Source organism: Mesorhizobium sp. M1295 (genome assembly GCF_040318135.1).
Classification (GTDB): domain Bacteria; phylum Pseudomonadota; class Alphaproteobacteria; order Rhizobiales; family Rhizobiaceae; genus Mesorhizobium.
Genome location: NZ_JAMYLU010000032.1, coordinates 1 through 50,406, shown reverse-complemented (window position 1 = coordinate 50,406; position 50,406 = coordinate 1). Strand labels below are relative to the sequence as shown.

At 60.4% G+C, this 50,406-nt stretch carries 42 protein-coding genes; 25 read left to right on the top strand and 17 right to left on the bottom strand.

Features of this window, described 5'->3' with window-relative positions:
• The 7 genes from NKH29_RS29455 to NKH29_RS29425 all read left to right on the top strand — a co-directional run.
• On the top strand, positions 1-307 hold a 307-nt coding region (locus NKH29_RS29455; RefSeq protein ID WP_353001189.1), incomplete at its 5' end, for a hypothetical protein.
• Positions 294-527, top strand: a complete 234-nt coding sequence (locus NKH29_RS29450) for a Trm112 family protein (RefSeq protein ID WP_084642590.1) — start codon at positions 294-296, stop codon at positions 525-527. The genes NKH29_RS29455 and NKH29_RS29450, both read left to right, overlap by 14 nt.
• 337 nt (positions 528-864) lie before the next feature.
• Positions 865-2,088, top strand: a complete 1,224-nt coding sequence (locus NKH29_RS29445; protein ID WP_031193856.1) for a glycosyltransferase family 4 protein — start codon at positions 865-867, stop codon at positions 2,086-2,088.
• Positions 2,085-3,341, top strand: coding sequence for an O-antigen ligase family protein (locus tag NKH29_RS29440; RefSeq protein ID WP_023718567.1), 1,257 nt, complete (start codon positions 2,085-2,087; stop codon positions 3,339-3,341). The genes NKH29_RS29445 and NKH29_RS29440 overlap by 4 nt, the downstream gene beginning before the upstream one ends.
• 4 nt (positions 3,342-3,345) lie before the next feature.
• Positions 3,346-5,343 (top strand): asparagine synthase (glutamine-hydrolyzing), encoded by a 1,998-nt coding sequence (asnB, locus tag NKH29_RS29435; protein ID WP_023718566.1) that lies wholly within the window; start codon positions 3,346-3,348, stop codon positions 5,341-5,343.
• Position 5,344: 1 nt separating this feature from the next.
• Complete coding sequence (locus NKH29_RS29430) at positions 5,345-7,567, top strand: GumC family protein (RefSeq protein ID WP_031193854.1); 2,223 nt, start codon at positions 5,345-5,347, stop codon at positions 7,565-7,567.
• The gene (locus NKH29_RS29425; RefSeq protein WP_051409648.1) at positions 7,564-9,105 is read left to right on the top strand and encodes a lipopolysaccharide biosynthesis protein; all 1,542 of its coding nucleotides are present in this window, start codon (positions 7,564-7,566) and stop codon (positions 9,103-9,105) included. Before NKH29_RS29430 ends, NKH29_RS29425 begins: the two co-directional genes overlap by 4 nt.
• 181 nt (positions 9,106-9,286) lie before the next feature.
• Here the strand turns inward: NKH29_RS29425 and NKH29_RS29420 are convergent, their stop codons facing one another.
• Positions 9,287-10,369 (bottom strand): NAD-dependent epimerase, encoded by a 1,083-nt coding sequence (locus NKH29_RS29420; RefSeq protein ID WP_084642620.1) that lies wholly within the window; start codon positions 10,367-10,369, stop codon positions 9,287-9,289.
• Positions 10,370-10,674: 305 nt separating this feature from the next.
• Positions 10,675-11,385 carry a helix-turn-helix transcriptional regulator gene (locus NKH29_RS29415; RefSeq protein WP_031193850.1) on the bottom strand — a complete coding sequence of 237 codons (711 nt, stop codon included), beginning with the start codon at positions 11,383-11,385 and terminating at the stop codon, positions 10,675-10,677.
• 289 nt (positions 11,386-11,674) lie between these two features.
• Here NKH29_RS29415 and NKH29_RS29410 point away from each other — a divergent pair, with 289 nt between their 5' ends.
• Positions 11,675-13,414 carry a sensor histidine kinase gene (locus tag NKH29_RS29410; protein ID WP_353001188.1) on the top strand — a complete coding sequence of 580 codons (1,740 nt, stop codon included), beginning with the start codon at positions 11,675-11,677 and terminating at the stop codon, positions 13,412-13,414.
• A 182-nt stretch (positions 13,415-13,596) separates the two neighbouring features.
• On the opposite strand, the gene NKH29_RS29405 is transcribed toward NKH29_RS29410, so the two are convergent.
• Entirely contained in the window at positions 13,597-14,271 is a 675-nt protein-coding gene (locus NKH29_RS29405) for a LuxR C-terminal-related transcriptional regulator (protein WP_352484593.1), read from the bottom strand.
• A gap of 509 nt (positions 14,272-14,780) precedes the next feature.
• Here NKH29_RS29405 and NKH29_RS29400 point away from each other — a divergent pair.
• The 5 genes from NKH29_RS29400 to NKH29_RS29380 all read left to right on the top strand — a co-directional run bounded on the left by NKH29_RS29400 (position 14,781) and on the right by NKH29_RS29380 (position 19,766).
• On the top strand, positions 14,781-15,503 hold the full coding sequence (locus tag NKH29_RS29400) for a nucleotidyltransferase family protein (protein WP_031193847.1): 723 nt from the start codon (positions 14,781-14,783) through the stop codon (positions 15,501-15,503).
• Positions 15,504-15,550: 47 nt separating this feature from the next.
• Entirely contained in the window at positions 15,551-16,687 is a 1,137-nt protein-coding gene (locus NKH29_RS29395) for a DegT/DnrJ/EryC1/StrS family aminotransferase (protein ID WP_353001187.1), read from the top strand.
• Positions 16,684-17,358: a sugar transferase gene (locus NKH29_RS29390; RefSeq protein WP_031193846.1), complete on the top strand. Its 675-nt coding sequence runs from the start codon at positions 16,684-16,686 to the stop codon at positions 17,356-17,358. Before NKH29_RS29395 ends, NKH29_RS29390 begins: the two co-directional genes overlap by 4 nt.
• Positions 17,359-17,432: 74 nt before the next feature.
• On the top strand, positions 17,433-18,437 hold the full coding sequence (locus NKH29_RS29385; RefSeq protein WP_023718555.1) for an SDR family NAD(P)-dependent oxidoreductase: 1,005 nt from the start codon (positions 17,433-17,435) through the stop codon (positions 18,435-18,437).
• A gap of 66 nt (positions 18,438-18,503) precedes the next feature.
• Positions 18,504-19,766: a polysaccharide biosynthesis/export family protein gene (locus tag NKH29_RS29380; protein ID WP_023718554.1), complete on the top strand. Its 1,263-nt coding sequence runs from the start codon at positions 18,504-18,506 to the stop codon at positions 19,764-19,766.
• A gap of 47 nt (positions 19,767-19,813) precedes the next feature.
• Here the strand turns inward: NKH29_RS29380 and NKH29_RS29375 are convergent, their stop codons facing one another.
• Together NKH29_RS29375 and NKH29_RS29370 are read right to left on the bottom strand one after the other, a co-directional pair.
• Positions 19,814-21,112, bottom strand: coding sequence for an HlyD family type I secretion periplasmic adaptor subunit (locus tag NKH29_RS29375; RefSeq protein WP_352589441.1), 1,299 nt, complete (start codon positions 21,110-21,112; stop codon positions 19,814-19,816).
• Between the two features lie 242 nt (positions 21,113-21,354).
• A complete protein-coding gene (locus NKH29_RS29370) occupies positions 21,355-23,106 on the bottom strand; it encodes a type I secretion system permease/ATPase (protein WP_023718552.1) in 1,752 nt (583 codons plus the stop codon).
• A gap of 408 nt (positions 23,107-23,514) precedes the next feature.
• Here NKH29_RS29370 and NKH29_RS29365 point away from each other — a divergent pair, with 408 nt between their 5' ends.
• A complete protein-coding gene (locus NKH29_RS29365; protein WP_023718551.1) occupies positions 23,515-24,207 on the top strand; it encodes a N5-glutamine methyltransferase family protein in 693 nt (230 codons plus the stop codon).
• 87 nt (positions 24,208-24,294) lie between these two features.
• On the opposite strand, the gene NKH29_RS29360 is transcribed toward NKH29_RS29365, so the two are convergent.
• From NKH29_RS29360 to NKH29_RS29325, 8 genes are all read right to left on the bottom strand, one after another.
• Positions 24,295-24,561 (bottom strand): acyl carrier protein, encoded by a 267-nt coding sequence (locus NKH29_RS29360; protein WP_023718550.1) that lies wholly within the window; start codon positions 24,559-24,561, stop codon positions 24,295-24,297.
• Positions 24,562-24,617: 56 nt separating this feature from the next.
• Positions 24,618-26,174, bottom strand: a complete 1,557-nt coding sequence (locus tag NKH29_RS29355) for a class I adenylate-forming enzyme family protein (RefSeq protein ID WP_023718549.1) — start codon at positions 26,172-26,174, stop codon at positions 24,618-24,620.
• A complete protein-coding gene (gene asnB, locus NKH29_RS29350; protein WP_353001185.1) occupies positions 26,171-28,192 on the bottom strand; it encodes an asparagine synthase (glutamine-hydrolyzing) in 2,022 nt (673 codons plus the stop codon). Before asnB (NKH29_RS29350) ends, NKH29_RS29355 begins: the two co-directional genes overlap by 4 nt.
• Positions 28,193-28,195: 3 nt before the next feature.
• Positions 28,196-29,179 carry an NAD(+) synthase gene (gene nadE / locus NKH29_RS29345; RefSeq protein ID WP_031193946.1) on the bottom strand — a complete coding sequence of 328 codons (984 nt, stop codon included), beginning with the start codon at positions 29,177-29,179 and terminating at the stop codon, positions 28,196-28,198.
• Positions 29,176-31,914, bottom strand: a complete 2,739-nt coding sequence (locus NKH29_RS29340; protein ID WP_353001184.1) for an AMP-binding protein — start codon at positions 31,912-31,914, stop codon at positions 29,176-29,178. Before NKH29_RS29340 ends, nadE begins: the two co-directional genes overlap by 4 nt.
• 268 nt (positions 31,915-32,182) lie before the next feature.
• Entirely contained in the window at positions 32,183-32,431 is a 249-nt protein-coding gene (locus NKH29_RS29335; protein ID WP_023718545.1) for a hypothetical protein, read from the bottom strand.
• A 541-nt stretch (positions 32,432-32,972) separates the two neighbouring features.
• A complete protein-coding gene (locus NKH29_RS29330) occupies positions 32,973-33,872 on the bottom strand; it encodes a proline iminopeptidase-family hydrolase (protein ID WP_031193844.1) in 900 nt (299 codons plus the stop codon).
• A 172-nt stretch (positions 33,873-34,044) separates the two neighbouring features.
• Positions 34,045-34,770 (bottom strand): LuxR family transcriptional regulator, encoded by a 726-nt coding sequence (locus NKH29_RS29325; protein WP_353001183.1) that lies wholly within the window; start codon positions 34,768-34,770, stop codon positions 34,045-34,047.
• A 300-nt stretch (positions 34,771-35,070) separates the two neighbouring features.
• On the opposite strand from NKH29_RS29325, the gene NKH29_RS29320 reads away from it, so the two are divergent.
• The 10 genes from NKH29_RS29320 (at position 35,071) to NKH29_RS29275 (ending at position 45,765) form a co-directional block, all read left to right on the top strand.
• The gene (locus NKH29_RS29320; protein ID WP_353001181.1) at positions 35,071-36,744 is read left to right on the top strand and encodes an ABC transporter substrate-binding protein; all 1,674 of its coding nucleotides are present in this window, start codon (positions 35,071-35,073) and stop codon (positions 36,742-36,744) included.
• A gap of 107 nt (positions 36,745-36,851) precedes the next feature.
• Entirely contained in the window at positions 36,852-37,880 is a 1,029-nt protein-coding gene (locus NKH29_RS29315; protein WP_352484598.1) for an ABC transporter permease, read from the top strand.
• Complete coding sequence (locus NKH29_RS29310; protein ID WP_352484599.1) at positions 37,880-38,854, top strand: ABC transporter permease; 975 nt, start codon at positions 37,880-37,882, stop codon at positions 38,852-38,854. Before NKH29_RS29315 ends, NKH29_RS29310 begins: the two co-directional genes overlap by 1 nt.
• On the top strand, positions 38,844-39,866 hold the full coding sequence (locus tag NKH29_RS29305; RefSeq protein WP_352494495.1) for an ABC transporter ATP-binding protein: 1,023 nt from the start codon (positions 38,844-38,846) through the stop codon (positions 39,864-39,866). Before NKH29_RS29310 ends, NKH29_RS29305 begins: the two co-directional genes overlap by 11 nt.
• Entirely contained in the window at positions 39,863-40,849 is a 987-nt protein-coding gene (locus NKH29_RS29300) for an ABC transporter ATP-binding protein (RefSeq protein ID WP_023718538.1), read from the top strand. Before NKH29_RS29305 ends, NKH29_RS29300 begins: the two co-directional genes overlap by 4 nt.
• Positions 40,850-41,194: 345 nt before the next feature.
• Positions 41,195-42,403, top strand: coding sequence for an ABC transporter substrate-binding protein (locus NKH29_RS29295; protein WP_353001180.1), 1,209 nt, complete (start codon positions 41,195-41,197; stop codon positions 42,401-42,403).
• 11 nt (positions 42,404-42,414) lie between these two features.
• Entirely contained in the window at positions 42,415-43,188 is a 774-nt protein-coding gene (locus tag NKH29_RS29290; protein ID WP_023718535.1) for an ABC transporter ATP-binding protein, read from the top strand.
• Positions 43,181-43,891, top strand: a complete 711-nt coding sequence (locus NKH29_RS29285; protein WP_352484605.1) for an ABC transporter ATP-binding protein — start codon at positions 43,181-43,183, stop codon at positions 43,889-43,891. Before NKH29_RS29290 ends, NKH29_RS29285 begins: the two co-directional genes overlap by 8 nt.
• 7 nt (positions 43,892-43,898) lie before the next feature.
• A complete protein-coding gene (locus NKH29_RS29280) occupies positions 43,899-44,786 on the top strand; it encodes a branched-chain amino acid ABC transporter permease (RefSeq protein ID WP_031193840.1) in 888 nt (295 codons plus the stop codon).
• 1 nt (position 44,787) lies between these two features.
• On the top strand, positions 44,788-45,765 hold the full coding sequence (locus NKH29_RS29275) for a branched-chain amino acid ABC transporter permease (RefSeq protein ID WP_353001179.1): 978 nt from the start codon (positions 44,788-44,790) through the stop codon (positions 45,763-45,765).
• A 20-nt stretch (positions 45,766-45,785) separates the two neighbouring features.
• On the opposite strand, the gene NKH29_RS29270 is transcribed toward NKH29_RS29275, so the two are convergent.
• From NKH29_RS29270 to NKH29_RS29255, 4 genes are read right to left on the bottom strand one after another with little or no spacing between them, the layout of a single operon-like run.
• A complete protein-coding gene (locus tag NKH29_RS29270) occupies positions 45,786-46,958 on the bottom strand; it encodes an ABC transporter ATP-binding protein (RefSeq protein WP_352844721.1) in 1,173 nt (390 codons plus the stop codon).
• The gene (locus NKH29_RS29265) at positions 46,951-48,093 is read right to left on the bottom strand and encodes an extracellular solute-binding protein (RefSeq protein ID WP_353001177.1); all 1,143 of its coding nucleotides are present in this window, start codon (positions 48,091-48,093) and stop codon (positions 46,951-46,953) included. The genes NKH29_RS29270 and NKH29_RS29265 overlap by 8 nt, the downstream gene beginning before the upstream one ends.
• A 22-nt stretch (positions 48,094-48,115) precedes the next feature.
• On the bottom strand, positions 48,116-48,937 hold the full coding sequence (locus NKH29_RS29260) for an ABC transporter permease (protein ID WP_023718529.1): 822 nt from the start codon (positions 48,935-48,937) through the stop codon (positions 48,116-48,118).
• Positions 48,934-49,812 (bottom strand): ABC transporter permease, encoded by an 879-nt coding sequence (locus NKH29_RS29255; protein ID WP_023718528.1) that lies wholly within the window; start codon positions 49,810-49,812, stop codon positions 48,934-48,936. Before NKH29_RS29255 ends, NKH29_RS29260 begins: the two co-directional genes overlap by 4 nt.
• Positions 49,813-50,059: 247 nt before the next feature.
• Between NKH29_RS29255 and NKH29_RS29250 the strand changes: the two genes are divergently transcribed.
• On the top strand, positions 50,060-50,406 hold a 347-nt coding region (locus NKH29_RS29250; protein ID WP_352964336.1), incomplete at its 3' end, for an ArsR/SmtB family transcription factor.

Sequence of the window (50,406 nt, the reverse complement as noted above, 5' to 3'; positions counted from 1 at the left end):
TCACCACCGTGCCATGGCCGCTCGCCCTTCAGAGCAAGCGCCGTTCTCTCTCCAAAACTTTTTGCAGAACCTTCAGGACACTATCTCCAACTTCGCCGCCACGCAGCTCCGTTCAATGTCAATTCATTCAAACAGACGACGACAGGTGGCCAAGCCTGCACCTACCGTGAAAGTGCAGTTTGCAAGGCTTATGACACTTGCCGGAACTCTACGATTTACAGAAATGACTCGAACGTCGGGTGATGGCTTTTGTGCGAAAGACGCTCGCGTCGGAGCCGAGAAAGGAATAGCAGATGGATGCGGATAGGCGAGCCGAAGAGAATGCCTCTTTCAATCCTGAGTTGTTGAAACGGTTAGTATGCCCAGTGACCAAAGGCTCACTTGCCTGGGATGGGGATCGCGACGAACTCGTATCGAAGAGCGCAGGACTTGCCTACCCGGTACGCGACGGCATTCCGATCCTGCTAGCATCGGAGGCACGGGCGATCATCTCCCGCGTGGTCAAACTTCGCGCATCCAGAGGATGAGCTAGCCGCGCAAATTAGGCGGCATTCCGACGGCAACCAGCACCAAGACAGGAAAGTGCCGCGGAGCGCGAGCCGTTTGTCAACGGACCACTCCGTGCTCGGGCATCTGGGCAGTGCCGACCTTTTTGATGCAACGCGCGGCTACCTGAACCGGCTGGGCACGGCGATCCGTTTCCGGGACACGGTGTGTGTCATTCAAACAGACGAGGACAGTGGCAAGGCCTGCCCCTACCGTGATCTTGGGCGTGATGGGTAACGAAACCAACACTATGAAAGCAAATTCAACGGCCGGCCACTTCGCGCGATCGGGCTACGGCGAACGGTCAGGAGACGCAGGATGAATCCGCACCTCGTGTGTGTTGGAGGCGAGGATCACGCCCTGCGAATCCCCTTCCTGATGTCGCTGCGAGAGAAGGGATTCCAGGTTACTGCGGTTTCGAGCGGCGGTGAAGCCGCATTCCTGCGGCATGGCATTCCGCATCGCAGCTACGGTTTCGACCGCTTTTCCAGCAGCAGCGGGGAATGGGCCGCCATCAAAACCATTCGAAAGCTGATGGCGGAACTCCGGCCGGATATTATCCAAAGCTTCGACACCAAGCCCAACCTGGTGACGCCACTTGCGGTGCGCGGGAGCGTTCCAGTCGTGCGCACAATCAACGGTCTGGGCTGGACGTTCTCGTCCCTGGAACCGCGCGCCCTGGCCCTGCGCCCAATCTTTTGCGGACTGCAATGGCTTTCGTCCTTATGGACGGCCGCTACGGTGTTCCAAAATCGGGACGATCAGTCATTCTTTGAACGCTACCGACTGATCATACGTGGCAGCGGACGAGTGATCCGCAGTTCTGGAATCGACGTCGATGCGTTCGCCATGGCAAGGCATCTTGGCCCGTCGGCGATGAAAATGCGCGAGGAGCTTGGGCTCCAATCCGCCGAGATCGTAATTTTTGTCGGCCGGCTAACTCGCCAGAAAGGCATCCCGACACTCCTCAAGGCAGTCCCTCGCATTTTGGCTGAAAGGCCCGATGCCCGTTTCGTGCTTGTCGGGCCATTGGAATCCGAGGGCCCATTTGCGGTGGACAAGGCGGAGATTGATCGACATGCGCCCCATGTCATCGCCTTGGGCCCACGACGCGACGTTCCTGCCCTGCTTGGCATGGCCGATCTGTTCGCCTTTCCGACACAATACCGCGAAGGGATTCCGCGCGTCCTGCTGGAGGCAGGGCTGGCAGGATTGCCTATCGTCGCCTCAAGGATGCCTGGCTGCAATGAGGTGGTCGAAGACGGATGGAACGGCCATCTCGTCCCACCGCACGATCCGAACAGCCTTGCGTGTCGAATTATAGACGTCTTGTCCGACCGCCGGAAAGGAAGGACCATGGGCGCTCGCTCTGTCGAGCTGGTCCGGACGCAGTTCTCGCTGCCCTGGGTGGTCGAGCAATATTGTGATCTCTACGACAATGTCCTTAGCGCCAAATCCCATGGCGGCTTCGCTCGACCGGCGTCGCCGGCGTTGCTTGAAGAGGCTGCTGTAAACCGCGCATTGGGTGGAGCGCGCCGATGATCCGCGACGCGTTGCTGGCCTGCGGCGTTGCGATGTCCTATGCGGCGCAGCTCACCATTCCGGGAGTGCCGCTCGGCTATGGCGAGCTGTTTCTCGCGCTTTGGATCATGCTGTCGATCGGCCGGGTGCTCGCCGGCGGTCACTTGGTAGTCAGGCCCGCCCTGATCCGTGTCGCGGGCTTCTGGCTGATCATGACGCTTGCTCTGGGGATTGGCACCATCGTCGGCTATCTGACCACGGTGCTGTACCTGTCGGTGGTGATGCACGATATGATAGCCTACCTGCTGCTGATCTGCGTCACCTGCCTAGCCGCCGCGGAGCCCGAGGCTGATCGTCATCTGCGCAGTACTGCGTGGTGGGTGGTCGCGATCGCGAATGCAGGCTTTATTGTTCAGCTGGCACTTGGATGGGGTTGGATCCACCAATCCGGCGTCGATCCGTGGTACTGGGATCGCTTCCGCGGCTGGTCCGAGAACCCGAACCAGCTCGCGCTCTATTGTGCACTCTTTGGCCCATTCGCCTTGCATCTTGCGACGACCACTAGCAATCCGTGGGCGAGATTGGCCGGGCTCAGCAGCCTTATCCTGACCATCTATATCGGAAGGCTGACGAAGAGTGATACCTATCTGTACACGACGGTCCTGGCCTGCCTGATATTTCTTGGGCTGCGGGTTCGGACATGGCTCGCAACCGGTGACGGCAAGGCCAGCTTTTCCCGGCAAGTTACCCTCCTGTTGATGATTGGCTTCCTTCCGTTGGCCTTGTCGATGACGCCCTACATTCTCACGGAAGCGGGCAGCGTCGAACAGTTCGCCTTAAGTCTCACCAAGGACAAGGGCGGCGACGCGACCGCCGAAACCGCCGCACTTCGCCTCCATCTCTGGGGAGATGCATTGGGCAAGGGCCTGACGTCAGGATCCCTGGGCCTTGGTCCTGGGCCGCATCTGGAGCGCCCGCCCATTTCCTACAGCCAGTTTCTGCCCCGGCCTTTCGAGGCTCACAACACGATTCTCGATCTATACACTCAAGGTGGTTTGATTGCAGTCCTAGCCCTGGCCTGGATTGTCGGCGCGGCGGCTTTATGCGCATGGCGTGCAAAGCTCGATGCCCTGTTCGTGCTCGTCGTGTCGATCGTTATCTTCGGGATGCCACATCTGATCATCCGCCATCCAATCGTGTGGTTTGCGCTGACCATTTGCCTTGTTGCCGGAACGCCGCAAACGGTTTCGGCAACCTCGAGCGACCGGAGGTGATGGCATGTGTGGGATTGCCGGAATTCTCCTTGCACCCGATGCAGCCAGTGCCAGGCCGCTCACGGCCATAGGGCAGATGACGACGGGCCTTCGTCATCGCGGGCCTGATGGTGAAGGCTTCTGGGTCAACCGTGAAGCCGGCATCGCCTTCGGCCACAGGCGTTTGGCTATCGTCGATCTATCGGAGGCGGGACGCCAACCAATGCATTCGGCAAGTGGCCGATATGCCATTACGTTCAACGGCGAGATCTACAATTTCCGCGATCTGCGCCGCGAACTTGAAGGCGCTGGCCATCGGTTCCGTGGCGCCAGCGATACCGAAGTCATGCTGTGCGCAATCGAGAGTTGGGGTCTCGACACCGCACTGACGCGCCTCGCTGGCATGTTCGCATTTGGATTGTGGGATCTGAAGACCAGGACCCTCCATCTCGCCCGCGACCGAATGGGCAAAAAGCCGCTCTATGTTGCTGCAACACGCGATGCGCTTGTTTTTGCCTCCGAGTTGAAGGCGATCAATCGTTTTCCAGGGTTCTGTCAGGAGCTCGATCTCGACGCGGCTGCGACGATGCTTTCGAAGGGATGGGTGCCGGGTAACAGTTGCATCTGGCAAGGCGTATTCAAGTTACCTCCTGGCTCGGTTCTGTCTGTGACGGCGGCAGATTTTGCCGAGGCGCGCAGTGCCGCATCCCTTTCGCAACGCGTCCGACACTGGTGGTCGCTGCCTGAAGTCGCCGCGAACGGTCGACTGAATCCAATCGCCGGCACCGACGAAGAACTGACCGACGAACTCGACGACCTGCTGCGACTTGCCGTCCGGGAACGCATGGTAGCCGATGTGCCGCTGGGTGCCTTTCTGTCTGGTGGCATCGACAGCTCCGCCGTTGTGGCGCTGATGCAGGCTCAGTCGCCGAAGCCGGTGCGCACATTCACGATTGCTTTCGGAGAAGGCGGGTTTGATGAGGCTCCCCACGCCGCGGAGGTTGCGCGGCATCTGGGCACCAATCATACTGAACTACACCTTTCGGCCGCCGCTGCGCGCGAGGTCATTCCAGAATTGCCGCAGATCTGGGACGAGCCGTTCGCCGACGAATCGCAGATACCAACTTTGCTGGTGGCGCGGCTCGCCCGCCAGCATGTTACCGTGGCCCTGTCAGGCGACGGTGGCGATGAATGCTTCGCCGGTTACGCCCGCCACTTCATGGCGGCGCGGTTGAAACGACAGCATGCGCTGCCGTCGCCGCTGCGTCACACGCTTGCTGCAGGGGTCGAATTGCTGGCCCGTGCGGCGCGCTACGATCTCGTCAGCAAGCTGCCGCTTTCGGCGAGTGCACGGCTCGCGCTGCGGAGCGATCGGCTGCACCGCCTCGCTCGGCTGCTCGCCGCAGCAGATGAGGACGAATTGTATCAACGGCTGACCGGAGTATCGACCGAGAGCCTCACACTCCACAAGCCGCCCACATCAATTCAAGAGTCACCCCGGCTTGATGGCCTGCTGTCCCGTCTCTTGTACGACGACATGGCCGGCTACCTGCCCGACGATATACTGGTGAAGTTGGACCGTGCCAGCATGGCCAACAGCCTCGAGGGCCGGTGCCCGCTTCTCGACCATCGGGTTGTCGAATTCGCTTGGCGGCTGCCCGCACATGCGAAGGTTCGCAATGGCAAAGGCAAGTGGATACTTCGTCAGTTGCTGAGCCGCTATCTTCCGCAACGGCTGATCGACCGGCCGAAGCAGGGTTTCGATGTTCCCATAGCGGTCTGGCTGAGAGGCCCGTTGCGCGACTGGGCCAGCGATCTGGTCGCCGATATGCGCCTCTCCGGAGATGGGATCTTCGACTTTGCGAAGGTCGCGATGTGCTGGCGCGACCACCTTGACGGAAGACAGGACCATTCTCGTGATTTGTGGCCCGCATTGATGTTCCAGGCCTGGCGCAACGAGGCCGGGCGGCCCCCAGGGCCGGCAACGGGCATGTCTACAGTGCTCGAACTGACAGGAGTATAAGATGGAAGGTTCCATAGTCAGCCGCATTCACCTTCCGCGCGCCACTGAAATGCACGTGCCGACGCGCGAGATCAACCCGCGCATGAGGCCATTCCTGCGCGAACAGATCGACGCGCAGACCCCCTTCCATCAACTCCTTATTACCGTCGCGAGGAGAAAATGGTTCCTGCTTGCAATGGTGATTTTGGGCGGTGTGTTGGCTGGGCTTGCGGGTTTTGCGCGTCCCGTCCTGTTCGAGTCGACCGCACAGGTGATTGTCGATGCTCCTGGCAGGAATGCGGCTCCCGGAGGCGCAGATTCTGCGCAGGAGATGCTGGATGCGAGCATTGATGACCACTTAACCATGCTCTCTTCGCAGGGGCATCTGCGTCGCGTGGTGGCAGCCCTGCGCAAGACGGAGGTTGGTAACATTGCTGAGCAAGGGGATGTCGTAACCGGAAATTCACGCCCCGCTCCGGCCGGCGGCGACTTGCAGAACATACGCACCTTCGCAGCCGGTCTGCTGGAAAGCATTTGGCCGCAGGGCAAGCCGGCGGCCGCCGATGAAGACGAACTCAAGGCATTACGGAAGGGCATGAGGGTTGGACAGGAACTGCGATCAAGAGTGATCACGGTCGGCTTTACCGACAACGATCCGGCGCGAGCCGCCCTTGTGGCCAATACGTTCGTCCAAGTATACATCGACGATCTCGCACAGAAGCGCAGGGCGTCAGACAGACTGGAACTCGCCTCGATCGTCGCTAGCCTACCGGTCGTACAAAGCGACTTGGCGAAAGCAACCGACCGCCTGGAAAAGTATCGGCTGAGCCATGGCGCGGTCGATCAAGGTGCGGCGGACAACGCTGCCAAGGAGACAGCCGAGCTCAGCCAGCAGATATCTTTGTCGAAGGCGGATCTCTCCGCAACGGAATCTCGCCTTCAACACATCGAGGCTTTGCGAAAGGAAGGAGCATCGGTCGCGGCGCTCGCCGAAGCGATCGGGTCACCGGTACTGGCCGACATGGCGGCTCGCCAAGCCAACGACAATGCGGATGCGGGCCTGAGTACTGCAATCAACCGCGAGATCGAACAAGGCACTGCTCGCATTGCTGCGGAGGCGAACATCTACCGTGCCCAGATTGCGGCTCTGGAGGGGCGCAAGAATGTGCTTGATGCGGTGGTGGCCGACACAGCCGGCCGGCTTTCCGGCTTGCGTGCGCTCGAGCCGCAGGTCAGCATCTTGACGCAGCGATACAACCAGCTACTCACGCAACAACAGGATCTGGTGCAGCGTATCGCAACTCCCTTGCCCGGAGTCTCGATCCTTTCAGCGGCGTGGCCGCCGACGAATCCAAAAACCCTGCCGCCCATCTTCCTTATTCCGCCCGGCATGATCGTGTTTGGTCTCATTGGCGGGATCTTCGTGATGGTCCGCAGCCGCCTCAATCAGACCTTGTGCGGCGAGGCCGAAGCTGAAGCCGCGCTCAGGGTCCCATGCCTGGGGCTGATACCGGAAGCGCCCACAATACACGCGAAACGACTACAGCAGCTGGTTCTTGGCCAACGAAAGTCCAGCTACAGCCGAGCCATCACTTCCCTCCTCGTCACCGTGACACTCAACAAGGCGAGGGGCCGCGCTTCGCACGTCATCCTCGTAACGTCCAGTATCCGGCATGATGGCAAGACCGAGCTTGCATGGAGCCTGGCGTTGGCAGCTACCCGACTTGGGGGACGAGTGCTTTTTCTCGATCTTGACAGCACGGGCGCCCGCCTCACGAACGAGTTCCTGAACGAATTCGGCGCGCTCCGGCCGCATAAATCCTTTGGAGACTATATGAACGACCGTTGTCCCCTGCACGACGCGGTCACGGGAATGCCTGAAATTGGAATCGACTTCATGGCGCTGGCACCATCAGAGGATCTGCTGCCGCAGCTGTCGATGATCGACGGATCCCTGGTCACAGATGAGCTGCGCTCAATCTACAGCGTCGTCATTATAAATGGACCGCTGGGACTTGGAGGACCTGAGGCCAGGCTACTGACGGGCTGGGCTGACGTGGTTCTGTTCGCCGTTCGCTGGGGCAGGACGCGTCGCAGCATCGCGCGCGGTGTTCTGCAGCTGCTGACGGAGGACGAGACGGCTCAGGTCCCCGTAGGCAGCGTTCTCACGCACGTCAATCTACAGAAACACGCTGGCTATCGGTTTGGGGACAGCGCAGATCTCTTGCTCGAGAGAACATCATGAGTGTCACATGCGGGCTTCCGCGTAACGACCGTCGCGGCAGTCAGTCTGTCGAGCGGAAGATAATATCGAAGAGTTCGCAGACCGGAGCTGGGCCCGCCGGCGCAAGAGACATCGACGATTGCAGCGATCCGAAGCTCGCCCGCTTCCCTGCGGCCTCCGTTGCTCCAACAAATATGGTTTTGCCGCACAAGGAGGACACGGGCCGGGGTCTCGGCTATGCCAGCATCTTCGCTCTTTTGGTCTATATCGGGGGTGCGGGCTTGACCAGCTTGGCGCAGTTATTGATTGCGCGCATCGTTGGCTCCACCAGCTATGGCATCTACTCCTATGTTCTGGCCTGGACCTCGGTGCTTGCCTATCTTGCAACGCTTGGGTTCCATGTATCCTTGCTGCGTTTCGTCTCCGCCTACAGTGCCAAAGGGCGGCTTGACCTGGTACACGGGGTAATCAGGTTTGCTCTGCAAAGGTCGCTGGCGGCAGCGACACTATTCGGCATCATTGGCGCCGCCTTGGTCTTGTTCTTTTCGGATTCTTCTCACAAGGAGCTTCAAACCAGCCAGCTGCTAGGCATGGCAGCAGTGCCTTTGGTCACCGCCTACGCGTTGGGCGCAACACTTGTTCGTGCTTTCGGCGGCGGTGTCTCGGCCCTCATGCCGGAACGCATCGTGCGCGACGGCCTATTGTTGACGTTGCTGGGAATGGCGGTCTTATCCGGATCATGGACCCCCAACGCACCCCTGGTGATGCAGGCGGTGCTGGCAAGTTCAGCCATCACGGTCGGCCTGGTGTTCATCATGGCGGCAAAATTTCAGCCGCCCGGCTTGCGGCAGGTTCAGCCAGGCGACGAGTCGCGGGAATGGTGGTCCGCGGTTCCGCCAATGATGCTCATGGCCGGGCTCGATGTTTTCATCAGCCGGGCCGGGGTCATGGTGCTGGGCTGGACGCATCACATTCGCGAAGCGGGCATTTTCGCCTTGGGATTGAACGTCGCATTGCTTGTGAGCCTTTCCCTGGTCGCTGTCTCGACGATGTTTGCGCCGACAGCGGCCGCCCTTCATGCCCGAGGCGATCGGATGGCTCTGCAGCAGCTGTTTTCACGGGCCGCCCTACTTTCCTCTGGCGGCGCCATAGCGATGGCCATCCCGATGCTTGCGATTATTGAACCTCTGTTGAGCTGGTTCGGCGGAGATTTCAGTACAGCGGCACCCGTCGCGCGGATACTCATTCTCGGATATGTCTTTGTCGCGCTATGCGGACCCCAGATGCTCCTCTTGATGATGACTGGAAACGAATGGGCGGCAGCCGCAACCATGATCGCCGGCGCCGCGGCCAGCATCATGGGCTGTGCCGCAGGAATTGCGCTCTACGGCGCGCCGGGCGCCGCAGTGGGCCTCGCGCTTGCGTTGGCGATTTGGAATGTGGCGATGTCGATTTATATCAGCAAACGGCTGAAAATTCTCCCTGGGCTGATCTTTGCGCTGGCGTCGCTCAGAACGCGCGCAGTCGAAGGCCAGCCGCCTCATTGGTTCCTGCGCTGATCTGATGTTATCGCGCCCGATACTCGACGGCATCAGCGTTCAGAAATTTCGAGTCCAAGATTGTGTCGGATAGAGGCTGGCGGGGGCGGCTTTGGGGCCGACACTCGCTTTATTCTCTGTCCGAAAAAATGCGAAATCTCAAATTTGCCGAGTGGCAGATCGTTGCCCGACAAGGCGCGGCCTACACCGTGGCCTCATCATTCACCGACGTTTGTTGCCGTATGCTGACCGCGGCATCCGTTCCATGAAAGTCCCGGTACCATTCGACAAAGCGTTGCACTCCGTCCTCAAGCGGTGTCGCCGGGGCGAAGCCGACGGCCTTGCGGAGATCGCTGACGTCGGCGCGCGTCTCCAGAACGTCGCCAGGCGGCAACGGCACATCCACGCGAAGCGCCCGGCTGTCAAGGGCGGTCTCGATGATCGAAATCAGCCGGTTGATCTCCTCGGGCCGGTCGTTGCCGATATTGTAGACGCGACACGGCGCGGAACTTGTAGCAGGGTCGGCGGTGCAAGGGTCCCAATTCGGATCGGGCCGCGGCGGTGCAGCGAGTGCCCGAACCACGCCCTCAGCGATATCGTCGACATAGGTGAAGTCTCGCCAGACGCGGCCGGCATTGGCTACTTCGATTGGCTTGCCCTCGATGATCGCGCGCGTGAACAAATAGACCGCCATGTCGGGCCTGCCCCAGGGGCCATAAACGGTAAAGAAGCGCAGTCCCGTCACGGGCAGGTCGAACAAATGGCTGTAGGAATGCGCCATGAATTCATTCGAACGCTTGGTGGCGGCGTAGAAGCTGACGGGATGATCGGCGCCGTGGTGCTCGGAAAACGGTATGGTTCGATTTAAGCCGTAGACGGAGCTCGAGGAGGCGTAGACGAGATGACTGACGCCGTAATGCCGGCAGCCCTCAAGGACGTTTAGAAACCCCACTATGTTCGATTGCACGTAGGCGTGCGGGTCAACAATTGAATGACGCACGCCGGCCTGAGCCGCGAGATGGACAAAGTGTGAGGGGCGAACGTTTGAAAACAGCAACTGAACGCGCGCGGCATCCGCCAGATCCATTCGTATCGGCGTGAACTCCGCCTCGCTACAGAGGCGTGCAAACCGCGCTTCCTTGAGCCGCAGATCGTAATAGGGTGTGAAATTGTCGACGCCCACGACTTTGACACCCAGACGCAAAAGCCGCGAGGCCACGTGAAAACCAATGAAACCTGCTGCGCCGGTGACGACGATCGGTCCTGTCCGCGCAAGTCTCTTCACCGCTTGATCCGAACGCGATCGGGCGATTTCCACCTTCTCCGTTGCGGCAAGGACAGACTCGCTGCATAGATCGTTGTCCAACTTGTCGCCTTTCGAATTCCGTTCGACAGTACCGAATTGCCGGTCCGAGATTCCAGCTTCCGATATTTACGTCAGCGCATCGAACCTGGTGGAGTTCAAGCGACGTCGGTGCCACGAACCGCGCAACGCGATGCACGACCTGCCAAATCATGACACTCCAAATTGCGTCGTCTGGATCCCGGGCGGACGCCGACGTCCGGCGATTGCATTTAAGTGGCCGGCCCTTATGGCAGGACCGAAATACGCCCAAGAAGGGCCACCAGTTCCGCCTGGCGTTTCGTTTCGGTCTTGGCGAACAGCGAGGCAAGCTGGGAACGGATCGTGGTGCGGCTGAGACGCCAGCTGCGAGCGATCTCCAAAGGTGCGTCGCCCTGAGCCAAACGCAAGGCGAGGTGCGTTTCTGCGCTCGTCAAGCCAAACATTCTTTGCAACGTGCGAGGATTTGGCCCCGACCTGTTGTCCCGGTCCAGCAACGCCACGATGCTCGTTCCGTCGGGAGCAATAACTCCGTTCTCGTTCAGTATCACCGGCCGGTCGCCCCTGCTGCGGATTACCACCCAGGATAACGAGCCCGGCAGGAATTGGCCCGGAACATTCGCGATCAGCCGCCTTAGTGCGGCCGTAAGCCCGCTCGCCGTGTCAGCCGCTTCGCCCTGGCGCTCAAGCGTGGTTTGGGCGGCTGCGTTCCACTCGACTACTTTTCTTTCGCGATTCAGCACGAGATAGCCACAGCCAATGCGATCAAGCACGCCGGTTATGGATTCCAGACTGCGGCCTTTTGGTTCCCCAAGCCGTGCGTCCAATGGATCCGATGCGCGATCGGGAAGGTGACCAGAAGAGGGTCGCGTATTCCGCGCGTCAAAATCGTACTTGGTCCTCGTAGCAATGTACCTACCGCCCGAAGAAGCATCAACATGTCTATCGATCAGATTCATTTTCTACCCCTAACCCAAAGTTTCACACACGCCCGAAAATAAGTATTCGGGATTCGGATAGTCTTTTATGTTTAGATGGATTCTAGTCTTCTATGCGCTGACGGATAACGTGTTCATCACCACCTTGAAAACTCAATATGATCTGACAGTTCTAAGGCAGCTCATAGCCCCTGCTGCATCCGATAAAATGCGCGCTATGATAGCGGTATGGCAATCCGGCAGTGGTACTAAGCTGTACGTTTTTTGCTCTAGTCTCGACGGGCTAGTCAGAAGGTTGTAGTCTGTGTCCATGAGCTCGCAGTCGCGCAGGTCGAATTCGAACCCGTCGGGCAGATTGCTAACTCATATTGCCTCTGCATCCGTACTAGCTGCCACACTGATATTTGAAATAAAATCGTCAGCCTATATTGGGCAAGGCGCCAGTTTTCTGGAATTTGTTCCGGCTATTATTATTATCGCTTATCTCGAAGATCGTGTGCCTGCGCTCGCTGCGACCATTCTGATGGTGGCGGTCGGCCTTTGGGCGCGAGGATACGATCAGATTTCAAATGGCGATTGGGCACGCGCAATCCTGCTTCTGGTTTCGGGTGGGGTGATTGCCATGACGTTCCATCGCCTACGGCAGGACTTGCGTGAGCTGCTGGAAGTCGCGGAGGCCAGGCTCGCTGCCGTCGAGGCGACCGAAAGCCGCTATCGTTGGGCCTTCGAACGTGCTGCCATGGGATTCGCGAACACCAACGAGAAAGGTGAGTTGCTGCAATCCAACAGACGCCTTTGTGAGATGACCGGGTACAAGGAGGAGGAGCTTGCCCAATTGCAGCTCGATACGCTCGCCCACCCGAACGACCGGGACACCTTGGCGCAATTGTTGGCGGGCCTAGGCAACGACATTGCTTCGTTCGTTTCGGAGGTCCGTCTTTTAAGAAAGGACGGTACGGCATTCTGGGCCAGGCTAACGCTTTCTTCGTCCGTGCCCGAGGGGGGACTCTCGGAGAGCATCTTCGTGGTGGTCGACGATATTTCGGAACGACGAGCTGTTCACGAAGCGCTTCGGGCTCAGAAGGAATGGCTAGACCTCGCTCTGTCTGCTGGACGCTTGGCCACGTGGCGGATCGACCTTAAAGACGGGACAGTCACAGGCTCGGACACGTTCTGGGACGTTCTCGGCTTGGCCCAGGCCAATAGCCGCAGTTTGGAGGAACTATCAGCTGTCGTTCATCCGGCGGACTGGCCAAAGCTGGCGGCATCGAGAAAGTCCGCATCATCGGCCATGAATTACGATGTTGAGATACGCGTCCGTCGACCGGACGGGCATATCCGCTGGGTTGCCCTGCGCGGAAGGGAGGAAAGACAGGGTGATGGAGGACAGCGGCTTGGAGTGGCTGCCGACCTGAGCGAGAGACGACAAACCACGCTGCTGCGCGCCGCGGCAAAGAAGCGGGAGCGCATTATGCTCGAACAACGCCACAGGTTCGGCAACGTTTTCGCGGTGATCACGGCGCTCGTGAAAATGGTCGATGTTCCTGGAAACAATGTTGCCAAATACAAGGAAATGCTGATCGACCGGATACGCGCGCTCGAGGCAACCCATCTGCTTCTTTCACGCAACGGCAGCGTATCGGGGGCGCTAAACGATCTCGTTGCTCAAGAGTTGCAACCATATATGGGAACACGCGCCATATCGGTCAGCGGTCCTTCCGTGGTGATGTCGGGAGGCGCCGCCGAGAGTTTTGCAATGATCGTCCACGAGCTTGCCACCAATTCCATGAAATATGGAGCGCTTGGCGATCCAAAAGGCCGGATCGACGTAAGCTGGACATTTGCACCTGAAGACACAGGCAGTGAGATCGTGTTCGAGTGGGTGGAATCGGGACGGCGGCGGACCTCGAGCGTAGTCCGTCATGGCTTCGGTTCCATGATAATCGGAGTAGATGGAGCGCCGCTTGTCGGTCACTCTCCCAAACTGGAAATAACTGACCACGGGTTGCGGTATTCGCTGCGGCTATCACGCAAGGAAATCGGATCCTAGTGCAGTGCTCCGATCGAAAAGCAGATACCTAAAAGACGCGTCGCGCTGAATGGCCTTGGAGATGCGCTTAGGTTCTTTTCCAGGGATGTCGTTGGCCAAAGGCCGCAGCGCAGTTTCGGTATATGCAGTATATGCATGAAACCTTGGGCGCCGTTTGCATGTCCAAAAGGACGCGCGGCGCTCTAGCTGGCATGTCTCGAAAGCCATGTCTTCAGCATAACGGCAGCTTCTGTCCGATTGCGTACCCCCAACTCACGCAGGACCGCAGCAGCGTGGATTTTCGTGGTCGCCTCTGCGATTTCCAGGTCGCGAGCAATTTCCTTGTTTGAATAGCCTTCCGCCATCAGCTTGAGGACTTCCTTTTGCCTCGAGGTCAGCCTGCCAAGGTTGAGGCCTGTGGTACGTCGCTGTGGGCCTTTCTCGGAGTGTGTATGCGCGTGGGTTGTTTGCGTTGCACCCGGGCGTGACAGAAGTGCAGGAACATAGATGCGGCCGGAGAGGATTTCATTGACAGCCAAAACGACCTCTTCGTCCGTCTGCGACTTTACGATGTAGCCATGAAGCCCGATCGAAAGAGCCGTGAGTATTTCCGAGCGTGAATCGTTTCCGGAAACGATCGCAAATCGCGTGTCCGGATAGGCGGACAGGATCCCGCCGAGCACCTCCTGATTGAACAGGCCCGGCATATTCAGGTCCAGGATCGCAAGATCCACGAACGATTGCTCTGCCAGCAAACTGAGCACCGCGTCGAAACAAGACGCTTCAAATATCTCCACACCTGGAATGCCTGCGGTCAGTGCCAATCGCAAGCCACGACGATACAAGCCGTGATCGTCGGCGATGACGATTCGATACATTGAACTACCCCAACGCGTATCTGAATGGATTGAACGGTGATGGGCCTGAAAGTCGTAGCCATTCACTCGTCGATTCATCCAGCCGACGCCGCGGCACCCCAACGCCGCAAACGCCAGATTTCTAATATAATCTTAAATGACGGGAAACGCTCCTCTTTTTTTGCCCCTTGTGAGCGAAACCCGCCGAACGTCGTCGAACATGTGTTCTGACCTCTTGGAAAGCTGACAGACCGGCTGGTCTCAGCACTGCCATAGGTCTGTAGGTATAGAACAGCAAAACGGCTGAATTGTTACCATTCGAATGCACGACGACACGCACCCCGACGGCCACATACCATCCAGATGCAATGTCCGGATCAGGGATCGGTGGGGAAATCTCACCGGTCTTCTACGGGAAATCTCACCGGTTCTTCTGAGGGGACAAGAACGCGTTTCCCGGGTGCTGACCAGGGTAGGATAACCGGCCCGTGACGATGGCGTTCAGGCCGAATGAACAAGGGAGGACCAGGATGAAAGCGGTGATTCAATGTGGTGGAATGGGAACACGCCTCCGCCCCTTCACTTCGATCTTGCCGAAGCCGCTCATGCCGATCGGTGCACGGCCGGTTCTCGAGATGCTTCTGAAATGGTTGCGACGCAACGGTATTCAGGAAGTCTATATTACAACCGGATATCTCGGCCACTTGATCCGCACCGTGTGTGGAGATGGCTCGCAGTGGAACCTGAAAATTCGATACACGCAGGAGATGGAGCCGCTGGGCACCATCGGGCCATTGTCTTTGATCAGGGACGAACTGACGGAGCCATTCATCGTTCTCAATGGCGATGTCCTTACGGATCTAAGCCTCAGTCGATTTGTAGCAGCGCACCGTAAGCACACCGATCCAGTGACGATCGCAACAGCCTGTCGCCTGATCAAGATGGATTTCGGCGTCATCGACGAAGTCGACAATACCGTGCAGACCTTTCGCGAGAAACCGACGCTGTCGCATCTGGTCAGCATGGGGATTTACTGCATGAATCCAGACGTTCTGCAGTTCATCCCGTCCGGCATACCCTTTGGGTTCGACGACCTGATGCTCCAGATGATGCAGAACGGCACAACCGTGCACGTGTACAAGCATGAAGGTCTCTGGCTCGATATCGGGCGCGTCGACGACTTTCAGAACGCACAGACCATTTCCTGGGAAGACCAGTCGGCCTCGATCGAGGTCACTGCGACGGCTGCATGATGAAGTCACCAGCGCGGTTCCCACAGTTATCAGTCTAGGAGGTTGTGATGCTCTTGGTCAGTGCCCCGATCTTGGGTGTGCCGGAGAAGACTGCTTTGACCAAGGTCATCGACAGCGGCTGGCTGACCATGGGGGAGCAGGTACGAGCCTTCGAACAAGCCTTTGCCGACGTGCATGGTGCGGAGGATTGCGTCGCGGTCAGTTCTTGTACCGCAGCGCTTCATCTCATTTTGCACGCACTTGGTATCGGCCCGGGCGACGAGGTGCTGGTCCCATCCTTGACTTTCGTGGCGACCGCAAATGCGGTCCTCTATGTTGGTGCGACCCCCGTTTTCGTCGACATCGAGTCGGCCGATGTGCCGCTGATGTCCATCGCGGAAGCCGAAGCGAAATGCACGGCCCGCACCAAGGCAGTCATTCTCGTCCATTTCGCCGGCTACCTCGCCGATCGGGAACAATGGCAGAAGTTCGCCCGTGCCCGTGGGCTGCATATCGTCGAGGACGCGGCGCATGCGCCCGGCCTGAAGGAGGTGGGGACATTTGGTGCCGCGGCCGCCTTCAGCTTCTACGGCAACAAGAACATGACCACGGCGGAAGGCGGGGCGGTGATTGCCAGGGATGCCGGTCTGCTCGAGACGATCCGCCAGGCGCGTGGACATGGGATGACCACCGGGACACGTCAAAGGCTGAACAGCCGCACCCCGCAGTATGATGTCACCATGCTCGGATTCAATTATCGCATGGATGAATTGCGGGCTGCGATCGGATTGGTCCAGCTGCAAAATCTGCAGGAGTGGAATGAGATCAGGCGTATCCTGGTGATGCTGTATCGCCGTCTCATCGCGAAGCATTGCCCGGCCGTGACCATCCCGTTCCACGAGCCGCGGACGTCGGCCTACCACATCATGCCTATCCTTTTGCCGCGTTACGCCGACAGGCAAGACGTCATCCACGCACTGCGCGCGCAAGGGATACAAACCACTATCCACTACCCGCCGGTGCACCAGATGACGCTCTATCGTGAGCTCATTCCCGGTACTCATTTACCGCGCACGGAAGATTTCGCCCAGCGCGAACTCACTGTACCGCTGCATCCGCAGATCACCGCACCTTTGGTCGAAACGGTAGTGGTCGCTCTTGCCGCGGCGGTCAATAACTGCGCTCAGACAGGAACAGCCGCATGAATGCCCTGGACCTAGCCATTCACCGGCCTAACGTCTCGAGCGCCGCCCACGGGGCTGTGAGACGAGCAATCGATCTCGTCATTGCTGCAGCCGCGGCGATCGTCTTCGCTCCGCTGATGCTGCTGATTGCCCTGGCGCTGCTGCTGGAAGGCGGTCGGCCAATCTTCTTTACGCAGACCCGCGTCGGGGCCGGTGCTCGCCCATTCCGCATGTACAAATTCCGCAAATTCAGAGTGCGATGCGATCCCGGTGGCCTGGCGCTGACCATGGCCGATGACAGCCGCATGACGCCAATCGGGCGGTTCCTCGCCGCCACCAAATTCGACGAGCTGCCGCAGCTATGGAATGTCTTCAGAGGCGAGATGGCAATCATCGGTCCACGCCCGGAGAGCCTTGCCTTTGCCGATTGTTTTCGTGGGGGCTTTGAGGACATTTTACAATACAAGCCAGGCTTGTTGGGTCCGGCCCAGGTTCTCTTCCGGAATGAAGCGCATTTTTATCCGCGATCCGTGGACCCGCTATTGTTCTACCGCCAGGTTCTGTTTCCTGCCAAGGCCAGGCTCGACCTTTCCTATTATCCGCAGCGCACGATCGTCTCTGATGTCGTCTGGATGGTGCGCGGCTTGCTGGCGGTGCTTGGCGTCGTTTCGCCGCCGCCGATCGGAACGTGAGAGCAGGTAGAATACCCGCGCTCTCGTGGATTTGCAAAGTCAGTGCCTCACGTCATAGGGGGAACGCTTGGGTCATGGCATACAAGGGCAGGAAAGTTCTGGTTACCGGTGCCGATGGGTTCATCGGGTCGCATCTCACCGAAGCACTCGTCCGTAGCGGCGCGGATGTCACTGCGCTGGCTCTCTACAATTCGTTCGACAGCCACGGCTGGCTGGACGATTTGCCGGACACCATTCGAAGCCAGCTGAACCTCATCCGCGGTGATGTTCGTGACAGCGCGTTCCTTAACCGGATCGTGCGTGGCCAGGCGGTGGTGTTTCATCTCGCCGCACTGATCGCGATCCCATATTCGTATGCCGCGGCCCAGTCCTATGTAGAAACCAACATCCTGGGCACGGTCAACGTCCTCGAAGCGGCGCGGCAATGGGAGACGGAGCGGGTGGTGCACACCTCGACAAGCGAGGTTTATGGCACCGCGCTGACAATGCCCATCAGCGAATCACACCCGTTGCAGGGACAGTCACCATATTCGGCATCCAAGATCGGTGCGGACATGATGGCGGAGTCGTACGCCAGATCGTTCGACGTCCCCGTGGTCATCATGCGGCCCTTCAATACGTATGGCCCACGCCAGAGCGAGCGGGCCATCGTACCGACCATCATACGTCAGGCTCTCGACAAGAAATGCTCGGCGATCATGGTGGGAGACACCAGCCCGATCCGCGATCTTACTTTCGTGGAAGACACTGCGGCGGCGTTTTTGACCGCAGGTTCGGCCGAGCTCGAATTTGGCCATGCCTACAATGCCGGAAGCCAGCGCGCCGTGACGATCTCGGACATATTGGATCTGGTGGTCGAGTTGAGTGGCTGCAAGAAACCAATTCACCGCGACGAGCGCCGCCTGCGGCCGCAGAATTCAGAGGTGCGTGCCTTGCTGGCTGATTCTTCGCTCCTCGAAAGCAAGACTGGATGGCGCGCCCAGACCAGCCTGCGCGAAGGGTTGGAGCGGACCATCGGATGGTGGCAGGGACGCCTCAGCGAAGGCCGGGTGCGCCATGAGATGGGTTACATGACATGAGCTTTCGCCTGGGTGGATTGGCTCCGCCGTTGTCGCTGGATTCGAACCAGAAGGAGATTGTCACCAATGGTCCTTGTTAACCGAATCCTTCTTGTCGTGCTCGGCATGCTGGCTGCCATGGATACGGCCGCTGCAGCGGAAGCGCAGGTCGCCTATCGACTTTCCGCCGGCGACACCGTCGAGATAGGAATTGCCTCCATCCCGGAGCGAACGCAACGTGCCGTGGTCCAGATGGACGGCACGATCGCGCTTCCCGAAGTCGGGATGGTTTCGGTGGGCGGCCTAAGCCCGGCCGAACTGCAAACACGCATGCAGACGATCCTGCCAACCAAGATATTCCACCATCGTCTGCCTGACGGGCGGGAGCAAATGATCGTCATCAAGCCGACAGACGTGACCGCCGTGGTCGCAGAATATCGGCCGATCTATGTGACAGGGGATGTGCTCACTCCCGGACAGCAGGCCTACCGGCCGCTGATGACCGTGCGGCAGGCGATTGCCGTGTCAGGTGGTTTCAGCCTTTTGCGGTCCCGGGCAAACCAGGTTGGCCCCGATCCGGTGGATCTGCGGCGCGATTACGAATCGCTTTGGGGGGAATACACGAGAGACTACTATCACAGCGCCCGCATTCGCGCCGAACTTCAGGGCAAATCGAGCTTCGACATGCAGCCACCACAAGGATCGCCCTTGCCGGCAGTTTTTGCATCGGCGATCGCCCAGGCCGAAGCAGAAGGGCTGAAGCTCTCGTTGGACAACTTCCAGCAAGAGCAGAGCTTTCTCGATAAAAGTGGCAAGGATGCCGCTGCACAAACCGAGACCTTGCTCAAACGCGAGCAGGCCGAAGCGGATGGCGTGAAGGCGGACGAAGACGAGCTGGCGCGCGTAAGGAAAGCGTTTGAGTCCGGAAATCTCACCAATAACCGGCTCGCCGACGTCCGGCGCGCTTTGGTACTCTCTTCCAGCCGGGCACTCGAAACGTCGGTTGAACTTATGAGAGCACGACGTCAGCAGGCTGATTTTGCCAGACAGCACGAACGCAATGACAACCAAAGAAGGATAGGTCTGCTGACTGAGTTGAAAGATACCAATGTGCGTCTTGCCGACATCAATGCAAGACTTCGCGCCGCCAGCCAGAAGTTGCAGCCCACGGGAGCTGCCGCCCTGCCGTTGCCGGTTGCCGGTGAGACGATCCAAGCCGAGGTCACGATCGTTCGCAGGGTCGGCGAAGAATGGCGGAAACAGCCGGCCCAAGAAGACACCGAGGTCATGCCGGGAGACACGATCGAGGTAAGGTTCAGCAGCGCTCTCGAGAGCGCGGCGATCCGATAGATCGGCTGCGCCTCGAGCCAAGCGGCCGCCACTGGGTTGGCAGCCGCTTACTGCCTGAAAGCTCTGGAAAATTGGTCGGTAAGAGGTTTCATCAAGTAGGACCAGACACTGCGCTCGTCGGTTCTTATATGGACTTCGGCGGGCATGCCCGGTTTGAGGATTTTCTCACCTGTCAGGCAGGTCGCTTCGTTCTCGACATCGATGCGCGCCGAAAAATAGGAAAGCTGACGTTGCTGATCCTTGATCAGATCTGCGGAGACGCGGTTGACCGAGCCTTCGCAAGCCGGTGTAGTGCCGGCGTCGAACGCCGGAAAGCGGATCGACACCTGCTGTCCGGGATGGATCTCATCAATGCGCGACGGAGGAATGGAAGCGTCTACGACAAGGTTGTCGGAATCGGGCACAATCATCATGAGCACCTCTCCGGCGCCAATCACGCCTCCGACGGTGTGGACCGAGGATTCTTGTACCGTGCCTGATTGCGGGGCGCGAATGTCTGTCCTGCCGAGCTCGTCTTCGGCCACCACCTTGCGCTCACTGAGTTCGGTCTGCTTGGCTTCCGTTTCGCGAAGTTCGTTGGTCACGTCGCTCCGCATTTGTTCGTCGAGCTGAAGCACCTGCAGGTCCGTTTCACTGATGTGAGCTTGTACCTCCGCTATCGCTGCGACAAGGCGTCCCGATTCGCCGCGAGTCCGGGTCTTCTCCAGGCTGACAGTGCTCAACCTCTCCTTGGAGACCAACTTCTTTGCGTAGAGAGATTCAACGTCAGCAAGGTTCTTGGTCAGCAGATCCAGAGACTCATCCGTCGCAGACTGCTGCGATTTGAGGCCATCGATCTGACGTTCCAGCTGCTTCGCGCGGCTTTGCAATTGTGCCTTCTGGCCAGCCAGCGCCGCAGCACGGCTTTCGAACAAGGCACGTTCGCCACTGACAAGCGCCGCCACTTGCGGGTCACCCATTTGAACCCGAAGGCCAGGCGGGATCTGCATTTCCGGCAGACCCTGGCGCTCGGCTTCCAGCCGGGCCAGACGAATGGTGGCTCGATTGAGGTCCTCGGTGATTATCTGCAGGTTTGCTCGGGTCAATGTGTTGTCCAGCCTGACCAACACGTCGCCGGCCTTCACGTGATCGCCGTCCTGCGCGAAGATTCCGCCGATGGTGCCGCCGGTTTGATGCTGGACTTTTTTTATGTTGCTTTCGACCACCACAGTTGCAGGCGCAATCACCGCGCCGGCAATCTTGGTCAATCCCAACCACAGCCCTCCGCCAAAGATCAACAGCAAGCTGGTTGCCAAGCCCAAGAGCAGATTGGCCCGGATGCCATCCGGATCCGGCTTCGTTTCCAACGAACGGCTTTCGCCACCGGGCGCGGCGTATGGCGACACGGTAACAGTAGAGCGATACCTCACATATGCCCGGCTGCACCTCTGTGCAGCGGAACGAGAATGTTCTGCCAGGCTCCGGAGCAGATTGCCCCAGGGTAAATTGGCTCGAATGCCATCCGGCTCTGGCTTCGCCCCGGTCGGCTGGCCTTCGCCAGCGACCGCAGCATATGACGACATGGTCACGTTAGACACTAAGCAATACCTCACGCATGCCCGCTTGCACCGTGCTGCAGCGGAACGACAATGTTTGGCTTGTCCGGACGCGGGAAGGGCCGGATCACATTTGCCAGAACGTCTTCGCGCGAACCGAACGAATGGAGCATCCCGTTCGACAGGACGAGTACCTGATCGATGTTGACGAGAGCGGAGGGGCGATGCGCAACGACGATCACGATACCGCCGCGCTGACGCACTGCCAGGATCGCGCCGGCCAAAGCAGCATCGCCGTCTGCATCCAGATTGGAATTTGGTTCGTCAAGAACGACGAGGAATGGATCACCGTAAAGTGCCCTGGCAAGTCCGACGAGCTGCCTCTGCCCAGCCGACAGGGCTGCGCCGCCTTCTCCGATGCGTGTTTGAAAACCCTGCGGAAGACGCATGATCATCTTGTCCACGCCCGCAGCTTTGGCAGCTGCCAACACGCCCCTTGCGTCGCTTTTGCCGCCGAACCTTGAAATGTTGTCGGCGATCGTGCCGTCGAACAGCTCAACGTCCTGCGGCAGGTAGCCAATATGAATGCCGAGCAGCTCTGAATTCCACTGATCGAGCGAGGCGCCGTCCAATCTTACCGTTCCTCGAAGCGGCTTCCATGCCCCGACCAAAGCGCGCACGAGCGTGGTCTTGCCGGAGCCGCTCGGGCCGACGACCGCCAACCCTGCGCCCCTCGCCAAGCGGAAGCTTACATTGAAGATTGTTGGCTTCTGCAGACTTGGTGGCGCGACCGTCAATTCCTCGACCGCAAGCTCCGCCTTTGGGCGTGGCAGTTCCATTGGCTCTTGCTGGCTATCAAAAGCATCCAGCGCTGCCGCCAGCTCGGAATAGCTTTTGCGGGTTGCCAGAAACCCTCTCCAATTTGCGATCGCCACATCGACCGGCGCCAGTGAGCGGCCCAGCAATATGGACGACGCTATGATCACACCCGGCGAGGCCTCGCCCCCGATCACGAGGTAGGCACCAAGCCCCAGCACGCATGATTGCAAGGCCATTCGGAGCGTCTTCGACAGTGAGCTCGCTGCGCCAACGACGTCGGAGAGCCGTTCCTGGTTCTTCAGATAAAGATGACTGACCTCGTTCCAGCGCCGGCTAAGCGGGGCGGACAGGCCCATAGCCTGAACAACCTCTGCGTTGCGGCGGCCGGAATCGGCCAGAAGCCGCTGCGCAACGAGTGTTTCAGACGCACGAGCCGCAGGTTTGCGGCCGATGATCTCCGCAGCCACCGTCAAAAGCACAACGGCGCATGCGCCGAGCGTTGCCAGCACGCCAAGCGCAGGGTGCAGCAGATAGATGACCACCATATAAAATGGTATCCAGGGAGCGTCGAATAAGACTGTCGGCCCCAGTCCGGAAAGAAAGCCACGTAGCTGGTCCAGATCACGAAGCGGATGTACCCGGTTCGCATCCGGCCCGGCAACGAGGGGCAGGGAAAGCGAGGCTGCGAACGCCTTTTGCTGCAGATTTCTATGCAGGCGGCTGCCGATGCGGACCAACAGGCGAAGCCTCACGAAATCGAGGAGCCCGTAGGCCGCGTAAAGTCCCAGCATCCCGACTGTAAATCCGACAAGAGTCGGCACGCTCTGCGAAGGCAGCACGCGATCGTAGACCTGGAGCATGTAGACGGAGCCGGTCAAGGCGAGGATATTTATCAATGCGGAGAAAACGCCTACGCCAACGAGGCCGTGCACACAGCCGAACATCGCGGATCGTAGATCGAGCGAGCGCCCTTTGGTTGACTTCATGATATGCGCTCTTTGACGCGAAATTGCCGCGCAATCTCGTCGGTTCTTTCGATGAGGGACAAACTTTAACCTTCCGGGAAGCAGCAGCTCCGCCCTTCGCTGCTGGAACATTACGAATTGCTTACATATGTGCCTTCTTTGATTAAAATGTAGCAAAATCGTGACGCCAGGCTGAGAATTCGGCAACTGGCTCGCCAGGCTGGGGATAACCGGGTCTGGTAAGGAGATATTCCTAATCATGACACAGCGCAGAAGCTTATGGTCATCTTTGTAGCATCAAGGCGTCGAAGCGTCTGGGGACGGATGGGTTTTGATTTTGTCGATCGAGAGTTAAACGGTTTTGAGATACACTTCATCGGAACGCAATTGTCGGCCACCAACGCCGGCTAAAACGGGGAGGCGAGTGTCGTGAGCGAAGAGATCAATGTTGCCGACGCCTACGGCAGGGGCCGCAGCACCTTCATGGGATTGCAGCTGCTGGTCTCGCCCGGTGCGCTTGTTCCTCGGCCGGAAACGGAACTGCTCGGCAACGCCGCTCTCGATGTTCTGAGCCAACTGAACTTGCCGGTGCCTCGCGTTGTCGACATGTGCTGTGGGGCGGGCAATCTGGCGTGCGCCATCGCGCACCACGCTCCCACCGCGCGCGTGTGGGCAAGCGATCTTACCGACGGATGCGTGGAGGTCGCGCGCCGCAACGTCACCCATCTTGATATGGAGGAGCGGGTAACGGTGCTTCAGGGCGACTTGTTCGGCGCCTTCTCCGGCTTGGAGCTTGACGGCACGATCGACGTGATCGTTTGCAACCCGCCCTATATTTCGGAAAAACGGCTCGAGGGCGATCGTTCGCATTTGGTCGAGCTCGAGCCGCGTGAAGCGTTCGCAGCCGGACCCTACGGTCTGAGCATCCATATGCGAGTGCTCAAGGACGCGCCGCGTTATTTGCGGCGCGGAGGCATCCTGCTTTTCGAGGTTGGGCTTGGCCAGGACCGGCAGGTCATGAGTTTGCTCGAGCGTTCCAAGGCTTATGAGAGTATCCGGGCAGTCACCAACCAGGCCGGCGAGGGCAGGGTGGTTGTGGGGCATACGAAGGCGCAGGCGTAAGCACCGCCGTCGCGACAGGCCTAGACGCGCTGTCGCAACCGGAAACGGTCGGGGACTTGAAACAGAGTTGCGCGAGATGTCGGCAAATCAGTTTCTCTTGCGCATGACATATTGCGCAATTCCCTCGATGGAATCGAGATTCTCGGGCAGCAGCTCGCTGTCTTCGACCGTGATGCCGAAGGTCTCCTCGATGAAGCCGATAACCTCGAGCACCCCCGTCGAGTCCACGATGCCTTGGTCGAGAAGCGAGGTGTCGCTCTCCAGGCTCTCTGGATCGGCTATATAGAAATTCGACGCCAGGAAAGCGCGAATTTGATCGCTGCAGGTATCGGTTCTATCCTTGGTAGACAACATTGATTTCGCCTCCGGTACAAAAAATGAATGCTGATCAACTTCGCCCTGATACCGACTCATGACAGGGCGGTTTTTTTGAGTTTGCCCGTGTCGGTCATCGGCAGACTGGGTACGATGACGATCGACTTTGGAACCATGAAGTTTTCCAGTCGTCTCTGGCACTCTTTCTGCAACTGCTTTTCACCGATCATGCTTCCTTGCTCCATCACGACAAATGCCTTCACTGCTTGTCCAAGCAACTCGTCCGGAACGCCGATGACCGCGGCTTCCCGTACGCCCGCAATCTCCATCAACACGTTTTCCACCTCCTTCGGCGCTATCTTCTCGCCCCGCGATTTTATGATCTCGTCGCCGCGACCGACAAAGTAGAGGTAGCCCTCGGCGTCCATCCGGCAGTAATCGCCGGTGTACAGGACCTGCTCGCCCGGCAGCGGTCCGGGCTTGAGCTTCCTGGCCGTCGCCTCCGGCTTGCCCCAGTAACCCTTCATCACCGTCGCTCCGCGGATGACGAGCTGGCCAACGACACCGTGGCCGACCCGCCTGTCATGCTCGTCGACAATCCACATTTCCGTATTGGGGATGGCGATCCCGACGCTCAACGGCTTTCGCTCGAGATCCTCCGGCGGCAGGTAGGTACAGCGCTTGCATTCGGTAAGGCCGTACATCGAATAGATACGGGCACGAGAAAATAGCTCCTGAAGCAGGAGAATGTGCTTGAGCGGCAGAGCGGCCGCAGTGTTCGTGACATAGCGAATACTCGAAAAATCCTGATCCCTGAGAGACTTGAGCTCCCCGAGTGCGGCGAAGATGGTCGGTACGCCGGGAAAGCCCGTCACCCTTTCTTGCTTGATCAGCCCAAGGATCTGCGCGGGGAAGGCGAACGAGCGTTCAAGCACCAGCCGGGCGCCCGCGCCGAATGCCATGATCATCTGGTACAGGCCGTAGTCGAAGGCGAGCGGCAGGACGTTGAGGATCACCTCGTCTTCAGCAAGCGCCAGGTATGAGGAAATCGAGGCGCACGCGGCAACCATGTTTCGGTGCGTCAGCATCACGCCCTTGGGCTCGCCCGTCGAGCCGGACGTATAAATGATTGCAGCAAGATCGATATCGATGCAGCGGCGCGCGGGCGGCGTGCTGCGGGCTGCCGCGACCGCAGTTTCCCAGCGCACAGCATGCGGCAGTTCTTGCAGGTCGTCGCGTTCGATCGGCCCGGAGACGATCATGCACCGCAACGATGGGCAATTCCGCGCCGGCTCCCTGAAAATCGAATGCAGGTGGTTGTCGGTGATCAGTGCCGTCGGGCGGCAATCGTTGAGCAGATAACCAAGCTTGTCGCTTTTGGTGAGTGGATTGACGATGCACACCACGGCGTTGGCCTTGAGCACGGCCCAGAAAGCGACGACGGCCTCGACAGTGTTGTCGGCGAAGATCACCACCCGATCGCCGCGCGCGATTCCGGCCTGGCTCAAATGATGCGCTATGGCGTTCGAGCGCATATCGAGATCGCCGTAGGTGACACGTTGATTACCGCACACCAGGGCCACCTTCCCGCCGAGCCGGCTGGCAGAGTGGATGAGATAGTCGTGCAGGAGCGGTACGGCGCCATGCATCATGCGAGCACCTCTGCGCGATGCTCGCGGTCGATATCGACGCTGAGCTTGAGCGTGCGAGCTCCACTTGGTCGGCTCGCGATAAATTGCTCATGAAGAAGCTGCGTCGACAGCACCCCGACCAGCGCCATATTGTCGGAGTTGGACAGGTCGGCGCCGCCGGCGCTGGCCTGGCACTTGCTCAGGAGACGGGCAACCGACTTAGGATCGAAGACGTTTGCCTCGCGCAGCGCCGCCTCCGAAAGTGCTTCGCGAATATAGGCCGGAGCGCCATCGGCGACGAAGCAAAGCGCGTTGGGGGCCCGGTAGGGCTGCTTCTTGCGAGTGACGATTTCCGACGGCACAATCGGTTGCGCCACACGCTTCAGAACATGCTTTTCATCGAGCACGCGCAGCTTATAGGCGGCCGGAAGCGAATTCGCGAGCCTCACGAGTTCATGATCGAGGAATGGGAAGCGCCCCTCGACGGAATGGGCCAAGAGCATCCTGTCCCCTTGCGATGAAAGCAGGTATCCCGACATCAGCGTCTGGATCTCGATATGCTGGTCCTGCGCAAGGGAGCCCCATCGCGAAAACTCCGCCGGCAGGCGGGCAAGCAGCTCGGACACGGCGTTGCGGCGCTCCGTTTGGGCCCGCATGTCTGCCGAAAACAGCCGCTTGATAGCGCTCGTGGTACGCCAGCGCGTGCCATGCGCAAAACCAGGCGCGTCATGGGCGTGGATGTCGCGCCCGAAGAACTGGCGTGCCATCGCCTGCTGTTGCACCGGCGAGCGGCTGAGATAGGGATAGAGGCGCTCCAGCAGCCGGGAGCGTCGCGTCGAGGCGGGCTGGCGTCCCCAGAAACGGCGGACCTTGCCCTCGCGGAACAGATCGTAGCCGGCGAACATTTCGTCGGCCCCTTCGCCGGTCAGCACGACCTTGATGCCATGCTGACGCACCAGTCTCGATAGCAGGAACAGCGGCGCCGGCGCGGTCCTGAGGATTGGCCGCTCGGTGTGGTAGATCACCTCAGGGAAGATGCCAGCGATATCGCTGCGCGAAACAACCACCTCATGGTGCTCGCTTCCCGCCATGCCGGCAACCAGGCGCTGGAAATGAGTCTCGTCATACTCGGCGTCGGCAAAACGCAGGGAGAAAGTCTGGAAGCGCCCGCCGGCGAAGCGTCTTCCAAGCGCGGCGACCAGCGAGCTGTCGAGCCCGCCGGACAAATAGCAGCCGACCGGCACGTCGGCGCGTACTATCCTGAGCGCCGTAGCGGCTTCCAGGGCGCCGCGCACTTCCTCCACCGCGTCATCAAGTGAACCGGCGAATTCGTCATCGCCGGGTCCGTCAACCTCTGGATAGCTTGGCTTCCAAAAAGCCCGCTCGCGAACGATGCCACTGTCATAAATGCGAATGTGCCCTGGAGTGAGTTCGCTTACTCCTCCAAACACGCCTTGTGGCGGCACGACGGTCCAGAGCGTGAAAGTCTGATCGATGCCGGCTGGATCGAAGGCGCGGGGTATATCCGCATCGGCCGCGAAAATGGCCTTCACCTCGCTGGCGAAGTAAAGCCGTCCGCCGTGCTCGCAAAAATGCAGCGGACAGATGCCGAACCGATCCCGCGACAAGACGAGTCGACCCGCCACGGAGTCCCAAATGGCGACTGCCCATTGCCCATTCATCCGCTCGAAGGCGGCCTCGCCCCAGGCATGATAGGCATGGACGATGACCTCCGTGTCGCTGCGTGTGCGGAAGCGATAACCGAGCGCGACCAGGTCTTGTCGCAGCTCGATGTAATTGAAGATTTCGCCGTTAAAGACGATCCACATTGTGTCGCCCGCGCCAGCGAGTGGCTGCTGGCCACTGGCGAGATCGATGACGGACAGACGGGCATGCGCCAATCCCGCACGTTTGTCCCGGTAAAGACCGCGCTCGTCCGGGCCGCGATGCGCCAGTGTGCCTACCATGCGCATCAGCGCATCACGGGAAGGGGGCGCCGCGGCGGCGCTCAGCGACACAATTCCGGCGATGCCGCACATCGCCTAGCCCTCGCCCATTGAAGAGGACACCAACGGCCGCGCGTGAAGATAGCGTGCGGCGCGCCGTTTGCTGTCGATATCCTTGAAAACTTTCTGAACCTGCACCACGGTGAGACCGGTGGCCTCGGCGACGTCTTCGCTAGCGATCCCGTGGTTTAACCCGTAGAGGCACAAATCCATCAGATAATAAGGCAGTGCGAAGTAGAACTCCTCCTGGCTCTGCGCCATCGAGAAGGTGTCCGTGGTGGGCGGTCTGCGCCGGACCTCTTCCTCAACCCCAAGATATTCGGCCAACTGGTAGACCTGGGTCTTGTAGAGGTGAACGATTGGCATCAGGTCGGCGATTCCGTCGCCCTGCTTGACGAAGAAGCCCTGGTCGTATTCCAGGCGGTTCGGCGTGCCCGCTACCGCGTAGTTGAGGCGGTCGGCATGATAGTACTCGGTCATCTTGCGCAGGCGCTGCTTGTAATTGGTTGCGGCGACGATCTGCAGATAGGCTGCCGACGGCAGACGCACCGTGTCGGTCCTGCCCTCAGGGTCCTGAACCGTGAGGCGCGTGATGTTGAGACCATTGCTCTCGAGAACTGAGGCCAGCACCAGCTTGCATTTCCAGCCGTCCCCATAGTCGGGAACGACAGTCTGGATTGCCTCGGTCTGCCGACAATAGGCGCCGATCGCTTCGAGGGCCGGTGTTATGTCCTCCAGGATCGCATCGATGCCAAGCTGTGCGGCGACAGTGCGGCCAAGCCTTAGCGAGTCACCGGAGGAGTGGCGCTCCGGCATGAATATTCCGAGGACCTTGTCTTTCCCAAAGGCGCGAACACACAACGCCGCGACGACGGAGCTGTCGATGCCGCCTGAGAGGCCGACAACCGCGCCTCGACGTCGCAGCGTGCCAAGGACCTGCTGGCGCAGGATCTGGACGATGCGATCGACCTCCGCAGCAGCGTCGAGCACAAGCGCGTCCTTGCTGAATGTTGAGATCAGGTCGATAGCTTGTACTCCAGTTTGCGAGACTCGGTTGGCGAATAGGTTTGCGCCACCGCTTTCTCGATAAGCGGGCGGTTGGTGGCGAGGTGAGGTTCTACGACCAGATCGATGTGGCTGCCGACGATCGGAATCACGTCCAGATGTCCGAAAGCGCGATCCCAGCCGATGGCCAGAGGCATTCCGGGTCGAGCACAGCGGAACAGGGTGCCTGTGATCGGCAGCGCCGGCTTTGGCTCGGCCACCCACTGGAAGAAGGCTCGCGCGCGCAAAACCTCTTGCAGTTCCAGTTTGGTTCTAAAACTCGTCGCGTTGAACTGTCCCTGAGCGAAACGATCGAGAAACCGGACCAGTTGCGCCTCGCGCCGCATTGCCACGGCGACTTTCGCGAGGGCCCGGCAAGCCATCCGATAAGCGGATACGCGGTTGGTTCGGATTCGATTGAATGTGCGCGTAAACGTCTCCCAGCGAGCGCTTCGCTCGCCGACGAGACTGGTGTCGAGAATGCCAAGGAACCTTACGGTCCGCCCCGCGGCCAGCAGCCGCGCCGCAACTTCGAAAGCGACAGCACCGCCGAGCGAATGACCGAGAAGTCGTATATGACCCGCGGGTTGAGCGCGGCGGATCTGCTCGACGGCGGCATCGGCCATGTCGGAGAGGCTGTTTTGCCCGCGCAGGATCATGGTCAGGGCTGGGTACCTGATCGGGGCAACGCGGGTGATCTTGCCCATCGCTGCTGCAAAGGCAGCAAGGCTCGGGCCGTAGCCGACGGATCCCGGGAACAGAAAAAGAATTGGAGGATCATGCTTCTGGGCGCGCGCGCTTTGGTCGCCTGCCTGTGCAGACGCGACCGCCTTGACCATCTCGTCCAGGCTCATTCCAACGGTGAACGCCTCAAGGCCGATTTCCTGCCCGATGGCGCTTTCGATTTCCATGACGCAGTGCAGCAGCTTCAGCGAGTCTCCTCCGGCGTCATCCCAGCGTCCCGCCGCTACGCGCGTATTGAGGATGCTGGTCCACGCCCGCTGGACGATCTGCTGCGCCGTCAGCTTGCCTCGCGGCTCGAGCGGACGCGCCGTCGCTGCCGTCCCTCTGGCTGAAAGATCCATCTCTGCAAGTGTCGAGATGTCCACCTTGCCGCTTGGCAGACGCGGGATCTCGGCGATCGTGTGTAACCGCAAGGGACGCAGCGGCGGTGGCAGATTGGTCCTCACAAGCTGGCGAAGCTCGTCCGAAAAGCTCGCTTCGGCCGAGCGCCGAGGAACGGCAAAGGCGACAAGCTCATTGGCCGCAGTCACGATTGCCACGGCATCCGCAACAGCAGGCGCGCAACGCAGCACCCGTTCGAGTTCGGCTGGCTCGACGCGTCGACCGTTGATCTTTACCTGCCGTCCCTTGCGACCGACGATGTGCAGTAAGCCTTGATTATCAAGTCGGACGAGGTCACCTGTCGCGAAAATCCGAAGGCCTGGATCGTCCGGGTCTGATGTCGCCGGCATAACCGCCCCGTCCTCCCAATGGCCAAGCAAGACATACGGGCTCCTGATCAGAAGCTCTCCGCTGCGGCCCGATTGAACGCAGCGGCCCGCTTCGTCGACAATTGCGAAGGTGATTCCAGGCAGCAGCCAACCAACTGGAACCGAATCTCCATGCTCCGGCCAGTCTCGCGGCAAGAACCATTGTGAGCCGGTGGTCTCGGTTGACGAGTAACCGATCTGGATGAGGCACGTATCGGAGACGGCCTTGCGCAGCAGTGCGATGTCGGTCCAGGGCACCTTCTCGCCACCGATCCGGGCGACTCTAAGCGAATGGAACGCTTCAGCAGGTCCGTCGGCCATGAGCGCGCGAAGCAGCGCCGGCACCAGATAGGTGATTGTCACGCCTTCGGATCGCACTAGGCGCTGAACGGCGCGCAAGCCGACCGCTTCGACTTCGACCAGATGCAAAGTGGCCCCGGTGAGAAGGGCTGCAAGAATCTCCCGGTACCCGGCGATTGTGGCGGGTCCGGTCAATGGCAGGAAAACATCATCCGAGTTGATGTGGCATGCATCGACATATTGCTGGACCCGGCACAGCAAGCTGCGCTGGCTGTTAACGATGCCTTTGGGGCGGCCTGTGCTCCCTGACGTATAAAGCACGATGGCGGGCGCATCGACCGAGACGGGGTAGGGCTGAGGCACTTGTACCGATTGCGAGGCCGCACTGGTGGGCACATCGATCCAACTGACTTGGTGAGGCAAACCGGCGGGTCGGACATTGCCCTCGCCCAGGATGGCCGAGAGCCGCGCCCCCGCCACGATTTCCAGGATCCGCGAGCTGGGATCTCGCGCGTTGAGTGGCACCGAAAGTCGCCCAGCCGTCATGCTTGCCAGCATGGCGATGGGATACCAGGCCGAGTTGGCCTGAAGAATCCCTATCGCCTGTCCGTCTGGGACGGCGGCAGCGATCTGGTAGGACAGCGTCTCAACTGACCGGAGAAGCTGGGAATAAGTCAGACGATTGGCGCCGTCGCTGATTGCAAGCTTGTCGGGGTACTGGCGGACCATATTTCTCAGGTGATCGAATACGGCAACGTTGGTAAAATCGGTGCCCAATCCTTGAAATGGGCGCAGTACCGGACCACCCTGATCCAGTGCGTATTGTGGAACACTTGACCATTTATTGGAGGTCGTTGTCTGACAATCCACCGCTAGATCCTGATCCGCGACTTCTGATCCCAAATATGCCGAAGACATGAGTTGCCCACGCTAAGATTAGGATCACTTATCGCCTCCCGCCCCAATCTTTTCATCGATCATTCTGATGATGCCCCGATCTTCGCCCAAGGACGCTTGGTTAGTCACTTTCGCCTGTTTCGCAAGCCGCCGGCAGAGCCAATCATGCCGGGCTCGCGTGGTGCGCTTGACGCAGCGAGCACTGGCGTTCGTGCCAAGTTGGCAACGCCTGTTACACATCTGCCAAGGTGGGATCGAAGACGGAATCGCCGCTATTCAGGCACATTGCCTATTCTGTGGTTCTCCCGGGCGATACCGGCAATGGTTCAGTATCGGAGTAGCTGCCGGCGACAAAACAATATGCATAGATCTGTCCCCGATTTTCGTCAGTCACGCGGATCCAGTCTTTTTCCCACTTTCGGAAGGTAATATGTCCATCGGTCACCATGGCCGCAGCCTTGAACGGACTCGGCGCGTTGACGACGCGCACCGAGATCACATCGTCGCCGTCCATACGCTCGACGAGATACGTCTGCATGAAAGCCTCCCGCTAAACCACCCGCACTTTAACGCCGGCTAATAGATTCGGTTGCAACGTGCTTGGCGAAACTTGGGGTGGACACGTTCCATACCTGCAGGCACCTTCGCACTCGGCGTCGGCCGCGATGGTCTCGCCTGTCGGCAACGGTTCGCGCGCCCTGAGCGTCGAGACCAAAAGAAGCTCAAGACAGCTCAGCGGGCTGAGATATCGGCCGGATGGCTGAGCGCGCAGCCTGCGCGCCGCCCAGACCGGCACCATCGCCGCGCCGATTTCGGACGTCACCAACCCTTTTTCGCCGAGTTCGTACGCGGACTGGAGACGCAGCCCACCAGCGCGCCGAGCGCTATAATATTCTACTGTTCAACACCGAGGAGAAACACGGCACGCGAAGCGCGCGAGATCGACCGGGTGCTGGAGCGCCGCATCGACGGCATCGTCATGGCACCGGCGGCGGCAACGAGGAGTTGCTCGCCGACCTCGCCGAGAGCGGACTGTCACTCGTCTTCGGCCACCGCAGGCTGAAGGGCGTGCTGGAACGTCAGTCGTATTTGGCCAGGAAGCGCCCGACGGCGGCGAGGCAGTCGTGCTTTTCCTCGACATGCGGCATGTGGCTGGAATTCGGGAAGACCAAACCTTCGACGTGCGGGATAAGATCCAGAAAGGGCTGGACGCAGGCCTCGGTCGCTTCGTCGTAGAAGCCGCGGAAAACCAGGGTCGGCGCCTCGATCTGATGCAGGCGGTCGACGATGGTCCAGTTCCGCATCGTGCCGATGACGTGGAACTCATTGGGACCATTCATGGTGTGATAGACGGTCGGATCTTCCTCGATTGCCGCAAATGTCCGGGCGACCTCTGGCGGCATCGGAACGACGCGACAGACATGGCGGTCGTAGAAAGCCTTCGTCGCCGCAACATATTCCGGATGATCGGTGGTTCCTGCCGCTTCGTGCCGGTCGAGCGCGCTTTGCACATCGGCTGGCAGCCCGGCGCGCAATTGCCGGGCTCCTTTCACCCACAGCACCATCGAGGCCAGCGAATTGGCCAGGATCAATGCCTTGAGCCCCTCCGGGCGGCGCACCGCGTGCTCGGCCGAAAGTATGCCGCCCCAGGATTGGCCCAGCAGGGCGTAGCGGCTGGCAATGCCGAGATGGGCGAGCAGCGCATCGAGTTCGCCCAGGAAGAAATCGACGGTCCAGAAGTCACCGCCCTTATCCGGCAGATGGGTCGATTTGCCATTGCCGATCTGGTCGTAGTGGATGACGGCTCGTCCGGTTTCGGCAAGCTCCTTGAATGAATCCACATAGTCGTGCGTGCAGCCCGGTCCACCATGAGCGACGATCAGGGGCAGCTTGCCCGAGGTGAGGTTTCCGGTCACTCGGTACCAGGTGCGATAGCCCTGGTATTGGCTAAATCCTTCGGTGATCGCATGCGCCGTCACAATCAAAGCTCCGCATCATGGCGCGGCAGGAGCCGAAGTGTGGACCCTCCCAAGCCTTGTTTTGCGGCCGACGGTACTAAGCGGCCCGGCGCATTTACAGCTAGCAATATTTATAGGTTTGCCGGTTATGAGTTTGCCCGAGGCAAGGCCGATCGCCCGCAGGTCGAGAGCCTCAATGCTCCGGTTCAAGCAGCCGGTAATGGGCGGCGAGCGCGATGGCATGGAAGCGGTTGCGCGCGCCAAGCTTTCGCGTCGCCGCGTTGAGGTGCAGCGTTGCGGTAGGCACCGCGCGGCCAATCTCACGCGCGACCTGCTTGGCCGTCAGTCCGGCAGCGGCCAGGCGCAGGCACTGGCGTTCGCGCGACGTCAGATGGACATGTTGGCAGGTGCGGATTCCAGCATCGAAACCGGCATAGACGGAATCATGCAGCAGATGACCCAGATCGCCGATCTCGGCGATGAAGGGTCTGGCTTCGGCCTCGAACCCGGCCTCCGGATCGGCACGGATAGCGGTGAAGGTGGCGAGATCGCCGCCGGCAAGGCGAATGGGTACGGTGACGCCGCAGGTCATCCTCGTGTCAAGCAGATAGCTGACCACAGGATCGTGCTTGGACTGAAGCACACGCTGCATGACGTTGCTCTGAACGCCGTTGTGCGACCAGAGAAACGGTCTCGATACCGCGAGCGCGGCCTCCTGCACCGGGTCGAGCTGATAATATCCGCCCTTGCACCAGAGATCCTGCATGTCGCGCGGCACGTTGCGCAGAGCCATCAGCGAGGGCGTGATAAGGTCGCCCTTGTGACTGACCGGCACCGGCGTATAGTCGTAGATGAATGCGGTGAAACCGATGGGCTCCAGCACCTCCGTCGCCATCGCCATGGCAGCGTCGATGCTCATTCCAGTTCGGAACCGGCTCTCTAGATCGCCTGGAAGGCTTTGCATCCGGCAAGCTTACCCGCTGATGATTGCTTGTCAAATAGCCATGTCGGGCGACTGCTCAACAAATAGGCGGGAATAAGCCTGTCCGACCCTATCTATCTTAATAGCTATCCCGTCCGGCTTCGCTCGCCGTAGTCTTTTGCGATTGGGCGAGTAGCGAACGCCGTTCGCAAACCCAGGACTGTTTTCAGCCGCGCGGTGGTCGATCGACCGGATTCAGCGCGGCAAAAGCCGACACGCCTCCATGAGGGAACAAATATGCGACCCCAAAAAGCATTTGCAGCGTTGATACCCGGGCTGGCTCTGCTCGGCGTGACGATGATGTCGCCGGCAAGCGGTGCCTTGGCCGCCGAGGGCAAGCCAGGCGGCACGCTCCGATTGCTGGCCAATGCCGCGGCAGGCACCGCCGATCCGCACATCAATTACACGCTGCAGTATTTCCAAATCAATTATGTCCTCTACGATAGCCTGGTGACCTACAGGAAGGCCGGAGACAAGACCGGCTTCGAGGTCGTCGCGGACCTGGCGGAAAGCCTCCCGCAGGTCGAGAACGGCGGCAAGACCTATGTCTTCAAGCTGCGCAAGGGCATCAAGTTCGCCGATGGCTCGGACGTCACGACCAAAGACGTGGTCGCTTCGTTCCAGCGCATCTTCAAGATCAGCGGGCCGACGGCCGGGACCTTCTACAAAGGCATCATCGGCGCGGATGCATGCTTGAAGGCGCCCGCGACATGCTCCCTCAAAGGTGGCCTGTCTGTCGATGATGCGGCCGGAACCATTACCTTCAACTTGGTCCAGCCGGATGCCGAGTTCCTGCAGAAGCTTGCCGTTCCACACGCGTCGATCCTGCCGGCGAGCGCGCCGCTCAAGGACGTCGGCACCGATCCGATTCCGGGCACCGGACCCTATATGATCGCCAGCTACGACCCCAACAAGCTGATGAAGATTGTGCGCAACCCTCACTTCAAGGAATGGAGCAAGGAAGCGCAGCCGGCCGGATATCCGGACGAGATCGACTATGAATTCGGCCTTACCGACGAGGCGGCGGTGACGGCGGTCGAGAATGGCCAGGCGGACTGGATGTTCGATCCGCCGCCGTCCGACCGTCTCGCCGAACTCGGCACCAAATATGCCAAGCAGGTCACGGTTCACCCGCTGACGGCGATGTGGTATGCGCCGATGAACACCAATCTGGCGCCGTTCAACGACATCCGCGTTCGCCAGGCGGTGAACTTCGCCATCGACCGCGCCGCGATCGTCAAGCTTTTCGGCGGCAGCAATCTGGCGCAGCCGGCCTGTCAGATCCTGCCGCCGGGCTTCCCGTCATTCGCAGCCTATTGCCCGTTCACCGCCAATCCGGGTGAGAAGTGGTCCGCGCCGGATATGGATAAGGCCAAGCAATTGGTTGCTGAATCGGGAACCGCAGGTCAGGAGGTGACGATCATCACCGAGGACACCACTGTCTCCAAGGCGATCGGCGTCTATCTGCAGGACGTGCTCAACCAGCTTGGCTACAAGACATCGGTCAAGCCGATTTCGCAGAACATCCAGTTCACCTACATCCAGAACACCAACAACAAGGTGCAGATTTCGATCTCGCAATGGTTCCAGGATTACCCGGCGCCATCGAATTTCCTGCAGGTCTTGTTCAGCTGTGCCTCGTTTACGCCAGGTTCCGACGCCTCGGTCAATATTTCGGGGTTCTGCGACAAGTCGATCGACGCATCGATGGACGAGGCAGAGGCAGCCACCATCGCCGATCCGGCCAAGGGCGCGACACTCTGGACCGCCATCGACAAGGCGGTGACGGACAAGGCGCCGGTCGCCGTCCTGTTCACGCCGAAGCGGGTCGATGTCATCTCGTCCAGGCTGAAGAACTTCACCTTCAGCCCACAATTCTACTGGATCGTCAGCCAGTCTTGGGTGGAATAACCTCCCGGAGCCAATGCGACGGAGCGCCGCCGGCTCTCCGTCGCATTTCCTTTTCCGGCGGATCAGCGCATCTTTCAGGCCGAGATTTTTCCTAGGCAATCCTGTTCATGGTCAATGTCATTGCGGATCAGCCCGCCATCTCGGTTCGCCGGGCCACCGATGGCCCGTGGCGCACGGCATGGCGCAAGCTGAAAGGCGATCGTTCGGCAATATCGGCATTCGCCGTGCTCGTCGTCGTCGTGATCGCCTCGCTCGCGGCGCCGCTTTATGCGCGGTACGTCTCCGGCACCGATCCATTTGTGACCAATCTCAATGGCGAGGTCGTCGTCGATGGGGTGACCCAGCCGGTGCTGCAGCCCTCCACAGAAGGCCTTGGCCTCGGCATGACGCCGATCGGGCCGACGTGGCGCATCGGTCCCTACCTGCTCGGAGCCGACAACCAGGGCCGCGACGTCGCGGCGCGGCTGCTTTACGGCGGACGGGATTCGCTGTTGATCTCGGGTGCTGCAGCCGCGCTGTGCCTCGTCCTCGCGACGTTTCTGGGGGTCGTCTCCGGGTTCTTCGGTGGCATCGTCGACATCGGCCTGTCGCGCATTCTCGACGTGCTCTGGGCCTTCCCGATTTTCCTGCTGGCGATCTCGCTGTCGATCGTGCTGATTGCGCAGAGTATCCAGATCGGTCCATTCGAAATCCGCTCCGGCAGCCTGTGGCTACCGGTCTTCATCATCGGCATCGTCTATGTGCCCTATGTGGCGCGGCCGATCCGTGGCCATGTCCTGACCTTGATGCATGCCGAATTCGTGACCGCTGCGATCGGCCTGGGCGCGTCGCCCTGGCGCATCCTTTTGCGCGACATCATGCCCAATGTGGTGACCCGGATCATCGTTTTCGTGCCGTTGATCCTGGCGCTCAACATGATGACGGAATCCTCGCTGTCGTTCCTGTCGATCGGCGTGCAGCCGCCGGATGCCAGCTGGGGCACCATCATCCAGGACGGCCAGGGCCTGCTCTATTCGCGGCCGGTCGTTGCACTGGCGCCGGGGCTGGCCATCGTCATCACGGTCCTGGCCCTCAACATTCTGGGCGACGGCGTACGCGACGCGCTCGATCCGAAATCGTCGCCGAGGGGCGTCTAGTGGTTGCCGCGCTCGGCTTCCGGCTTGGCCAGATGGTGCTGGTCATGTTCGGCATAAGTGTCGTTGCTTTCCTGATTTTCTTTGCGACGCCGGGCGCCGATCCGTCGGCGCGCATTGCCGGCCGCAATGCTTCGCAAGAGACGTTGATCCAGGTGCGCCACGATTTCGGTCTCGACCGGCCATTGCCTGTGCAATATGGGCTGATGATGAACCGGCTTTTTGTCAGCCGTGATCTCACCTCCTTCGTCAATCGCGGGCAGCGCGTCATCCCGACCGTGATAAGCGCCATTCCGGTGACGCTGTCGCTGGTCGGCGGCGCGGCAGTGCTGTGGGTGCTGGGTGGACTGATTGTCGGGGTGATCGCAGGCGCAACGCGCGGTACATTCGTTGATCGCGCGCTGATGATCCTGAGCCTGGTCGGCGTGTCGATCCCGGTCTTCTGGCTGGGCGAGGTCGCCAACCTGCTGACACAAAGCCGCTGGCACGACAGCTGGCTGTTTTCCTGGGTTCCTCCGCTCGGCTACATCCCCCTGACCGAGAATCCCTGGGGCTGGTTCAAGGCGCTCGTCATTCCGTGGTTCACGCTGGCAACCCTCTATGTCGGCCTCTATGGACGGGTGCTGCGCGCAAGCCTGATCGAGATGATGCAGGAGGATTTCATCCGCACCGCCCGGGCCAAGGGGATCGGCGAGCGCCGGGTGTTGCTGCATCATGGCCTCAGGACCTCGCTGGTCGCGTTCGTTACCATGTTCGGCCTCGATTTTGGTGCCCTGGTCGGCGGCGGCGCACTGTTGACCGAAGTGGTCTTCGGATTGCAGGGTGTCGGGAAACTGACCTATGAGGCACTGCAGACCCTCGATCTGCCGATGATCCTGGCCACGGTGATCTACGCCGCCTTCTTCGTGGTGATGGCAAACTTCGTCGTCGACGTCGTCTTCGTCATCATCGACCCGAGGGCACGCAATGTCGGCTGATGCTCCTCTTCTGGTGGTCAAGGACCTCACCGTCTCCTTCCGCAGCGACGAGGGCCTGGTGCGGGCGGTGGGAGGCGTCTCGTTTGCCGTCGAGCAGCGCGAGATCATCGGGGTGGTCGGCGAATCCGGTTCGGGCAAAAGCCAGACCTTGCTCGCCATCATGGGGCTGATCGACAGCCCCAACGCTATCGTCTCCGGTTCCATCCGTTTCATGGGACAGGAGCTGATCGGGCTCAGCCGGCGTGCGCTCGATGCCATTCGCGGCCGCCAGATCGCGATGATCTTCCAGGATCCGATGTCGGCGCTCACTCCTGTGCATACGATCGGCAACCAGATCGGCGAGCAGGTGCGCGCGCATGAAAAAGTGTCGGCGAAAGCCGCGCGGGCGCGGGCCGTGCAATTGCTGGATGCGGTCGGCATCGCAAATCCGGATCGGGTCGTCGACAGCTACCCGCACCAGCTTTCCGGCGGCATGCGCCAGCGCGCGGTGATTGCCATGGCACTCTCCTGCAACCCGGCGCTGCTCGTCGCGGATGAACCGACCACAGCCCTCGATGTTACCGTGCAGGCGCAGATCCTCGAGCTGATCGGACGATTGCGCGACCAGTTCGGCTCGGCGGTGATCCTGGTCACGCATGATCTTGGCGTCGTTGCCGAAGTCGCGGACCGGGTGCTGGTGATGTATGGCGGACGCTTTGTCGAGGAGGGCGGCAAGAGCAGCGTGTTCCGGGCGCCGCTGCATCCCTACACATGGGGCTTGTTCGGCTCGATCCCGCCGATGGAGGGACCACGTCCGGCCCGGCTTGCCGCTATCCCGGGGATTCCGCCCTCGCTCTCCAACCTGCCGAAAGGCTGCGCCTTCGGCCCCCGGTGTGCCTTTCGCCACGACGCCTGTCTGGTCCAGCTGCCGATCATGCAAGGCGAGAGCCATCGCGCCGCCTGCGTGTTGCCGGAGTCCACGCGCAGACAATTCGCTGTCCAGAAGGCTGGCGGCGTGGAGATGCAACGATGAATGCCGTGCCGCGCCCGCTGCTTCGCGCCGGCGATCTGTCGAAACGTTATAGCGTCGGCCGCTCGATCTTCCCGGCACAGCGCCGGACCGTACATGCGGTCGATAAGGTGTCTCTCGACATCTGGCCCGGGGAAACGCTCGGCATCGTCGGTGAGTCCGGTTGCGGCAAATCCACGCTTGGCCGGTGTCTGGTGCGTCTGACCGAAATCAGCTCGGGGTCGCTGGAATTCGAGGGCCGCGACATCAGCGATGCCTCCCAGCGCCAGCTTCGTCCGTTGCGGCGGCAGATGCAGATGGTCTTTCAGGATCCCAGCGCTTCGCTCAATCCGCGCCGGCGGGTCGGCGATCTGCTGGCCGATCCATTCCGTATCCATGAACGCCTCTCGGCATCGGAAATGGCGGATCGCGTGGCCGACCTTCTGCGCCGGGTCGACTTGTCGCCCCAGCACGCATCGCGCTATCCGCACGAATTCTCCGGCGGCCAGCGCCAGCGTATCGGCATCGCCCGTGCGCTGGCGCTGCGGCCACGGCTTATCGTGGCCGACGAGCCGGTCTCGGCGCTCGACGTGTCGATCCAGGCGCAGATCGTCAATCTGCTCGCCGATCTGCGCGAGGAGTTCAACCTGACCTATGTGTTCATCGCTCACGACCTTTCCGTGGTGCGTCAGATCTCGAGCCGTGTGGCGGTAATGTATCTGGGATCGATCGTGGAGAGTGGGCCGACCGACGAGGTCTTTGCGGCGCCCAGACACCATTACACCGCGGCGCTGCGTTCCGCCGTTCCGATACCCAGCATCGACCGGGCGCGGCGCGGGCGGTTGGTACTCAAGGGCGACCTGCCCGGCCCGATGAACCCACCTTCGGGATGCCGGTTCCACACCCGCTGCCCAGCCGCCACCTCCCTCTGCCGCAGCGAGCGTCCGCTTCTTCAAAGCATCGGCGATGGCCGCCTGGTTGCATGCCATCATCCAGCCGGCGGTTGAGAACACACGTTTCTCGTTCAGCTGCATCATCTGATCACGACCGCTCGGGCCGGGATTTCATCACGGCACGTCGGCTTCAGAGAGATCAGACGCCATCTGGACCCTGCACGATCCGGCCCTATGTTGCGCTTCGACGTCCGCGGCATGGGCACCGCGAGCCTAATACTAAAGTAACTGTTCTCGCGTTGCCGCGCGATGCTACGATTTGAGGGACGGGCATAGGCGGCCGTACAGCGCTGCGATTTTCCGCCGGAGAGGACGGAATATGGGAGGCCACTCTTCGTGCCGCAGCAGGCAGCCGCCGACATGTTGCTCGGTTGTCGACCATAAGGGAGGAAGTCACCAATGAAGATATCGTACCTGGCCTCGGTCGCGCTTCTTGCAGCGACTGCGATGCCTGCCGCAGCCGCCGAGATTTCTGACGGTAAGGTCAAGATCGGCATTCTCAACGACCAGTCGGGCGTCTATGCCGATTTCGGCGGCAAGTGGTCGGTCGAGGCCGCCAAGATGGCGGTCGAGGATTTCGGCGGCAAGGCACAAGGCGCGCCGATCGAGATCGTCAGCGCCGACCACCAGAACAAGCCGGACATCGCCTCCAACATTGCGCGGCAGTGGTATGATACCGAACAGGTCGATTCCATCATGGAACTGACCACCTCCTCGGTGGCGCTGGCCGTCCAGGGGATTTCCAAGGAAAAGAAGAAAATCGACATCGTCACCGGCGCCGCAACCACCGAGCTGACCGGCAAACAATGCTCGCCCTATGGCTTCCACTGGGCCTATGACACGCATTCGCAGGCGGTAGGAACCGGTGGCGCTCTTGTCCAGCAAGGCGGCGACAGCTGGTTCTTCGTCACCGTCGATTATGCATTCGGCTATTCGCTCAAGGAGCAGACCGCCAAGTTCGTCGAGAGCCATGGCGGCAAGGTGGTTGGCGAGGTGCGCTATCCGCTCGGCTCGACCGATTATTCATCCTTCCTGCTGCAGGCGCAATCGTCGGGCGCCAAGGTCGTCGGGCTGGCGAACGCCGGCCTCGACACCTCCAACTCGATCAAGCAGGCGGCCGAGTTCGGTGTCGTGCAGGGCGGTCAGCGGCTTGCAGCGCTTCTGTTCACGCTGGCCGAGGTGCATGGGCTCGGCCTCGAGGCAGCGCAAGGCGTGGTGCTGACCGAAGGCTTCTACTGGGATCGCGATGACAAGAGCCGCGAGTTCGCCCAGCAGTTTTTCAAGCGCACCAACCGCATGCCGAACATGATCCAGGTCGCCACCTACTCGGCAGTGACGCAGTATCTGAAGGCGATCGACAAGGCCGGCACCGACGCGACTGAAGCCGTCGCCAAGGAATTGCATTCGATGCCGGTGAACGACGTCTTTACGGCGAACGGCAAAGTGCAGTCCGACGGCAACATGGTCCACGATATGTATCTTTATCAGGTCAAGTCGCCGAGCGAGAGCACCAAGGAATGGGACTATTACAAACCCCTTGCCACGATCCCCGGTAACGAGGCGTTCCTGAGCCCCAAGGAAAGCGGCTGTCCTACGGCCAGCGAGTGATTGGCGGGCCGATGGCGCCGCCCGAACCGAATGGGCCGCGAGTGGTGCTTTCCGCCCGGGGCCTGCGGCGCGACTTCGCCGGTTTCGTCGCGGTCAGGAATGTCGATCTCGACCTCTACCATGGCAACATCCACGCGCTGATCGGGCCCAACGGCGCCGGCAAGACCACCGTCTTCAACCTGCTTACCAAGTTCCTGCCGCCGACGAGCGGCAGGATCGAACTGCTCGGCCACGACATCACCCGCACGTCGCCGGCCAAGGTCGCGCGGATGGGCCTGGTGCGCTCGTTCCAGATATCGGCGGTGTTTCCGCATCTCAGCGTGCTCGACAATGTGCGCGTTGCATTGCAGCGGCCGGGCGGGCTCAGCGTTCAGTTCTGGCGCTCGCTGGCAGCGCTCGATCGATTGACGCCGCGCGCCGAGGAGCTTTTGCGGTCTGTCGGCCTCGACGATGCCAAGAACAGGCCCGCCGCCGATCTCTCCTATGGCAGGAAACGCGTGCTCGAGATCGCCACGACGCTGGCCCTCGATCCGAAAGTGCTGCTGCTCGACGAACCGATGGCCGGCATGGGGCAAGAGGATGTGCGCACGGTTTCAGACATCATCCGCTCGGTCGCCAGGGATCGCGCCGTGCTGATGGTCGAGCACAATCTGACTGTTGTAGCCGATCTTTGCGACTGGATAACCGTCATGCAGCGCGGCGAAATCCTTGCCGCCGGCGACTATGCCACGGTCAGTCGCGACGAACGGGTGAGGATCGCCTATATGGGCACCGCCGATGAGTGACGCCGCGCCTCTTCTTGCAGTCCGCGGCCTCAACGCCTGGTATGGCGAAAGCCACGCGCTTCACGGCGTCGATCTGGAGGTCTTTCCAGGTGAAACGGTGACATTGCTGGGCCGCAACGGCGTCGGCAAGACCACGACATTGCGCGCCATCATCGGGCTGATCCGCCAGCGGACCGGCCAGATCGCTTTCGACGGCAAGGATCTGATGCCCCTGCCACTGCACCGGACGGCGCATCAAGGCATTGGCCTGGTGCCGGAGGAACGCGGCATCTTCGCGACGCTGACCGTGGACGAGAATCTGGTCCTGCCGCCGATCGTAGCCGAGGGCGGCATGAGCGTGGAGGAAATATTCGATCTCTTCCCCAATCTGAAGGAGCGCCGCAACAGCCCCGGCACCAGGCTGTCGGGCGGCGAACAGCAGATGCTGGCGATCGCGCGCATGCTGCGGACCGGCGTGAAAATGCTGCTTCTCGATGAACCGACCGAGGGACTGGCTCCCGTTATCGTGCAGCGCATCGGCGATCTGCTGGCGACGATGAAAAAGCGCGGCATGACAATCCTGCTGGTCGAGCAGAATTTCCGCTTTGCCAGCCGTGTCACCGATCGTTTCTATCTGATGGAGCACGGCAAGGTAGTGTCGGGCTTTCCGGTCGGCGAACTGCCTGATCGCATGACGCTGCTGCATGAAGTGCTGGGTGTATGATGGCGCCATGACGATGATCTTCGGAATACCCGTTCAGGCATTCCTCGGCCAATTGCTGGTCGGCCTCATCAACGGCTCTTTCTACGCCATGTTGAGCCTCGGCCTGGCTGTCATATTCGGCCTGTTGCGCGTCATCAATTTCGCTCACGGCGCGCTCTATATGCTCGGCGCCTTCATCGGCTATCTGCTGCTCACCCGGTTCGGCATCGGCTATTGGCCGGCTCTGATCCTGTCGCCGCTGATCGTCGGCGGCTTCGGTGTCGTGGTCGAGCGCCTGGCGCTGTCGCGGCTTTACGATATCGACCCGCTTTACGGTCTACTTTTCACCTTTGGCCTCGCGCTCGTGCTCGAAGGCGTGTTCCGGTACTACTATGGGGTATCGGGAAGTCCTTATTCCGTGCCGCCGCTGCTGTCCGGCGGCACCAATCTCGGCTTCATGTTCCTGCCAAATTACCGCGGCTGGGTGGTGGTCGCCTCGATGATCGTCTGTTTCGGCACCTGGGTGCTGATCGAGAAGACCAAGCTGGGCTCCTATCTGCGCGCGGCAACGGAGAACCCCCGCCTGGTCCAGGCTTTCGGCGTCAACGTGCCGTTGCTGCTGACCCTTACCTACGGCCTCGGCTGCGCTCTTGCCGGTCTCGCCGGCGTTCTCGCCGCGCCGATCTATCAGGTAAGCCCGCTGATGGGATCTGATCTCATCATCGTCGTGTTCGCCGTTGTCGTGGTCGGCGGCATGGGATCGATCCTCGGGGCGATCGTTACCGGTTACATGCTTGGGCTCGCCGAAGGCCTGACCAAGGTTTTCTATCCCGAAGCCTCCAATCTGGTGGTCTTCGTCATCATGGCGATCGTGCTTCTGGTCCGGCCAGCCGGCCTGTTCGGAAGGGACGTCTGAGATGGCCGAACTCTCACTTCGCGAGACGCGCGCCAAAAGTTCGGTATGGCTTGAATGGACGCTGGTGGGGCTCGGCATCCTGGCGCTGCTGGTGGCGCCTTTCTTCGTCTATCCGATCTTCCTGATGAAAATGCTGTGCTTTGCGCTGTTTGCCTGCGCGTTCAACCTTCTGATCGGCTACACCGGGTTGTTGTCCTTCGGCCATGCGACGTTCTTCGGCGGGGCGGCCTACTTCAGCGCATATGCGGTCAAGGTCTGGGGCTGGCCGCCGGAAGCGGGCATCCTGCTCGGCGTCATGGGTGCCGCGCTGCTTGGCCTTGTGATGGGCTTCTTTGCCATCCGCCGGCAAGGCATCTATTTCGCCATGATCACGCTGGCGCTGTCGCAGATGTTCTTCTTTTTCTGCGTGCAGGCGCCGTTCACCGGAGGTGAGGACGGCATCCAGGGCGTGCCGCGCGGCAGGCTGTTTGGAATGCTCGACCTGAACGTCTCGATGAACATCTACTATTTCGTTCTGGCGGTCTTCCTGATCGGCGTGTTCGCCATCTGGCGCATCATCAACTCGCCTTTCGGCATGATCCTGCGTTCCATCCGCGAAAACGAGAGCCGGGCGATTTCGCTTGGCTATTCCGTCGCCAACTACAAGCTGGCGGCTTTCGTCATGTCGGCAACATTGGCCGGGCTGGCCGGCGCGCTCAAGGCGATTGTTTTCCAGTTTGCCACGCTCACCGACGTCACCTGGCAGATGTCGGGCGAGGTGATCCTGATGACGCTCCTCGGCGGCATCGGCACCATGGTCGGGCCGATCATCGGCGCCAGTCTGGTCGTCGGCCTGGAAAACACGCTCGCCACCTCGAATTTTCCGGTGACCATCGCCACCGGCCTGACCTTCATGGTCTGCGTGCTGGTTTTCCGGCGCGGTATTGTCGGTGAGGTCTATACGCGGTTTCTCGGGCCAAAAGGTGACGCGAAAGACTGAAATGGCTCAGCGCCGCCTCGCTACGCGATGCGTACGCCTTGCGCGTCGAGAAGCACGCAGCTCAGCGGGTCGAAGCAGACATCGACCGTTTCGCCCTCACGCAGCGGCTGGCCGTCGATCAGCGTGTTGGCGCGCACCGGCGTGCCAGCGCCGATGTCGATCTCGTAGACCGCATTGCCGCCGAGATAGGAGGTCGAGACTATTCGTCCCGCCAGCCTGTTGGCAGCACCCGCCGCGCCAACGGTAAGCTTCTGCGGGCGAACGACGACAGTGATCGCGCTGCCGGCCGTGAGCGCCTTCGGCGCGGCCGCCTTTACGACATGGCCGCTGGCCAGCGCGATCGTCGCCATCTTGCCGTCCATCGCCGTCACGCTGCCGGGCAGCATGTTGGCCTTGCCCAAGAAATTGGCGACAAATGCGGTGGCCGGCTGGTCGTAGACCTGCGCGGGGGAACCGATCTGCTCGATCAGGCCGGCGTTCATCACGACGATGCGGTCGGACATCGACAAGGCTTCTTCCTGGTCGTGCGTCACAAAGATGGCGGTGATGCCCGTCTCCCGCTGGATTTTCTTGATCTCGACGCGCATGTCCTCGCGCATATTGGCGTCGAGCGCCGACAAGGGCTCGTCTAGCAGCAGCACTTCCGGTTCGAAGACGATGGCGCGGGCCAGTGCGATGCGTTGCTGCTGGCCGCCCGAGAGCTGTGACGGCAGCTTTGTCTCACTGCCGGGCAGCCGCACCATATCCAGCGCCTTCTTGACCCGGCGCACGATTTCCGGTTTCGGCACGTTCCGGTATTTCAGCCCGAATGCGACGTTGTCGAAGACGTTCTTGTGTGGAAAGAGCGCGTAGTTCTGGAACACCAGGCCGATGTTGCGCTTGTAGATCGGGATGTCGTCGACGCGCTTTCCGCCGATCGAGATCTGCCCGCTGGTGATATCCACCAGGCCGGCGATCGATCGCAGGATCGTGGTCTTGCCGCATCCGGACGGCCCCAGCAAGGTGACGAAACTGCCCTTGCGGATCGCCAGTGAAAAATCGCGCACGGCGGCGAACTTGCCGTAGAAAATATCGATGTCGCGAAACTCGACCGCAGGCTTTCCTGTCGGCTGGCTTTCGCCCCGAGCGAGCGGGTCGCGATCAGCCCCGGCCGATGCCGGCCGGGGCTGATCGTGGCTGTTATCGTCATGCACCTTTCGACACCCTGTCCCATTGCTTGGTCCAGGCGTCTTCGTTCTTCGCCCAGTAGAGCGGATCGGCGAAGGTCAGCGACTTCATCGATCCGGTCGGGTCGAAGGCCGGAAGCGCTGCGATCTTGTCGGTCAGCTTCACCTTGGTCGGATCAAGCGAGGGTGGATAATTCTGGCCTTCGGCGACAGCGATCGACGTGGCCAGATCCAGCATGAAGTTGATCAGTTCCTCGCATTCGGCCATCGGCGATCCCTTGAGCACCAGCATGTCCTCCATCCATGCGTATGAGCCGGCGGGGTCGAGATAGCCGATCGGCTGGCCCTGCTGCTGCAGGGCGGCGACGCGTCCGGACCAGGCATCGGTAACGACGATTTCGTTGCGCGACAGGAGGTCCATCAGTTCCGCGCCGGAACTCCAGAACTTCTTGGCCAGGTCGCGGGTCTCGCGAACCTTGGCCCAGACCGCATCCATGTCCTGGATGTTGTTGGGGTCCTGTTTCGTCTGCAGCGCCGCATACCAGACGCGCGTCGTCATATCGGCGTAGCCGCCGACCTTGCCGGCATATTTCTTGTCGGTAAGCAGGTTGGCGCCCTTTTCCTTGGCTTCCTCCGGCGAGATGACCTTGTTGTTGTAGGCGATGCCGGTGGTGCCGTAATCATATGGCACTGCCGACAGCTTCGGCGTGATCTTGCGGAACGGCTCGATCATGGCGGTCAGCACATTCGCCATGTTCGGAATGTTCGCCTCGTTGATCTCCGAGTTGAAGCCGCCATTGACGTATTTGATGTAGTAGTTGACGCCGGAAGAATGGACGATCTGGAAGTCGCCCGGCTTCGACGTCTTGATCTTGGTGATGATCTCGTTCTCGTCGCCAAAGGTGCCCTGGACGACCTTGACCTTGGACTTGGCGGTGTAGGGCTGGAACGCGTACTTATCGATCGCCTCCTGCACCACGCCGCCCCATCCGTCGAAGCGCACTTCCGAAACCGCGGCCAGCGCGCGTCCCATCCAGGGCATGGAAAGCCCGGTGGCGGCGGCAGCGGCGGCCGTCAGCGTCAGGAATGATCGCCGGCTGATGTCGCCATTGGCATAGCGTTCGTTGAGCCGTTCCAGTCGTTTGGTGGTTGTCAGTTTCATTTTCATTCTCCCATTTTCATTTTCACTTGCCTGCCTTGAACCAGGTGAGGCTTTGCAGGATGAGCCCACCAGCCAAGGGAATGCCGACCGTCAAAAGGATCATGACAGTGCCCAGCGCGTTCACCTCGGGGCTGATCGAGATCTTCAGCATCGAGAGGATTTGCGTCGGCATGGTCTCGACGCCCGCCGGTCGCCAGAACAGGCTGGCCGAGGTGTTGTCGAACGAGATGGTGAAGGCGAGCAGCACGCTGGCAAGCACTGCGGGAATGAGCAGCGGCAGCGTGATCTCGCGGAATGTCGACACACGCGGCGCCCCGAGCGACAGTGCCGCCTCCTCATAGGAACGTTTAATGCCGACCATGCGCGCCTGAACGATCAGCACCACGTAGGGGAGCGTGAGCAGAATGTGGCCGAGCACCAGAAGCGTCATGCTGCGCGGTTGGTCGACGGCTTTGATCATGACCAGCAGGCCGACGCCCAGTATCGTCTCGGGGACCAGCGCGGGAAGAATGACAAGCGTGTTGATCGCCTGCTTGCCACGGAACTCGAAGCGCACCAGCGCCAATGCCGCCATGATGCCGAGCAGCGTCGTCACCGTTGCCGTCACCAGGGCAATCCACATCGATGTCCGGAAGGCATCGAGGACCGGCCCGTTGGTGAGCAGCTTCTCGTACCAGCGCAGGCTGAAGCCGGTGAGGGGAAAGCCGCCAAACATCGAGGCGTTGAAGGAAAGCACGACCGTGGCGAGGATCGGGGCGAACATGAAGACATAGACGCACACCGTGATCGCGCCGGTTAGCCGCCACGCCCATCTGCCTTCGCGATCGGGATGCTCCGCTCTCATGCACTGAGACCCTTCATGATCTGCGACAGGCCCATATAGCGGCTGTAGGCGGCCGCGGCCGCACCGAGCAGAACGAACAGGACGATGGAAAGCGTGGCGCCCATCGGCCAGTTGAGCTGCCCCATGATGGTGTCGTAGATCAGGTTGCCGAACAGCGCGTCGCGGCTTCCCCCGAGCAATTGCGGCGTCACATAGGAGCCGGCCGCCAGCACGAAGCAGAGCAACAGTCCGGCGCCCAGCCCCGGAATCGACAGCGGCAGGGTCACTTCGCGGAACGCCTGTGCGCTGGTGCAGCCCATCGAGCGGGCGGCGGCGATCAAGGTGCGGTCGATGCCCTCCAGGCTGACATAGACGTTCAGGATCATGTAGGGCAGCAGAAAATGCAGCAGCCCCATGATGACGGCGCCCTCGGTGTAGAGCATCGGCAACGGCTCGTTGATGACCCCCAGCCGGATGAGCACGACGTTGATCAGCCCCTGTTCGCCGAGAATATGGATCCACGAGAATGTCCGGATGGTGAAGCTGATCCAGAACGGCACGATGAGCAGCAACAGCAGCAGCCATTTGTGCTTGAAAGTCGTGGCCCAGATGAAATAGGCGGGGAAATAGCCAAGGATCGCGCAGATCACAGCGGTGATGGCGCCGACGCGAACGGTCTTCCAAAGAAAGCCGTGATAGTAGCTGTCGGTGAGGAATTCCTTCCAGTTGTCGAAGGTCAGCACCGCCGACTCCACCCCAGCGGTAACGAAGGTGAAAAACGTGTAGACAGTCATCATCGCGATCGGCAGCAGCAGAAGCAGGGTAAGCAGCAAAAGCACGGGCGCGACGAGGACCCAGGCCAGTCGCTGATCATATAATTTCCACCCTTTGGTCACGACCCGTCCAACCACTTCATGTCCAAGCCGCCATCACCGGGCTCGACTCCGGACTAGATTGGGCGATCGGCGTTCAGGTGTCCACTCTGCATATGGCTCCTGCACAAATTCTGTGCAGGGCCACCGCGCGACGGTCGCCCTGCTGGATTTAACAAATTGCTCGGGTTCGCCTGCGCATTGATTAAATCAGATATCCCGATATACAGGATAATTTCGGATATAGATTTGGCATGGGCCCGGGCATTTCATGAGTCGCAATTTTCTGGTGATTGAACCTGAGGAAGGCATTGCCGTGCTCAAGGGGCTTGCCTCCTCGGCGCGTATCTCGATGCTGAAACTGCTGCATGAGAAGGGGCCGATGAATGTCAACGAAATCGCCGCCGTGCTGTCGCTGCCGCAGTCGACCGTCTCGACCAACATCCAGGTGCTGGAGGATGCGGGGCTGATCCGCACCGAGAACCTGAAAGCGAAGAAAGGCAGCCAGAAAATCTGTTATCCGACGGCCGAAGAAGTGCTCGTCGTGTTCAAGAGCGAATATCGTGCGGTCAAGAACGACGCGATCGAAGTGTCGATGCCGATCGGGCTTTACACCGG

Bases quoted from the DNA above. Each gene is read 5' to 3' on its own strand.
- NKH29_RS29450 (WP_084642590.1), top strand. From the start codon at position 294: ATGGATGCGGATAGGCGAGCCGAAGAGAATGCCTCTTTCAATCCTGAG.
- NKH29_RS29445 (WP_031193856.1), top strand. From the start codon at position 865: ATGAATCCGCACCTCGTGTGTGTTGGAGGCGAGGATCACGCCCTGCGA.
- NKH29_RS29440 (WP_023718567.1), top strand. From the start codon at position 2,085: ATGATCCGCGACGCGTTGCTGGCCTGCGGCGTTGCGATGTCCTATGCG.
- asnB (WP_023718566.1), top strand. From the start codon at position 3,346: ATGTGTGGGATTGCCGGAATTCTCCTTGCACCCGATGCAGCCAGTGCC.
- NKH29_RS29430 (WP_031193854.1), top strand. From the start codon at position 5,345: ATGGAAGGTTCCATAGTCAGCCGCATTCACCTTCCGCGCGCCACTGAA.
- NKH29_RS29425 (WP_051409648.1), top strand. From the start codon at position 7,564: ATGAGTGTCACATGCGGGCTTCCGCGTAACGACCGTCGCGGCAGTCAG.
- NKH29_RS29415 (WP_031193850.1), bottom strand. From the start codon at position 11,385: ATGAATCTGATCGATAGACATGTTGATGCTTCTTCGGGCGGTAGGTAC.
- NKH29_RS29410 (WP_353001188.1), top strand. From the start codon at position 11,675: ATGAGCTCGCAGTCGCGCAGGTCGAATTCGAACCCGTCGGGCAGATTG.
- NKH29_RS29405 (WP_352484593.1), bottom strand. From the start codon at position 14,271: ATGTATCGAATCGTCATCGCCGACGATCACGGCTTGTATCGTCGTGGC.
- NKH29_RS29400 (WP_031193847.1), top strand. From the start codon at position 14,781: ATGAAAGCGGTGATTCAATGTGGTGGAATGGGAACACGCCTCCGCCCC.
- NKH29_RS29395 (WP_353001187.1), top strand. From the start codon at position 15,551: ATGCTCTTGGTCAGTGCCCCGATCTTGGGTGTGCCGGAGAAGACTGCT.
- NKH29_RS29390 (WP_031193846.1), top strand. From the start codon at position 16,684: ATGAATGCCCTGGACCTAGCCATTCACCGGCCTAACGTCTCGAGCGCC.
- NKH29_RS29385 (WP_023718555.1), top strand. From the start codon at position 17,433: ATGGCATACAAGGGCAGGAAAGTTCTGGTTACCGGTGCCGATGGGTTC.
- NKH29_RS29380 (WP_023718554.1), top strand. From the start codon at position 18,504: ATGGTCCTTGTTAACCGAATCCTTCTTGTCGTGCTCGGCATGCTGGCT.
- NKH29_RS29370 (WP_023718552.1), bottom strand. From the start codon at position 23,106: ATGAAGTCAACCAAAGGGCGCTCGCTCGATCTACGATCCGCGATGTTC.
- NKH29_RS29360 (WP_023718550.1), bottom strand. From the start codon at position 24,561: ATGTTGTCTACCAAGGATAGAACCGATACCTGCAGCGATCAAATTCGC.
- NKH29_RS29355 (WP_023718549.1), bottom strand. From the start codon at position 26,174: ATGATGCATGGCGCCGTACCGCTCCTGCACGACTATCTCATCCACTCT.
- asnB (WP_353001185.1), bottom strand. From the start codon at position 28,192: ATGTGCGGCATCGCCGGAATTGTGTCGCTGAGCGCCGCCGCGGCGCCC.
- NKH29_RS29340 (WP_353001184.1), bottom strand. From the start codon at position 31,914: ATGTCTTCGGCATATTTGGGATCAGAAGTCGCGGATCAGGATCTAGCG.
- NKH29_RS29335 (WP_023718545.1), bottom strand. From the start codon at position 32,431: ATGCAGACGTATCTCGTCGAGCGTATGGACGGCGACGATGTGATCTCG.
- NKH29_RS29325 (WP_353001183.1), bottom strand. From the start codon at position 34,770: ATGAGCATCGACGCTGCCATGGCGATGGCGACGGAGGTGCTGGAGCCC.
- NKH29_RS29320 (WP_353001181.1), top strand. From the start codon at position 35,071: ATGCGACCCCAAAAAGCATTTGCAGCGTTGATACCCGGGCTGGCTCTG.
- NKH29_RS29315 (WP_352484598.1), top strand. From the start codon at position 36,852: ATGGTCAATGTCATTGCGGATCAGCCCGCCATCTCGGTTCGCCGGGCC.
- NKH29_RS29305 (WP_352494495.1), top strand. From the start codon at position 38,844: ATGTCGGCTGATGCTCCTCTTCTGGTGGTCAAGGACCTCACCGTCTCC.
- NKH29_RS29300 (WP_023718538.1), top strand. From the start codon at position 39,863: ATGAATGCCGTGCCGCGCCCGCTGCTTCGCGCCGGCGATCTGTCGAAA.
- NKH29_RS29295 (WP_353001180.1), top strand. From the start codon at position 41,195: ATGAAGATATCGTACCTGGCCTCGGTCGCGCTTCTTGCAGCGACTGCG.
- NKH29_RS29290 (WP_023718535.1), top strand. From the start codon at position 42,415: ATGGCGCCGCCCGAACCGAATGGGCCGCGAGTGGTGCTTTCCGCCCGG.
- NKH29_RS29285 (WP_352484605.1), top strand. From the start codon at position 43,181: ATGAGTGACGCCGCGCCTCTTCTTGCAGTCCGCGGCCTCAACGCCTGG.
- NKH29_RS29280 (WP_031193840.1), top strand. From the start codon at position 43,899: ATGACGATGATCTTCGGAATACCCGTTCAGGCATTCCTCGGCCAATTG.
- NKH29_RS29275 (WP_353001179.1), top strand. From the start codon at position 44,788: ATGGCCGAACTCTCACTTCGCGAGACGCGCGCCAAAAGTTCGGTATGG.
- NKH29_RS29265 (WP_353001177.1), bottom strand. From the start codon at position 48,093: ATGAAACTGACAACCACCAAACGACTGGAACGGCTCAACGAACGCTAT.
- NKH29_RS29260 (WP_023718529.1), bottom strand. From the start codon at position 48,937: ATGAGAGCGGAGCATCCCGATCGCGAAGGCAGATGGGCGTGGCGGCTA.